The following is a 55,644-nucleotide window of genomic DNA, read 5'->3' as shown; positions in this document are numbered from 1 at the left end:
GACTCGGTAGCTCTGAGTATCGAGAAACTCCGACTCGAGCGCATCGCGGATCACCACGACGTCTCTTCGCTCGTGCATGGCAAGACGTTCAACCAAGGCGTTGAACTCGAAGGATTCCTGGTCCACCTCGTACGGAACCGCAAGCAGCACGTCGCCAGCGTTCGGGCGCGTTTGGGTCCACAGCTCGCCTGCTCCGCCGCCACTTCCAGCCTGCCAGCCGTTGCGCGCCAAATAGCTCGCTACGTTGACCCGGAGGTCTCGCGCGCTAGCCATCATGCACCTGCCTTGAAACAGTCGAGGAGATCGTTTTCCCAGGCGATCAAGGTCTCTGCCGACAGCCGTTGACTCCTCGGCACCACGATCTTGTTCGCAGAGGTGACCGTCGTGACATCGATCCGACACCAGTAGGCGGCGGTCCTGTTCATCTGCGTTCCGACCGCGTGGTGATCCAACCACTGACCACTGTCATCCGGCACCACGACGACCACGAAGTAGACGGGGACCTTGAGCTTCCCCCACTTCCGAAGCCAGTCCACATGCGGCGTGAAGTGGATCTCGGCGTTCTTGCCATCGATCGCGTGCTTATGCGTCGTCTTGACCTGAACAGCGACGCTTCCCGCTTGGAACTTGACGTCGGCGTCGATCGCCTGAACATCCTCCCCCGGAGGAGTCTCCTCGATCCCACAGCCGACCTGACCAGCGAGGGCGCGAAGGTACACGACTCCATACCGGCCCTTCCGCTGCGTCAAGTTGAGCAACGGGTCCGGCAGGAAGTCGTGGCTCGGCGCGGGCGGTGCGGTGGTCACCATCGTGATGCTAGCCGATGCGTTCAGATCTGATGACGCGGGGTTTCGGAGGGGATTGCCTCCCAGACGACCCTGCCCGACGAGCGAGCCAACCCAAGCCGATCCCAGTACTTACGCGGCGGAGGGCGTGGGATTCGAACCCACGAGACATCTCTGCCCACCAGTTTTCAAGACTGGCTCCATCGGCCGCTCGGACAGCCCTCCTCGTCGCTCCCGCGGAAGCGACATCCGATAGTAACCGGGTCCGGAGCGCGAGGCACGTTCGCAACTGAGGCCCGCAGCCCGGATCCGGCCCTGGGACGGGCGCTCGGAGGCTCTCACCCTCGATGACGAACGGGCCAACTCAGCGCAGCCCCGAGAGCGCCACCGCCACGCCGTCCTCGTGCACCGTCGGTACCACCGCGGACGCGACGGCTCGGACTTCGTCCGGCGCCTGGCCCATGGCGAGGCCCGCGCCCTCCGCAGAGGCCCAGGTGAGCATCTCGATGTCGTTGCGGCCGTCGCCCAGCGCGACCACGTCGCTGCGCTCGATGCCCAGCTCCTGCCGGACGACCTCGAGCGCGGTCGACTTGTTGACGCCGTTCGGGGCGATGTCGAGCCACGCGGTCCAGCCGATGGCGTAGCTCACCTGGTGCAGCCCCATCTCCTCAACGAGGGCAATGAACTCGTCGATGCCGGTCGCGGGCGAGATCACGACGACTCGGGTGCAGAGCCGGCCGAGCAGCTCCTCGAAGGGGACGTGGGTGGTCTCGGCGCCCATCACCGCGCCGCCGGGGAACGCCTCGGTGTAGAAGAAGGCGCCAGCAGCGTCCTCGACCGCATAGTGCGCGTCGGGGAGGGAGCGGCGGATGGTCTCGAGGACGTCGGTCGGATCGAACGTCTCGACGGTTTCGACGCGATAGCCGCCCTCGGAGTCGCGGCGCAGCGTCACGGCGCCGTTGCAGCAGACGACGTACTCGGGAGCGATGCCCAGGCGCGCGACGACCGGGAGGGTTGACGAGGGCGAGCGGCCGGTGGCGAGCATGACCTCGTCACCCTGCGCGGCCACGCGGGTGATCGCCTCCGTTACGGCGTCGGTGATGGTGCCGTCCTCGTGCATGACGGTGCCGTCGATGTCGAGGGCGACGAGGCGGCGGCCGGAGGAGCGGGTGCTCACGAGACGGGCTCGAGAATCTCCAGGCCACCGAGGTGGGGCCGCAGCGCCTCGGGGACGAGCACCGAGCCGTCCGCCCGCTGGTGGGTCTCGAGCAGCGCGACGATCCAGCGCGTCGTCGCCAGCGTGCCGTTCAGGGTGGCAACCGGAGCCGTCTTGCCGGTCTCGGTGCGGTAGCGGGTATCGAGGCGGCGGGCCTGGAACGTGGTGCAGTTCGAGGTCGACGTCAACTCGCGGTAGGTCTCCTGCGTCGGTACCCAGGCTTCGACGTCGAACTTGCGCGCGGCGCTCTGACCGAGGTCGCCGGCCGCGGTGTCGATCACGCGGTAGTGCAGGCCGAGGCTCTGCAGGATGTCCTCCTGGTACGAGAGGAGGCGCGCGTGCTCCGCTTCCGCGTCCTCGGGCAGGGTGTACACGAACATCTCGAGCTTGCTGAACTGGTGCACGCGGATGATGCCGCGGGTGTCGCGCCCGCCCGAGCCGGCCTCGCGGCGGTAGCAGGTGCTCCAGCCTGCGTAGCGCTTGGCCCCGCTCGAGAGGTCAAGGATCTCATCAGCGTGATAGCCCGCCAGGGCCACCTCGCTGGTGCCGGTGAGGTAAAGGTCATCGTCGCGGAGGCGGTACACCTCATCGTCGTGCTCGCCGAGGAAGCCAGTACCGTCCATGATCTCGGGCCGCACCAGGGTCGGCGTGATCAGCGGCGTGAAGCCGACGGCGAGCGCCTTCTCGAGCCCCAGGTTCATCAGGGCGATCTCGAGGCGGGCGACGAGGCCCTTGAGGAAGTAGAAGCGTGCACCGCTGACCTTGGCGCCGCGCTGCATGTCGATACCGTCGAGCAGTTCGCCGAGTTCGAGGTGGTCGCGGGGCGTGAAATCGAACACCGGGCGCTCGCCGACCGTCTTGACGAGCTCGAACGACTCCTCGCCGCCCGCGGGAACGCCCTGGATGATCGGGTTGGCGAGCTTTTTCACGAGCACGGTGAAGCGCTCGCCGGCGTCGGTCGCCTCCTGCTGGGCCTGCCGTGCGGCGGAGGCGAGGCGCTGGGCCTCGGCCACGAGCGCGACCTTCTCCTCCTTTGTGGCCGTCGCCACTGTCTTACCGAAAGCGTTCTGCTCGGCGCGCAACCGCTCGGCCTCGGTGATCGCCGCGCGGCGCACACGGTCGGCTTCGAGCGCCTCGTCGACGAGTTCGACGGAGTCGCCGCGCGCCTCCTGCGAGCGCTTGAGGACGTCCGGGTGCTCGCGCAGAAGTACGGGATCAATCACCCGAGCAGTTTAGGGGAGGCCCGCGAGCGGACGCGGCTCAGGCAATCCTGCCATCGCGGCTGAGCATCGGCCGTGGGTGGCCATCCGATCACAGGCAGGCCTGCGAATGTCTCTCAAGACCCCCGTCAACTGTCCTGCTCCCCCGAAGGCACCCCATGCACTCCACCGTTCTCACCGACGCGTCGCCCGGCGTCGTACTCGAGCGCGACGGCTCCGTCGCCAGGATCACGCTCGACCGCCCCGACGCGCTGAACGCCATCGACCTCGGCACCGCCCGCCTGCTGCTGCGCACCGTCGCCGACCTTGATGCCGATCCCGGCTGCTCCGTCATCGTGATCGCCGCGACCGGCCGCGCATTCTGCACCGGCGGCGACATTTCGGCGATCATGGGCGCCGACCGGCCCGGCGACTACCTCCGCGATCTGGCGACCACGACGGCCGAGGTCATCCGCCTCCTCGAGGACGGCAGCGCCGTCGTGGTCTGCGCGATCGACGGCATGACAGCCGGAGCCGGGATCGCCTTCGCGCTCGCCGCGGACATCGTCGTCGCCACTCCGGCCGCGCTGTTCCTCAGCGCCTACGGAGACGTCGGCCTGGTCCCGGACGTCGGCGTCACCGCTGCTCTCCCCCGCGCGATCGGCCGCCGCCGTGCGCTCGACTTCGTGCTCTCGGGTCGTCCGGTCCGCGCGGTCGAGGCACTGGAGTGGCAGCTCGTGACCGAGATCGTGCCGCGCGCCGACCTCGTCGGCCGCGTGGGCGAGCGCGTGCGGGCGCTCGCCGCCAAACCCGCACACGTCGCCGCAGCCGCCCGTCGCCTGTTGCGCTCCGATCCGCTCGACCGCGCGGAGCGCATTGAGGAGGAGACCGGGATCCTGGTCGAGTTCCTCGGCATCCCCGCCACCCGCACGCTGCTCGACGCGGAGCACGAGCGCCAACTCCGCCGAGCCTCCCGAGCCGCGGCGTCGCGCTGAGCGGGCTGGAGCGCCGAACGGGCTGGAGCGCCGAACGGGCAGGGGAAGCGACTCCGGCACACCGCTGATCCACGGACGCCGCCGACCTCCGCGGGCGCCCCCGCCCCCACGCGATCTCGGCTACGGTGGGTCGCGCGAAGGGGAGTAGTTCCCACCGTCCGTCAAGCGGACGACGAGGCGCGTCGACATGCTGGTCCGGGATGATCCGGGCCCGGCGCTCCACCCCGGCCCGAGCGGCTGAGGCGAACGAGACCTTCGGTCAGTCGACGCACGTCCTGACCGGTCCTCTCGCGCGGGTCGGCGGGCCTACCCCAGGAGATCGCATGGCGACCACTCACCCCAGCCCCGCCCAGGTGCGTCGCTGGCGCCGCTACCTCGCCGACGAACTCGCCGAGGCGGCGGTCTACCGCGATCTGGCCGGCCGCCGGTCGGGTGAGGAGCGCGAGATCCTGCTCGCCCTCGCCGTCGCCGAGGGACGCCACGAGGAGCACTGGCGCGAATTGCTCGGTCCGGCGGCCGACCCGGTGCCGCATCCCGATCTGCGCACGCGCCTCCTGGGCTTTCTCACCCGTCGTTTCGGCTCGGTCTTCGTGCTCGCGCTGATCCAGCGCGCCGAGGCACGCTCTCCCTACGCCGACGACGACGACGCAACCGAGGCGATGGCGGCCGACGAGCGGATCCACGGCGAGGTGGTCCGCGGACTTGCCGAGCGCGGACGCTCGCGCCTCTCGGGCACGTTCCGTGCCGCGGTCTTCGGCGCGAATGACGGCCTGGTCTCGAACCTCGCGCTGGTGCTCGGGGTCGGGGCGAGCGGAGTGGGCACCAGCGTCGTCCTGCTCACCGGCATCGCCGGACTGCTCGCGGGAGCTCTCTCGATGGGCGCCGGGGAGTTCGTGTCGGTGCGCTCGCAGCGCGAGCTGCTCTCGGCGTCAAGCCCCGACCTCGATGCCAACCGCATCGTGCCCGACCTCGACGTCGATGCGAACGAGCTCGCACTGGTCTACCGGGCCAGGGGAATGACGCAGGAGCAGGCGAATGCGCGCGCCGCCTCCGTTTTCACCGGCCTGCGCGGGGGCGCGGTCACGTCGCCGATTACGCTCGGCGGAGCAGCGGTGGATCCCGACATCGACGAGCACGAGTCGGTCGGCACCGGCATGGGCGCGGCGCTCTCAAGTTTCTGCTTCTTCGCCTCGGGCGCGATCATCCCGGTGTTGCCCTACTTGATCGGGCTCTCGGGTCTGGCAGCTGTGGTCGTCGCCTGCGTCCTGGTCGGTATTGCGCTACTGGCGACCGGGGCCGTGGTCGGCCTGCTCTCGGGGGCGCCGCCCCTGGCACGCGCACTCCGCCAACTCGGGATCGGCTACGGCGCCGCCCTGGTGACCTACCTGCTCGGTCTCCTCTTCGGCGCGTCAGGAGTCTGAGGCGTCGGAGTCTGAGGCTCCGAAGCCTGAGCCTCCCCCAACCGGGCCTGTGCATCGAGGAGCTGCGGCCCCTCCTCCCCGCGGCGCCGCACCGAAGCGCCCGTCCAGCGCAGCGCGGCCACGCCGACGGCGAGAAGCAGCGCGGCGGGCAAGCAGCCGAGCAGCGGGATGCAGGAGTAATACAGAAGCTGGCGCCGGATCCACGCGGGCGACGGGACGTCCGAGTCGCCGTAGTACGGCGGTGGCGGGGACGAGTAGCCGGTCCAGAGCAGTGCGAGACCGAGGATCGTCCCCGCGAGGCCGGCCAGCAGCAGTACGAGCAGCCACGGGTTACGCAAGAGCGGAGCCTCACGAGGAAGTTCGGGAGTGGTGGTGTGGGCAGGAGGCGCTTCGGTGGGCGCCTGCCCTGCCGGGGTCCGATCGCCCGGCTCCTGCACCAGCGGCGCCCGCTCCACGGACCGTCGCCTCCACCGGGAGCGCGTCCCCTCGGGACTGCCCGCAGCACTCGGTGGGACCGCGGGAGCGGCGCCCGTCCCGGGCCGGGCGAAGGCCCGCTCGTCCTCGCGCAGCCGCCCCACACCCCCCGAGAATCCGCGCTGGAAAGCGGGGTCATAGCGCGGATCGATCCGCTCGGCGTCCTCAGTCATCGTCGACCTCCGGCTCGTGAGAGAGGATGCCGCGCAGCCAATCGCGAGCCTCCACGAACACCTCGTCGTCGTAGCGTCGCACCGGAGTAACGGGCCGGCGGTCGGCGCGCGGGTAGGAGCCGAGGAAGACGACCTTGGGGCTGAAGCGGCGCAGGCCCATCAGAGCGTCCGCCACCCGCTCGTCCTGCACGTGGCCGTCGAGGTCGATGACGAAGCGATAGCGGCCCATGGCGTCGCCGATCGGCCGCGACTGGATGGTGCTCAGGTTCACTCCGCGGGTCGCGAACTGCTCGAGCATGTCGAGCAGGGAGCCCGGCTCGTCGGCCGGCAACTCGGCGATCACGCTGGTCTTGTCGGCTCCTGTCGGCTCGGGCAGCACCCGCGAGCGCGAAACGTGCACGAAGCGGGTGACCGCGTTCGGATTGTCGCCGATCCGCTCGGCGAGCACGGCGACGTCGTGGTGCGCGGCGATGCCTGGCGGCGCGATGGCGGCCTGCGCGGGCGATCCGCTGAGGAGGTCGACGGTGGCCTGGACGTTGCTCGAGGCGGGCAGGTGCTCGTGGCTGGGGATCTCGCGATCGAGCCACACCCGGCACTGACCGTAAGCAACGGGATGCGCGGCGACCGTGCGCACGTCCTCGAGGCGCGTGCCAGGGCGGCCAACCAGGATGAACGACACCGGGACGAGGTACTCGCCGACGATGCGCAGCCCCGGGATCCGGGCGAGCGCGTCCTGCGTGGCCGTCACTCCGCCCTCGACCGAGTTCTCGATCGCGATGACGGCGCCGATGCTCCGGCCCGAGACGAGGTCGGCGAGCGCCTCGCCCACGTTCGCGACGCTGCGCCAGAGCTGTCCGCGCGCCTCCGGGACCTGCGCGAGCGCCGCCTCGGTGAACGTGCCGCTCGGCCCGAGATAGCTGTAGGCACGGGTCGCGGGGGCACTGTCGAGCATGGCGCAAGCCTAGCCAGCCCCAGTACCCCTGGAGCGGGCCGACTGCCACTATGGACGGCATGACTGATCGCGCAGGGAAGCCGGCAGAGGCCTCCGATCTCATCGACGTCGAGGCCCTCGTCAGGGCGTACTACGAGCAGAAGCCGGACGTGTCCCATCCGGCGCAGAAGGTGGTGTTCGGTACGTCGGGCCATCGCGGCTCCTCCTTTGACAGTGCCTTCAACGAGGACCACATCGCCGCGGTCACGCAGGCGATCGTCGAGTACCGCACCGAGCAGGGAGTCACCGGGCCGCTCTTCATCGGCGCCGACACGCACGGGCTCTCGCGGCCGGCGCTGACCACAGCACTGGAGGTGCTGGTCGGCAACCAGGTGCGTGTGCTGGTCGACGAGTTCGACGACTTCGTGCCGACTCCCGCGCTCAGCCACGCGATCCTCCGCTACAACAACGACGCCTCCCACACCGACCTGGCCGACGGAATCGTGGTCACCCCCTCGCACAACCCGCCCCGCGACGGCGGCTTCAAGTACAACCCGCCGCACGGCGGCCCGGCCGACTCCGACGCCACGACCTGGATTGCGAACCGCGCCAACGAGCTCATCGCCGACGGCAACCGCGGCGTGAAATCGGCCGAACCCTCCGCGGTGGAGACCTACGACTACCGCACCCACTACGTCGCCGATCTAGCGACCATCATCGACATCGACGCGATCAAGAAGGCCGGCGTGCGCATCGGGGCCGACCCGCTGGGCGGTGCCTCCGTGCACTACTGGCAGCTGATCGCCGAGATGTACGAGCTCGACCTGACAGTGGTCAACGGCGAGGTGGACCCGGCGTGGGGCTTCATGACCCTCGACTGGGATGGCAAGATCCGGATGGACCCGTCCTCCCCCAGCGCGATGGCCTCGGTCGTCGCGCGCGCCGGCGACTTCGACATCCTCACCGGGAACGACGCGGACGCCGACCGCCACGGCATCGTCACCCCCGACGGCGGGCTGATGAACCCCAACCACTACCTCGCCGTCGCGATCGACTACCTCTACCGCCACCGCACCGGCTGGCGCGAGGACGCGGCGATCGGCAAGACGCTGGTGTCCTCCTCGATCATCGACCGGGTCGCCGAGTCGCTGGGCCGCCGCCTTTGGGAGGTTCCGGTCGGCTTCAAGTGGTTCGTACCTGGCCTGGTCGACGGCTCGGTCGGCTTCGGCGGCGAGGAGTCGGCGGGCGCGTCGTTCCTTCGCTTCGACGGCACCGTCTGGACCACGGACAAGGACGGCATCCTGCTGGCGCTGCTCGCGTCCGAGATCGTCGCCGTCACCGGCAAGAGCCCGTCGGCGCTCTACCGCGAGCTGACCGAGCGCTTCGGCGATCCGGTCTACGAGCGCGTGGACGCGGTCGCGACGAAGGCGCAGAAGGCGGCGCTCGGCAAGCTCGACGGCGACGCGATCACGGCGACCACGCTCGCCGGCTCCGAGATCACGGCGAAGCTCTCGAAGGCCCCCGGCAACGGCGCGGCCGTCGGAGGCGTCAAGGTCGTCACGGCGGACGCGTGGTTCGCCGCGCGCCCCTCCGGCACCGAGGACGTCTACAAGATCTACGCCGAGAGCTTCCGCGGCCTCGACCACCTGCACGAGGTCCAGGCCGAGGCCCGCACGATCGTGGACGCCGCGCTGAACGCCTAACCCGCGCTCAGTCGCCCGAGAAGGCTCGTTCTCCGCATCGAGAACGAGCCTTCTCGGGCGATTCAGGGCCGGAGCGCCGCACGAACGGCGGCGACGACCGCGGGGAGATCGGTGAGGTCGTCGCCGGTGAGTTCGATGACGTTCCATCCCGCGGCCCGGAGGCGCCCGGCGCGGGCGCGGTCTCGACGCCAGCGGCCCTTCTCGACCCGGTGGTAGTCGCCGTGATACTCGATCACCACCCGCGCCCAGGCGATGCAGAGGTCGACGCGGGCGAGGAAGCCGCCCTTCTCATCGCGGATCACGACGTTCGCCTCGATGCCCGCAATCCCGGCGAGCACCAGCGCGACCCGCACCAGCGACTCCGGGCGAGACTCGGCCCGCCCGTCGAGGAGCGCGAGCGCGGTGCGGAGCAGGCGCAGCCCCCGGCGACCGGGGTAGCGCTCGACCGCGGCCTTCAGGCCAGCCCCGTCGATCAGCCTCGCGTGCAGGAGGAAGTCGCCAACGGCCACGAGATCGGCAAGCGGCAGGACCGCACCCAGGTCGCACCAGGTGCGAGCGGGACCGGTGAGGCGCCCGCGCCGTCCGTCGAGGACGTCCCCGGGCCCGAGGCGAACGGAGCGTCCAGCGATCCCGGTAGCGTGCGGCGCGCGAGCCGGCGCCTCAACGGCGACGTCGAGTGCAGTGCGCTCCTCCCAGTGGCGATCAAGGGGCGCACCCCAGAGCAGCGCCGCGGTCGGTCCGCAGACGAACGCGTGACCGCCCAGCCGGGCAAGGAGCGCTGAGCAGCGATCCACCAGCGTCACGGCGGGAGTGATCGATCGCATCCCGTAGACCGGCGCGTCGATCCTGCGCATTGCCGCCCGCGACAGCCCCGCCGCGGACCCCTCCGCCACCCTGAACACATCCTTCTGCACGCGCCCATGCTGGCGCCCGCGCCCCTTTCTCCGCTCGAACTCTCCACAGCCTCTCGCTCACTCGCCGGAGAAGGCTCGTTCTCGGGCGGGAGAACGAGCCTTCTCGGGCGAGTCAGCAGCGGTGCTGTTACCAGCGGGGGTGGATGGTGGGGCGGAAGTGCGTGTCGTAGAGGGCGGTGACCGCCTCCATGAAGGCGGGGCCGAGGGGCGCAGCGGAGGCGGCGGCTGCGTTGGCACGGGCCTGCTCGGGCGAGCGGGCGCCGGGGATCACCGAGGTGACGCCGTCTTGCTGAATGATCCAGGCGAGGGCCGCCGCGGCGGGAGCGAGGCCGTGGTCGTCCGCGAGGCGCGAGAACTCCTGCGCGGCCTCGACTCCGGTCGCGAAGTCGACGCCCGAGAACGTCTCGCCGACGTCGAAGGCCGAGCCGTCGCGGTTGTAGCTGCGGTGATCGTCCGGAGCAAACGCCGTCTCGGTCGTGTAGCGCCCGCTGAGCAGACCGGAGGCGAGCGGGACACGCGCCAGGATGCCGACACCCGCCTCCCGAGCCGCCGGCAGCACCTCATCGAGCGGCTTGAGCCGGAACGCGTTCAGGATGATCTGGACGCTCGCGACGTTCGGCCGGGCGATCGCGGCGAGCGCCTCCTCCGTGCGCTCGACCGAGACTCCGTAGTGGGCAATCGCGCCGTCCGCGACGAGGGTGTCGAGCGCGTCGTAAACGGCGTCGTCGGAGTAGACGGAGGTGGGCGGGCAGTGCAGCTGAACGAGGTCGAGGGTGTCGACGCCGAGGTTGGCGCGGGAGCGGTCGGTCCATGCGCGGAAGTTGTCGAGGACGTAGTTCGCGGGAATCTGCTCCGCGCGGCGGCCCATCTTGGTGGCCACGAAGACGTGGGCGTCGGGGTGCGCGGCGCGGTAGGCGCCGATCGTGCGCTCACTGCGGCCGTCGCCGTACACGTCGGCGGTGTCGAACAGAGTGACGCCCGACTCCACCGCAGCGTCGAGCACGGCGAGGGCGTCGCCCTCGGCGACATCCCCCCAGTCGGCACCGAGCTGCCAGGTTCCGAGGCCGACGACGGAGACGGGCGCGCCAGTGCGGCCGAGGATTCGAGTGTCCATGCCTTTACCGTAGGCGCGGCCCCAGACGCGGCGGACCCCCTTGCGCATGCCCTACCGTCGAGGGCATGCCACTCCTCGTCCTCGGCAGCACCAACCTCGACCACGTGCACCGCGTCGTGCGCATCCCGGCTCCGGGCGAGACCGTTCTCGCGCGTGATTCCCGCGCATTCCCCGGCGGCAAGGGCCTCAACCAGGCGGTTGCCGCGGCGCGCACCGAGCCAGGCACCGCGTTCGTCACCAGCCTGGGCCGAGACGCGGCGGGTGACGAACTCGCGGGCGTGCTCGGCAACGAACCGCTGACGCTGCACGCCCGGCGCGGCGACCTACGCACCGGCACTGCCCACATCACGGTCGACGAACGCGGCGAGAACGCGATTGTCGTCGACTCCGGAGCCAACACCGCCCTGCTCCGCCTCACCGCTGAGGAAAAAAGCCTGGTGGCCGCCGCCGACGCGCTCCTGCTGCAACTCGAGATCCCGCTGGCGAGTGTGACGGAGGCGGCACGCACCGCCCGCGCGGCCGGCACGGTGTCGATCCTGAACGCCGCTCCCATCAGACCGCTGCCCGCGGAGCTGCTGGACGCGCTCGATGTGCTGATCGTGAACGAGCACGAGGCACGCGAGCTCGCCTCTGATTGCGGGATCGCCGCGCAGAGCGACGACGCGCTTGCCGCTGCGCTCACCGCGCTCGTCCCGCTCGTGCTCGTCACCCTGGGGTCGGACGGCGTGGTCGTCGCGATCCGCGGGCGCGAGCCCGCGCGCGCTCCGGCGTTCCGGGTGGAGGCGGTCGACACCACAGGCGCCGGCGACACCTTCTGCGGCGCCTTCGCCGCGCGCCTGGCGGCAACCGGGGTTCGCCATGATGATCCGGAGCCCCTGAGAGCGCTCGTGCGGTGGGCGAGTGCGGCAGCCGCGATCTCCGTCACGCGGCACGGAGCGGCTGTCTCGGCCCCCACGGCCGCCGAGACGGAGGCGTTTCTCGCGGAGCGCGCCGACGACCGCGTCCGCTGAGCGCGCCCTAGTCGACGGCGGCGATCCGCACGGCCACGCGGGGGTGCAGCAGCGGATGCTCGCGACGGCACCACTCGCGCACGGCCGCTCCCACCGCACGGGCGACATCGGGAGCCGAGGCATCGGCTGTCACGCCCACATCCACCGAGACCGACACCTCCTCGCCCACGATCCGCACCAGCACCGGCTCGGCTGGCGTGCCGCCGCTCGCCCTGCCGAGGGCCTCGATCGCGAGACCCCGCGCACTCAGCGCGGAGGCCGCCTGGGCGAGGACGTCGCGTACCTCCGGCCGCACCGGCACCAGGGTCGCCACTCCATCGAGCAGGCGCAGCTCGGCGGCGAGCGCCGCCGTCGGGCCCGGCGCAGCGGGCGGTCGCGGGCTCACGATTCCTCCGCCTCGGGAAGATAGACGTCCTCGACGCGGACGTCGATGGTCGAGACCCGCAGCTCGGTCTGGGTGAGCAGCCGCGTGTGCACGCGCTCACGGACCTGCTGAGCGGCCTCGGCGATCGGGATGCCCCAGAAGACCGAGATCGTCACCTCCACCACTACCTCTGCGCCGACGTCGATGTCGCCGACGAGTCGGCAGCGGCCGACGAGGACGCCCGGGACGCTGTCGCCCGCCTCGCGGACGAGGCCGCGGACCGCCCCCTCGGTGATGGTCAGCGACATGTCCGGCTGCATGCTCGCGAAAGGGATATCGCGGCCCGCGCGGGCCTCCCTCCGCGCCTGGGCGAGGATCGAGCCGAACCAGCTCGCCTCAGGGGCCGGTAGTCGCGCGGCGTCATCATCGATGAGCGCGCCCGAGAGCGCACGGACTCGTTCGAGGGCGCGCAGAGTGCGACGGTGCTCGGGGGACTCCTCGATCACCGGATCGTAGGGAGAACGGCCGCGGTCGAGGTAGTCGCTCAACTCGTCGATCCCGATGCCGTCCTGCTCCTGCACGGGAGGCGGCACGACGTCGTGCTCCTCACCGAGCCCCTGCCCGTCGCCGGGGGTCTGATCCGCGTTCATCGCGTCTGCTCCCTCATCGCCAGTCCTCCATCGCCACGACCAGCGCATCGCGCGCGCGGGCGAGCTTGCCCCGAACGGCGGTGGGTGTCAGCCCGAGATGGTCGGCGATCTCGTGGTAGGACTCCCCGCCGACCTCGCGCAGCAACCAGCATTGGCGCTGCGACTCCGGCAGCTCCGAGAGCGCGTGCGCGAGCGCTCTCATGGCGTCGCTCTGCTCCACGGCCTCGAACGGACCGGGCTCGCGCGACGGCGGATGCTCCACGGCATCGACGTCGTCGGTCGGGCGGCGCTGGCGCAGCAAGTCGACACTCGAGCGGCTGACGATCCGCATCATCCAGCTGCGCACGCTGGCGGGCTCCTTCAGCTGAGGCAGCTGCGCCCACACCGTGATCAGCGCGTTCTGCACGGCATCCGAAGCGTCCGCTTGCGAGCCGGTCAGCCGCCAAGCGTAGGCCCGCAGGATCGACTGGTGCCGCTTGACCAGCATCTCGAAGGCCCGCACATCGCCCTCGGCGGAGCGCTCGGCGAGGAGCGCATCGCTCGCCGACTCCAGACCGGGCATGTGCCGCCTCCATTCGCAGAACCGGCCGGAGTGGCCGGAAGACTATCGGGGAACAGTCAGGAAAAATCGTGATCCGCACCGTGACGAAGCCGCGAGGGAATCCGTCTCACTCATGAAAGCACAGCCCGAGCGGAGAACCGCCGGGCTTTCCATTCCGGTCTGCTCGTACTGCGGCCGACACGACGTTCAGGAGACATCATGAGCAACAGCACTCCTCCTCCCTCTACCGCCCGCGCCGGCACAGCTCCCGTCGAAACGGTGACCAGCCTCGGCGGCTCCACCGGCTCCGGCACGGCGCAGGGCACCACGGTCATCGACGACGGTGTCGTCGCGAAGGTCGCGGGCATCGCGGCCCGCGAGGTTCCCGGCGTCTACGCCCTCGGCAACAACGCCGCCCGCGCGTTCGGCGCGATCCGCCAGGCCGTCGGCGGCGCCGACCACTCCCAGGGCGTGAGCGTCGAGGTGGGCGAGACGCAGGTCGCCGCCGACGTCACCGTCGTCGTCGAGTACCCGGTCCCGATGCAGCAGGTTGCCAATGCCGTCCGCGCGGCCGTGGCCAGCGCGATCACCGAGCTGGTGGGCATGGACGTCGCCGACATCAACATCGCGATCGTCGACGTGCACATCCCCGGCGACGACAAGTCCGACAAGGACGACGAGTCGACCGAGAGCCGCGTCCGATGAGCGGCTTCGGCGACTCCTCCCGCCCCACCGCCCCCGGCGGACGCAGCACCGTCCTCGGTGTCGCGATCGGCGCGATCCTCGCCTTCGCGGCCCTGCTCTTCGGCTTCTGGGGCTTCGTGCTGACGGCCGTGTTCATGGCCCTGGGCGTCGCGCTCGCCCGGGTCGCCGACGGCTCCCTCGACGTGCGCAGCCTCGTGGACGTGTTCCGCGGCCGCACGACTTCCCGCTAGGAGTCCTTCGTGACCGCTCTCGACACGCGTCCCGCCTCGCCGGTGGCGGGCACCGTCACCATCACCACCCGCTCGATCGAGCGCGCGGCCGTGGCGATCGTCCACGAGGAGCTGGGCGTCGAGGTCTCTGCGATCCGCGTCCGGCTGTCGGATGATCGCGGCGGCCTCGCGCTCGCCATCACCGCTCCCGTTGTCCTTGAGGAGGCGACCGGCGACCCTCTGCTCGATCGCCTTCACCGCGACCGCTCCCGCATCGCCTCTCGGATGCAGGTACTTACCGGCCGAACCGTCACCCGGGTCGACATCCGGGTCACGGGCACCCGCGCTCGAACCACGAGGAGAGTCGCATGAGTCCCGCACGCGCCGCCCGCGACGCCGAGCCCCGCGCCCGGTATCGCCGCTACCTCCGCCGTGAGACGCACAGTTCCCGCTCGGCCGCGCAGATCATTGTGCTGGTGCTCATCACACTCGTCGCCGCCTATGTCGGTACGGAGGCAGTGCTCGCCGTGCTCGGCGTAGCCCCGCTCCTGCTTGCCCCGTCGGCACTGCTCAGCGCCCTCGTCTCGGTCGCGGCGCTGGCTCAGCCGGCCCTGATCGGTGTGGCTGTCACCGCGGGGATCCTCGCGCTGATCCTCCTGGTGCTTGCTGTAGCACCGGGAGCCCGCGCCAGGCACACCGTCGAGGACGACCGGCTCGCGGTCGTGGTCGATGACGGCGTCATCGCCTCCGCACTCGCGCGGACAGCGCGCACCGCCGCCCACTCACGACGCGAGGACACCCGCGCCTCTCTCGGACGGCGCACCGCGCTGGTCGAGGTGACTCCCGCCTCCGGCATCGCGGTCGACCGCGATCTGGTGCAGAAAGCGGTCGACGAGGAACTCGCCCGCATCGCGGCGGCACCCGCCACCCGCGCCACCGTCCGCGTCTCCGACTCCGGGAAGATCTGATGACCACGAGCAACCGCTTCGTCAATCGCCTCGTTCTGCTCGTGACGGGCCTCCTGCTCGCCGCGGTCAGCGCAGGCGCCGTCCTGATCGCCGTCTCGCAGCCGGTACGCGACGCCGTCTCGTCCTTCGGCGAGGGCCAGGGCGCCGCGCTCGCCTCGCGGATCTCGCCCGGGCGGGGCACGGCCTGGAACGACGGCGCGGCCCTGTGGCCGCTGTACGCGATCATCGGCATCTGCCTCCTGGGGGTCGTCCTCGCGCTGGTGCTGATGTTCGCGCACGGTCACGGCCGCGTGAACACGGTGCTCCGCGACGAGTCGGACGAAGGCCCCGCGGGCGGGATCGAGATCGCCACCGGCTTCGCCGAGGACGTCCTCGAGAACGCGCTTGCCGGTCGCTCCGAGCTGCTCGACGTCACGGTCTCCGCCTACCGTCACGGCTCGGACACCGCGCTGAAGGTGCGGGCACTGCCCCGCGCAGGAGTTTCGCCGCGTACCGTGATCGACGCCGTGCACCGAGAGGTCGAGGCTCTCGACACCCTGCTCGGCGCTCGCCTGCCCGTCGTGCTCGAGGTCGCCTCGAGCGCACGCGCCGGCTTCTCCAAGGAGGACCGGGTCGCCTGAACCGGCCGTGAGTCTTCCCGTCATCCGCCGGTGGACGACTCGATCGCCCGAGAGGGGTCGTCACCGCTCGGCGGAGGCGGCCCCCTCTGCCGTCTCGGTGAGAGCGCCGCCTCGGTCAGACGCCCCAGAACATGATCCGCCGGGCCGAGGCCGCGTCGACGCTCTGGTCGTGATTGTTCATGGTGTGCGACGAGTACAGGATCGTGCCGCCGACAACGCGCGTCACGACGCCCGTGTGGTCCCAGTCCCCCGAACCATCCCAGTCGAACTGGACGATGTCGCCGGGCTTCACCCGGCTCCGCTCCGTGTTGGCGATCGGCGTCGCCCGTTCGGGATGCGCGGCGAGGTAGGAATTGAACGCCGTCGACGATGCCCAGGCCGAGCTGTAGCCACTGGTCGAGGAGTAGTTCCACTCGCCGTCCATGTTCCAGCCGCGCGCGATCAGCGACTGCGACGTGAAGTTGACGCAGTCGTTCCCCGGGATCACGCCGTACTGGGCGGAGTTGTAATCGCTCCAGTAGGTGCCGAGGTAGTCGAGCTGCGAGGCGAGGCGGCTGGCGTCGAGCGCGGCCTGCGCCTTCGCTGCCTCGATTGCCGGGTCGGGCGTGTACGCGAAGGTGATCGCGGAGGCGACGACCTTGGTGCTCGCGAGGACGCCCGTTGCGGCTTCGCTCGGTGTCTGGGTGGGAACGGCGAGATCGGTCGACACGGCGGCGGATCCCTCCGCCGCTCTTCTGTCGACCGCCGGCTGCACGCTGTCGGCGGGAGCGCCATCGACGGTCACAGCGGCAGCGGAGTCGGTCACGGCGTCGAACCTGACCGGCTCACCGTGTGCGTCGAAGAAGGCCACCGGCACGACGCCCTCGGCCTCCTCGGCGGCCGGCGGCGCGGTGACCGTGATCTGGTCGGGGTTCTCGACTGCGACGCTGCCCTCGGCCCCGCCGAAGCGGACCGTGGCGACAGCGTCGAGGTTCGAGCCTTCGAGCGTGACGCTCGTGCCGCCCGCGACGGTTCCCGAGGTAGTCGAGACCGCGCTCAGCACGACCCGCGACGAGCCGGTGATCGCGGGGAGCACTGCGACGCTGGTCGGCGACGGGGACGCGGACGGCGCTGCGGGCGCGGACCGCGCCCAGGGCGCGGCTCCCACGGTCAGGCCGAGATTGGAGGCGACGGCCACGACGACGAGTCCGCCCGAGACGGCGAGCGCCACCGTCCGCCGCGACGGACGGACGAAGGACGACCCGCGCCGGTCGAAGGGTTCGGTGTGTGCGCGGTGGCGCTCTGCGGCGCGGCGGTTGCGGCGGGAGTCGAAGGCGGCTTCTCCCGCGGGGCGCTGCGGAGTGGGCGCTTCGCTCTCGGGAGCGACTGCGCGCGCGGCGGCGACAGGAGGAGCCGTGGTCACCCTGGGGGCGGCGGAGCGGATCCGGCCCTCGCGCTCGCGAGCTTCGCGGCGAGTGAGCGGCGGAGCCGCGGCGGGAGTGTCATCCGGGCGAGTCGGGGTCTGGTGGAGGCCGGCGGGCGCAGAGGAGCGGATGGAGCGAGGGGGCACAGAGGAGTCTCAGGGGTTCGGTGGCACGGCAGGGGACCGAGCTCGGGAGCGGGGAAGCGGCAATGTCACGAGGCGGAGGTGGGAGACCTGTTGGACGGACCTCCGAAAGCGCTCCGAATAACAGTACGGTAACGAGTGGCGCATGTCACGTCCGACCGAGCCCGTTTCTGATCGTCCGGGCAGCTAGTCGCTGGTTCCCGGCGCATAGTCGGGCGCATCCGGAAGGCCGAACGCGCGCTCCAGCGTCTCGATTCCGGAGTCGTGCAGGTACTGCGACAGCTCCGTGCCGATGTAGCGCACGTGGTACGGCTCCGACTCGTAGCCGGTGATGGGAGTGGACTCGGGCTTGTAGCGCACGAGGAAGCCGAAGCGATGCGCGTTCGCGCCGACCCACTGCCCCTCCGCCGTGTCACCCCAGCAGATCTCGAGCGCACAGGCTCCCGAGGCGCCGACGACATCCACGGCCCAACCCGTCTGGTGCTCGCTGTGCCCCGGGCGCGCGCTGGTGGCATCTGCGCCCGCCTGACCACGGGAGGAAACCCAGCCGGAGTAGACGGAAACCTGCGTGTCGTAGGACCGATAAGCGCTCTGCACAGCCAGGGCGAGGCCAGCCTCGGCACTCGCGGCCGTGAACAGCGCAACGAGAGCATCGGCGGTCGCCTTCCGCATCGGCTGACGGTTCACGAAGGACACGTCGGGGACGGTCAGATCGGCGGGGACGTAGTCGACAGGCGACAGCGTTCGCAGCTTGTTGACGACGACCCAGATGCTGTCAGGATCGTCGATGGAGTGGGCTGTGAGGTCGAATCCGGGCGTGGGGGTCGCGACCGGTTCCGCGGTCGGCGCCGGTGTCTCCGAAGCGTTCGAGGCGGGACCACTCGCCGCTGCGGCAGTGGGTGATCCCGGCACGGTGGGCGAGCGTCGTCCGCTGCCAAAAGCGGCTCCGACGCCGATAGCGGTGACGCCCGCGGCGACCGCGACTCCCCCGATCACCAGGGCGCGGCGGCGGACGGGGCGCCCGCCGGTCGGCTCGTTCTCGTTCATCGTCATCCTCCGAGCCTAGACAGCGAGGTCTGTCCCCCGTGGACGTCACCGGACGCGGAAGACGGATGCACCGACCCGCGATCCTGTCCACCCGTCCCCCTCCACGTGCGTCTTGCATATCCTCTTAGGATTCACATAAGCGAACCCCTAGCTTGGGTGACATCCACGGCCCCGCGCCCGCCCCCTTTCGGCCGCGCGACCCCCACGGGACCGTCGACGAGAGGACTCCATGCTCCGACCCCGCCACGCTCCGTCCGTTCCTCTCCTCGCACTCGCGCGCACCCTCGACGTCGAGAGCGACAACGCGCCTACCACCGCGATCACCGGAGTGACGCTGATCGCCTCCGACGTCGAACCAGGAGACCTCTTCGTCGCCCTGCCCGGCGCATACCGCCACGGCGCCGACTTCGTGGAGCAGGCGGTGTCCCGAGGCGCGGTTGCGGTGCTCACCGACCCCCTCGGCGAGAGCGCCGCGCGCACGACCGGCCTGCCCGTCCTGGTGGTGCCGGAGCCGCGCTCCCGTCTGGGCGCCATCGCCGCCGCCGTGTACGGAACCGCCGAACGCTCCCCCGTGCTCTTTGGCGTGACCGGAACCAACGGCAAGACCTCGACCGTGCACATGCTCGAGGGCATCCTGCGCCAGCTCGGCGTGGTTCCCGGCCTGAGCTCCACGGCCGAACGGCACATCGGTGACACGTCCGTGACCAGCGGCCTGACTACTCCCGAGGCCACCGAGCTGCACGCTCTCGTCGCCCGCATGGAGGAGGAGGGCGTCGGCGCCGCCGCCATCGAGGTCAGCGCCCAGGCCCTCACCCGGCACCGCGTCGACGGCGTCGTGTTCGATGTCGCCGGATTCACCAACCTGAGCCACGACCACCTCGACGACTACGGAGACATGGACACCTACTTCGGCGAGAAGGCGCAGCTGTTCCAGCCCGATCGCGCCCGTCGTGCTGTCGTCTCGCTCGACTCCCCTTACGGCGAGCGGATCTGTGCCGTGGCCGGAGTGCCGGTGACGACCATCGCCTCCCTGCCTGACGTCGATGCGGACTGGCGGGTGAGCGTGCTCGCGCAGGAGTTTGGCCGCACGCGCTTTCGGATGGAGAACCGCGAGGGACGCGCCATCACGACATCGGTGCCGATCATCGGCGCGCACATGGCTGCCAATGCCGCGCTCGCTATCGTGATGCTGATCGAGGCGGGCTGGCCGATCGGCGAGATCCGAGCCGCGCTGCACCGTGACGGCGGAGTCGATGCTTCCCTTCCCGGCCGCACCGAGCGTGTTTCCGGCGAGCGCGGGCCGACCGTGTACGTGGACTTCGGCCACAGCGCCGACGCGTTCCAGCGCACGCTCGAGGCGGTCCGACAGGTCACCCCTGGCCGCGTGATTATGGTGTTCGGTGCCGACGGCGACCGCGACGCCCTCAAGCGCCCCGCTATGGCCGAGGCGGCGGTGACAGGAAGCGACATTCTGGTCGTCACCGACCACCATCCCCGCTTCGAGGATCCCGTCGCCATCCGGCGCACCCTCATCGACGCGGCCCTCGCGGCACGCCCCGACGCGCATGTGCACGAGGTCGACGATCCCAAGCGCGCCATCCGGGTCGCGGTCTCGCTCGCACGCGAGGGCGACGCCATCCTCTGGGCGGGCCCGGGCCACCAGAACTACCGCGACGTCCTCGGGGTGCGCACGCCTTACTCCGCTCGAGCGGAGGCGCGCGCCGCGCTGCGCGAGGCCGGCTGGGCCGACGAGGCTGTCTCGGTGCGCGTGTGACGGATCGGGGACCTGAGATCCTGCTCAGGCTCGCCGGAAGCTCTGCCTGGAACCTCGCACAGGATGTAAGTTTGCGCAGCACGCAACGTTTGCGGCGGATCGCCGTGCCTGGACGCGTCCGCCAGACAAGGGGACCACCGTGGCTGACTCCGCCTCCACTCCACCCGCTGCGACACCGACGCCGTCCGGCGCCATTATGTCGCACCGGCAAATTCTTTTCGTGATCTTCGGCCTGATGGCGGGGATGTTCCTCTCCTCGCTCGACCAGACGATCGTCGGCACCTCCATGCGCACCATCGCGGACGACCTCGACGGACTTTCGCAGCAGGCATGGGTGACCACCGCGTACCTGATCGTCTCGACGATCGCGACTCCCATTTATGGGAAGCTCTCGGACATCTTCGGACGTCGACCGCTGTACCTGATCGCGATCGTGCTGTTCCTGATCGGATCGACGCTCGCTGGCTTCTCGACCTCGATGCTCGGGCTCGCGGGCTTCCGCGCCGTGCAGGGACTCGGTGCCGGCGGCTTGATGTCGCTCGCCCTCACCGTGATGGGCGACATCCTCCCCCCGCGCGAGCGTGCAAAGTACCAGGGCTACTTCCTGGCCGTCTTCGGCATTTCGAGTGTCGTCGGCCCGCTCATCGGCGGCCTGCTCGCCGGCACTCCTGAGATCCTCTTCATTACCGGCTGGCGGTGGGTGTTCCTGATCAATCTTCCGATCGGCGCCGTCGCACTGTTCATCGTGGTGCGCTTCCTGCACCTGCCTACGCCCGCCGGGAAGCGCTCGGTGCGGATCGATTGGTGGGGAGCGTCGCTCGTCATCGTCGCCGCCGGTCCGCTCCTGCTGATCGCCGAGCAAGGGCGTGAGTGGGGCTGGGGCTCGCCGATCGCATGGGTCTGCTACATCGTCGGCGCGCTGGGCATTATCGGTTTCATCGCGGCCGAGCGGATGATGGGCGACGACGCGCTGATCCCGCTCAAGCTCTTCCGCTCGCCCACCTTCTCGATGGCGACCGTGCTCGGTGTGCTGGTCGGCTTCGGCATGTTCGGCGGCATGATGGCGATCCCGCTGTACCTGCAACTCGTCAACGGTGCGACTCCGACCGAGTCCGGCTTCCTGATGCTGCCGATGATCCTCGGCCTGATGATCGCCTCGATCGTCTCGGGCCAGATCATCTCGCGCACGGGTCGCTACCGCGCCTTCCCGATCGTGGGCACCTTCCTGATGTCGGCCGCTTTCTTCTCTTTCACCTTCGTGACGATCGACAAGCCGGTGATCTTCATGATGGGCGGCATGCTGCTGCTGGGCCTTGGCCTCGGCCAAATGATGCAGACGCTGACGCTCGCCTCGCAGAACTCGGTCGACGTGGCGAACATGGGAGTCGCGACCAGCGCCTCGACGTTCTTCCGTCAAATTGGTGGGACGCTGGGCACCGCGGTGATCTTCTCGGTGCTCTTCAGCCGCATCCCTGAGACCATTGGCTCGGCCTTCAAGAACCCGACGATCGCGGCGGATCTGCAGCGCGCCGCCACCGACCCGGCCGTCATCGCTGACCCCGCCAATACGGGGATCCTGAAGCTCCTGCAGTCGCAGGACACTGCGGCGATCGGCTCGGCGCTCGACGGCGACACCTCGTTCCTGAACACCGCCGACCGGGCGCTCTCGGCCCCGTTCCTGACGGGCTTCAATGACGCCACGGTCACGGTGTTCCAGGTCGCGCTCGGAGTCGTGCTGCTCGCCTTCGTACTCTCCTGGTTCCTCCGCACGCCGCCTCTGCGAGCGAAGTCGGCGATGCAGGAGGCGCACGACCTCGCGAACGAGGACACCGCTGCACAACTGCGCCGGACGGATCCGCAGCTCGCCGCGCGCGCCGGAGCCGACCTCGCCGCCGGGAGCATCGAGCCCGACATCCGGACCGACTCGGTGCGGACGCTGCCACCCCGCGAGGGCGCCTGACCTCGGTCGAGCACGCCCCGCACGCTGGTCACGCAGCCGGTGTCTCAAGCCCCACGCCACCGAGACACCGGCTGTGCCGTCGAGGCGCCGCGCCTCCCGCGGCACCTCGACGGCAGCAGGCCGCCTCGACTCACCTGCACCGTCATCCCGCGCAAGAGAGCGCTCCATCGACGCCCTAGACTGGTGGGACAGCCGCCGAAGGAGTCCGCAATGAGTGCCGCCAGCATCCCCTCCCCCGTGAGCCCGATCCTCGCGGAGCAGACCGCGAGAGCCGAGCGACTGGCCGTGCGCGACTGGCCCGCCGGGTTCCTTTGGGGCTCCGCTACCGCCGCCGCGCAGATCGAGGGCGCTGGCCACGAGGCGGGCAAGCAGGACAGCATTTGGGATGCGTTCTCCCGCGTTCCCGGCGCGGTCGCGAACGGCGACACTCCCGAGGTCGCGGTCGACCACTACCACCGCATGCCCGCGGATGTGCAGCTGATGAAGGAGTTGGGACTCGGCTCTTACCGCTTCTCCGTGAGTTGGTCGCGCGTCAAGCCTGGCGACCGCTCGGTGAACTCGGAGGGTCTCGACTTCTACTCCCGCCTTGTCGACGAACTTTTGGGCGCGGGCATCCTGCCGTGGCTGACGCTCTACCACTGGGATCTGCCGCAAGCGGTCGAGGAAACCGGCGGTTGGGCGAACCGCGACACGGCGGAACGCTTCGGGGACTACACCGAGGCCGTCTACGAGAGCCTCGGCGATCGCGTCCAGCACTGGACCACCTTCAACGAGCCCTTCTGCTCGACCCTCCTCTCGTACGGTGCGGGCGTGCACGCTCCCGGCGTGATCTCGCAGCAGAAGGCGCTGGCCGCCGTGCACCACACCCACCTTGCTCACGGCCTCGCCGTCTCGACGCTGCGGCAGCTCGGCGCGCAGAATGTGGGCATCACGCTCAATCTGTCGAACGCCGTACCGGACGACCCGGAGGATGAGGCCGACCTTGAGGCCGCGCGCCGCTTCGACGCACTGCAGAACCGTCTCTTCCTCGACCCGCTGCTGCGCGGCGAGTACCCCGAAGACCTGCTCACGGACGTCGCGGGCCTTGGTCTCGACGAACTGATCATCGACGGCGACCTCGACCTGATCTCGCTTCCGCTCGACTTCCTCGGCGTGAACCATTACCACGACGACAACGTCTCGGCGCATCCGCTGCCCGCCGGCGCCGAGGACTTCGCGCAGGCCACCGACCGCGAGGTGGGCTCCCCCTGGGTCGGTTCGGAGTTCATTACCTTTCCCTCGCGCCATCTGCCTCGCACGGCAATGGACTGGGAGGTGCACCCGGACGGGCTGCGCTACCTGCTCACCCGACTCGGCCTCGAGTACGAGAACCTCCCTCCGCTGTACGTGACCGAGAACGGAGCCGCCTATGACGACGCTGCCGTCGAGGGCCGCGTGCACGATGCCGACCGCACTCAGTACGTGCTCGACCATGTGGAGAAGGTCGCCGATGCGATCGACCAGGGCGCCGATGTGCGCGGCTACTTCGTCTGGTCGCTGCTGGATAACTTCGAGTGGGCCTGGGGCTATGAGAAGCGGTTCGGGATTGTCCGCGTCGACTACGAGTCGCAGGAGCGCCTCGTGAAGGACTCGGGCCTCGTTTTCGCGCGCCTGATCGGCGGCAGCGCCGCGGCAGCGCTGGACTAAGCCGTGCGCGAGGGATCGGGCATTCGCCCAGGGGGTCGCTCTCCCACCCTCGAGATGGTCGCAGCCCGAGCGGGCGTCTCGCGGGCGACGGTCTCGCGAGTCGTCAACGGAGCACCGCAGGTCGCAGCCGACATCGTCGCTGCCGTCGAAAAGGCGATCAGCGAGCTGGACTACGTGCCCAACCACGCGGCGCGGATGCTCGCCTCGCGGCGCACGCACTCGATCGCGCTGATCGTGCCGGAATCGACGGCCCGCGTCTTTGCGGACCCGTTTTTCGCGGCCATCGTGCAGGGCGCCGCGATGCGCCTCGCCGACACCGACTACACGCTCTCGATGCTGATCGCCTCCGAGACGGGCGGAGAGAAAACCCGTCGCTACCTCCTCGGCGGCAACGTCGACGGCGCGATCGTCGTGTCGCACCACTCCGGCGACCACTCCTACGCGGCGCTCTCGGACTCGCTGCCGATCGTGTTCGGCGGCCGCCCCCTCTCGCCCGAGGAGCGCGGCTCGTATTACGTCGACGTGGACAACGCCGACGGAGCAGCCGTTGCGACAGCACACCTGATCGAGCGTGGACGGCGGCGCATCGCAACCATCGCCGGGCCGGCCGACATGCCTCCCGGGGTCGACCGGTTGATCGGCTGGCGCAGAGCGCTCTCGGACGCCGGCCTCGATGACGACCTGGTCGAGTGGGGCGACTTCTCGCCAGGTAGTGGCACGGCGGCGATGCGCCGCCTCCTCGCGCGTGACCCCTCGATCGATGGCGTCTTCGCGGCGAACGACCAGATGGCCGTCGGCGCGTACGCTGCGCTGCGCGAGGCCCAGCGCCGCATCCCCGAGGACGTCTCGGTCGTCGGCTTCGACGACGACCTGTTCGCCCGGAACGCAGTGCCGGCGCTGACGACGGTCCGTCAGCTGCCCGTCGAGCTCGGCGCGCGCATGGCCGAACTGCTGACGGCTCGGATCGAGGGCTCGCCCGTCGATCACCGCACGCTGATGCCGACGACGCTCGTCGCGCGCGCCAGCAGCTGACGCGGACATCCGCTCGGCGTTTCGACGCACTGCCGCGCCGCGAGTGTCCGAAAGTTGTCGCACTCGGCGCCGAGTGCGACAACTTTCGGACACTCGGCGCGGCGATGGTGATCCACCCATCACGCTCTCCACCCGTGGGCCGTCAGGGCGGCCCGAATCTCGGCGACGGTCCTCGCGCGGCCTCGGGTCAGGCCCTCGGCCCGGACGACCACGACGATCCAGCCCGCGAGCTGCAGCGCGAGGAGCCGTTCCCGATCACGTGCGAACTGAGCGTCATCCGTCCGGTGCTGCCCGCCGTCGTACTCGGCCACCACTTTCCACCGCCGGAACACCACGTCGCCGATGGCGAGGAGTCGACCGTCGACCCGAATCTCAGCGTTCACTTCGGGCTCGGGGAGCCCTGCCCGCAGGACGAGTGACCGCAGCCACGACTCCTTGCGCGAGGCGGCCCTCGTCGAGGCGAGCCGCAGTGCGACAACGAGCCCTCGACGCCCCCGGCCCCGATGCGTCGCGAGCCGCCCTTCGAGCTCGCTGAAGGTGGCGAACGGGCGGGGATCGTCTCGGCGGGGGCGCCGCGGCACGAAGAGGAAGTAGTCGGTGGCGGCGAGCAGATCACGATCCGAGAGCATGGGGGCCAGGGCGATCCAGGTGGACGCTGCACCCGTGATCCGCAGGCCCTGACGCTCCACAGCGTCACGATCTGTGGCGCCGAGCGTGTGACCGATCACACCCCGCGTCCGCGGGGGTCGATGAGGCGGCTGCGCCGAAACGTGGATCGGATCGTCCTCGAGAGGCGGCAAGGGGAGCGGAACTCCCCACGCATGCGCCGCGGTCAGGTGCGAGAAGAGCTGCCAGGGGCGGAGCCGAGGGACGTACGCCGCGGCGCGCTCGAGATGCGTGACCGGAGTGACGCGGGTGCGGACGCCGTGGAAGGGCTGGGCCAAGGCCGGGGAGCGAAGCTGCGCATCCGTCGCCCCGGCGCGCAGGGCGGCGCGTCGGCTGAAGGCGCTGAGGTCGGTGCTGGACATGCCGCCAGCCTGGACGGCACGGGAGCATCGCGGGCCTCGTCCCGGTACTTCTGGGGACAGTTGCTGCATTCACCGCCTGTGGAGGAAGCATCCGAGCACCACTGTCCAAAAGTTGTCGCACTCGGCGTCGACTGCGACAACTTTTGGACAGTGGAACAACTTTTGGACAGTGGAACAACTCTTGGACAGTGCAGAGACGCAGAGGTCAACAGACGCAAAAACCCCGCGATCTCAGACGAACAGCGGTCCTGGCTCAAAGCCCGCGAAACGCCGGCGCATGACCGCGATCGCGTCGACGTGCTCATCGATGAGCACGAAGCGCCGGCCGAGGGCATACGCCGCCGCGCCGGTCGTCCCCGAGCCTGCGAAGAAGTCGAGCACGGCATCGCCCTCACGGCTCGACGCCTGCACGATGCGGCGGAGGATCCCCTCCGGCTTTTGCGTCGGGTAGCCCGTCTTCTCGCGGCCGGTTGGCGAGACGATCGTGTGCCACCAGACGTCCGTCGGCCGCTTCCCGCGCTCGGCCTTTTCGGGCGTGACCAGGCCGGGGGCCATATACGGCTCACGGTCGACGGCGGCGGAGTCGAAGTGGTAGCCGCGCGGATCCTTCACGTACACGAGGATCGTGTCGTGCTTCGTCGGCCAGCGCCGCGTCGCCTTCGCCCCGTAGTCGTAGGCCCAGATGATCTCGTTGAGGAAGGACTCGCGGCCAAAGAGCGCGTCGAGCAGCACCTTGGCGTAGTGCGCCTCGCGGTAGTCCAGGTGCAGGTACAGCGTTCCGTCGTCGGCGAGGAGGCGCCACGCTTCGGCCAGGCGCGGCTCGAGGAACGACCAGTAGTCATCGAAACGGTCGTCGTAGCGGAGCAGGTCGCCGCGGATCCGCTCGTAGCTGCGGCCTTTGAAGCCCGCGATCGTGCCGGTGGCGGAGCGCACGGAGGTGGTCGAGGTGCGCACCTGCGCACGCCCGGTGTTGAAGGGAGGATCGAGGTACACGACCGTAAAGGCCCCGTCGGCGAGCTGCGGCAGGACCTCGAGGTTGTCGGCGTGGAACACCGCGCTCCGAGTCTCCGGGACGCCGTCCGCGATCTGGATCGTCCTGGGCACCCGGCAATTGTGCCAGTGCGCGCGGAGCCGGCGACACGCTCCGCGGTTGGCGGCGCTTGGCCGGTGCCCAGGAGGCGCCGGCGTAGAGTGGCGCGATGGTCTCAGAAGTGCGACACGATCAGGACGGTTCCCGCTACACACTGTGGGTCGACGGGGAGAACGTCGGGCTCGCCGACTACGCCGTCCGCGGCGGCGACGTCGTGTTCCTGCACACCGAGATTGCGCCGGCACATCGGCACGAGGGCCTCGGAGAAATGCTGGTCGGAGGCGCGCTCGACGACGCGCACCGGCGCTTCGGCCCGCGCATCGTCCCGGCCTGCCCGTTCGTTGCCGAGTTCATCGCCGAGCACCCCGACTACCAGGAACTCCTCGCAGGCTGAGCGGCGTCGCCCGCTTCCCCGCCCCTGCATCCGCTCGTCCGCCGCCGGGGCAGGTGCTCCCGTCGGTACCCCACCTTCAGGGGACCCGGCGCAGCCACTCCGGGGTCGAGTACTTCGTCTGCACCAGCTCCTCGGCCGCCGCGTACTCCTCATCGCTGAGGGTGCCCGGTTCCCCGCCGTGCAGTTGCACGAACGTCGCCTTCATCCGCTCGATGATCTCGGCGCGGCTGAGTCCGGTCTGGCTGCGCAGCGGGTCGACGCGCTTCACGGCGGAGGCGATGCCCTTGTCGGACAGCTTCTCGCGTCCGATCCTCAGCACCTGCACCATCTTCTCGGCGTCGATGTCATAGCTCATGGTCACGTGGTGCAGGACTGCGCCGGAGCCGAGCCGCTTCTGCGCCGCTCCGCCAATCTTGCCCGCGGGCGAGGTGATGTCGTTGAGCGGCTGATACGCCGCGTCGATCCCGAGGGACTGGAGGGCGCTGACGGCCCACTCGTCGAGGAAGGCGTAGGAGTCGGCGAAGGTCAGCCCCTGCACTAAGTCGCCCGGGACATAGAGCGAGTACGTGACGACGCTGCCCGCCTCCATGAACATCGCGCCACCGCCGGAGATGCGCCGCACCACGTCGACCCCGTACTTCGCCGCGTTCTCCAGGTCGACCTCGTTGCGGAGTGACTGGAAGCTGCCGATCACGACGGCCGGCCGGTCCCACTCCCAGATGCGCAGGGTGGGCTCGCGGCGGCCTTCGCCGACGGCGGCGGTCAGTACCTCGTCGAGGGCGAGGTGGGTTGCCGGAGAAACGGCCCCCTCGTGCACGATCTGCCAGTCGTAGTCGCGCCAGCTTGTCGCCTTCTGGAGTGAGCGCCGGATCGCGACCGCGACGGCCTCGGGGGTGAAGCCAAGCAGCACCGCGTCGCTCGGCAGGGCCTGCCGGATGGCGGCGGCAATTGACTTCGCGTCGGTCTCGACCGGAAGTCCGACCACCGCGCGGTCAATATCATCGAGCGCCGTGTCGGGTTCGAGGAAGAAGTCACCCGCGAGCCGGAAGCCCGCGAACCTTCCATCGACGACGTCGAGGTCGACGACCACGAGCTTTCCACCGGGAACTTTGTACTCGCCATGCATGACGTCAGCCTAGGCGGGCGGAGCAGGGAAGCGCGTGTGCAGCCACTCGACCAGGTCGGCCGTGACCTCGGCCCGGTTCAGCTCCTGGAACAGTTCGTGCCGCGCCTCCGGGTACACGCGCACCGACACGTCGGTATACCCGGCACGCCGGCGATAGGCGGCCGCGAGCGCCCGCACCGAGCGCTCGCCGCCGAGCGTGTCCTCGCCTCCCACCACGAGCAGCAGGGGCAACGGGTGCGCAGGCCGACGGGCAGGCCGCCCCACCAGCCGCAGCGTCTCGGCCAGTCCGATGCGCTGTACGAGCGGAGTGCTGAAGGTCAGCGGGTCGTCGTGGAACCGCTGCCACACCTCGGGGTCACGCGAGAGCCATTCGAGGCCGAGGCCGCCGACCACCCGATGGCGCTTCGCCAGGTCGCCTGCGTTCAGATAACCCGGGAGGCGGTAGGCCGTGCCGCTGAGCACCAGGGCGGCGTAGTCGGCGGAGTAGCGGTCGACGATCCGCTGGGCCATGAGCGAACCCCAGGAGTGGCCGAGCAGCACGATCGGCACGCCGGGGCTCTCCTCCCCGAGCTCGCTCGTCAGCCGACGGATCGCCGCCTCCGTCGCGCGCAAGCCGCCCGGGCCGAGCAAGCCCAGCCGGGAGGCGTCGCCACCGTGCTGCTCGAGGCCGGTGCGCCCGTGGCCTCGATGGTCGTCGGCGGCCACCGCGTAGCCCGCCGCGAGCAGCACCTCGGCGAGTTCGATGTAGCGGCCCGAGTGTTCGCCGACCCCGTGCGCAATCTGCACGATCGCCCGGGGCGACGGATGCGCCCACCAGCGGTAGTGGATCGTGACGCCGTGGGCGTCCGTGAAAATCCTGTCGACAGCATCGTCGGTCATGGTGACCAGTCTGGCCGACCGACCGCTCGCCGATCCCGGCCGCTCCGCGCGGCTCTCGCGCTCATCTCTGAGAAGATACTCACGATCGAACGGCAGACGCCATGCTCTCTCCACGGCGTCGCTAGCGTTCTACAGACGAGCGAGTTCTCCGACCGTCCCCCACCCCTTCTCGAGCGAGGCCAGCCCTGTCATGACCGTGTCGCCCCTGATCTGGACCCTGACGATCGTCTTTATCGTCCTGCTCCTGCTCTTCGACTTCTTCTTCCACGTCCGCAAGGCCCACGAGCCCACGCTGAAGGAGTCGGCCCTGTGGTCCGCGCTCTACGTCGGCATCGCCGTAGTCTTCGGCCTCGGCGTCCTTGTGTTTGGCGGGCCAACGCCGGGCTCCGAGTACTTCGCCGGCTACATCACGGAGAAGGCGCTGTCGGTCGACAATCTGTTCGTCTTCCTGATCATCATGGCGAGTTTCAAGGTGCCCCGCGCCGATCAGCAAAAGGTGCTGCTCTTCGGCATCGTCTTCGCGCTTCTCGCCCGCACAGGCTTCATCTTCCTCGGTGCCGCGCTGATTAATTCGCTTGCCTGGGTCTTCTACGTCTTCGGCCTGATCCTGCTGCTCACCGCGTTCAACCTCGTGAAGCCCGGCGACGAGCACGCCGGCGACAACATCATGGTGCGTCTCGCCAAGCGGATCTTCAAGACAAGCGACCAGTACGACGGCGATAAGTTCTACACCCGCGTCGACGGCAAGAAGGTCCTCACGCCGATGATCCTCGTCATGGCGGCGATCGGCGGGACGGACGTCCTCTTTGCCCTCGACAGCGTGCCGGCGATCTTCGGCCTCACCAGCGACGTCTTCCTCGTCTTCACGGCGACCGCGTTCTCGCTGCTGGGACTGCGCCAGCTGTACTTCCTCATCGACGGGCTACTCGACCGCCTCGTCTATCTCAGCATCGGCCTGGCCGTGATCCTCGCCTTCATCGGCGTGAAGCTGATCCTGCACGCGCTGCACGAGAACACCCTGCCGTTCATCAACAACGGCGAGCACGTGGAGGTGTTCGAGATCAGCACCGGCCTCTCGCTCTCGGTCATCATCGGCGTCCTGGTGGTCACGGTCATCGGCTCCCTCGTCAGCCCGAAGGGACGCCACATGGCCGCAGAGGCCGCGAAGCGCCGCAGCGCAGCCGACATCGACGCTCCGCACTGAGTCGTCTCGCTCCGCACTGAGTCGTCTGCATAACGAAGGCTGGGACGCCGTTTCGAGGCCGAAAAACTCGAATTCCGCGTCCCAGCCTTCGTTATGCGGCTACATCGCCCGATAGCGGTGCTCGGGGCGGCCGGTGGTGCCGTAGCTGAGGGTCATCTCGACCAGGCCGCGGCCGGAGAGACCGGAGAGATAGCGCTGGGCGGTGGCCCGCGAAATGCCGGCGCGCTCGGCAACCTCGAGTGCCGAGAGCTCGGCCCCCGACTCGGCCAGGCGCGCGAGGACAAGCTGCTCGGTCGCCGAGCGCGAAGGCTGCGCGGCCGCAGCATCACCGGAGTGCAGGATCCGCAGCGCCCGCTCTACCGCCTCCTGATCGGCCGCGCGGTCCTCGCGCAGCACGTTCCGGAACCGCACGTAGGCATCGAGGCGCTCGCCGAGTAGCCGTGCCTCGAACGGCTTGATCAGGTAGCCGAGCGCCCCCGCATGCAGGGCCCGCCGCACCGTTGCTCCGTCGGAGGCGGCACTCACCACGAAGGCGTCGGTATCGAGCTCGCGGAGCAGAGCGATGCCGCTCTGGTCGGGCAGGTGCACGTCGAGCAGCAGCAGGTCGGGCGCATGCTCGGCGACAGCCGCCCGGGCGGCACGGGCGGTATGCACCGGAGCGAGCGCGGTCAGGCCCTGCCGCGCTCCCACCAAATCCGCGTGCAGCTGCGCCACCCGGAAGTCGTCGTCAATCACGAGCACCGTGCGCTCCTGCACCGCGTCCGCGCTCACCAATCGACCCCGCCCTGCTCCGGCGGCCGGACCGACCCGGGGAGTCGCGCGCAGAGCACGGCCCCCGACTCCGCTCCACCGGCGTCTGCTAGCCACACCTCGCCGCCGCGACGGGCGGCCACCTCTCGGCAGAGCGGGAGGCCAAAGCCGCGGCCGTGCACCCGCGAGTCGTCCTCCACCGGGTCCGCGTCGGCCCGGTCGAACAGCGACTCCGGAGCGACGACCCCGTCACCCGAGTCGGCAACCGTCACGAAGAGCGCATCGCCGTCGTCCAACAGCTCAACCTCGACAAAGCGCACGTCGCGCCGCCCCTGCACCGCCGCGCGAACCGCGTTGTCCACGAGATTCCCGACAACCGTGGCGACATCCTCCGGTTCGATGACCGTGCCACGCACCAGCGTCTCCTCGCCGAGCGTCAGCAGCACACCACGCTCCGCCGCCTCGATCCCCTTCGCACCGATGAGCGCCTGGAGGTACGGCTCCTGCAGCCGGTCGGCGTGCTGCACGGGGTACTTCAGCGGACCGCGGGTCAGCACCTCATCGAGGTAGTCGCGCGCCGATCCCGTCCGCCCTGCATCGAGGAGGCCCGCGACCACGTGCAGGCGGTTCGCGAACTCGTGCCGCTGCACCTGGAGCGCAGTGGTCATCGCGCCGACCGCGTCCAGCCGGCGGCTCAGCGCGGCGAGGTCAGTGCGGTCACGGAGCACGACGACCACGCCCAGATCGCGGTCGCCACGGGTGACCCTCCGGATGTCGACATAGACGATGCGTGAGCGCACGACGAAGCCCTCCTCGCCGCCCGTTCTCGGCGTCTCAGCGGAGCGCAGGGCTGCGTCGATCGCGTCGGCCAGCGGAGTCGGCAGAGCGAGCTCGGACAGTACGCGACCGTGCAGCGCTCGACCGGTCGGATCGTCAGAGCCGAGGATCGCCGCCGCCCGCGCGTTGCAGACGCCGACACGTCCATCGCGGTCGAGCGCGAGCACTCCCTCGTCGACGCCATCGAGCACGGCCGCCTGATCCTGCACCAGCGAGGTCAGCTCCTCCGGTGCGAGGCCCAGCGTCAGTCGCAGCAGGCGGCGGCGGAGGAAGACGGACGCGATCGCCGCCAGCACCAGGCCCGCGAGCGCCGCCGCGAGGACGCCGAGGAGAGCGGCGGGCAGGTCGGTGAAGACGCTGGAACGCGCGAAGCCGATGCTGATCTCGCCGACGACCCGCCTCTCCCCCTCCGCGAACACAGGGACCTTCGCCCTCGCCGACTCGCCCAGGGTGCCGCTCCCCCAGGACACGCTCTCGCGTCCCGCCAGAGCCTCGTTGGGGCTGGTCGAGACGCGCTCGCCGAGCCGGTCCTCGTCGGGATGAGCCAGGCGGATGCCCTGGTCGTCGGTGATGACGACGAAGAGCGCTCCCGTGCGCTGCTCGACCGCGGCGGCGACGTCCTCGAGCGGACCCCGGCGCAGCTCGGCGGCGGCCGGCACGCCGGGCTCGGCGGAGGAGGCGGTGACCGCGTCGCGCACGTCGGGATCCTCGGCGACGGTGCGAGCGATGGCGAGCGCCGTCTCCTCCGCCGCACCGCGCAACTGCTGCACGCTCAGCGCGGTGACGACTCCGGCGCAGACGAGTACCGCGGCCGAGACGGTTGCAAGCTGGAGGAGGAGCACGTGGGTCGCGAAGCGCATCCGGCCTCCCCGACCTGGTCGTGCGCAGAATGCGCAGAACCCACACTATGCGCAGATGTCGCGGTAATGAGCGATACCCCGGAGCGGATCGCGGAGGTGCCTAGGGTGTCGAGCACCCCGGCCGACGCTCCGACGTCATCGATCGGCGGCACTCGACGAAGGAGTCAGTTGTGTTGGTAGTACTCGGATTCACAATGATCCTGGCCTTCATGGCCCTGATCATGACCAAGCGGCTGACGCCGATGGTCGCCCTGATCGTCGTCCCGACGATCTTCGGGCTCTTCGCGGGCGCCGGCCTCGGGATCGGCGACATGGTCCTCGACGCGATCGGCAGTCTCGCCCCCACGGCCGCGCTGCTGATGTTCGCGATCATGTACTTCGGCATCATGATCGACGTCGGGCTCTTCGATCCGCTCATCCGCTTCATCGTGCGCGCGCTCGGTGACGATCCGGCCAAGGTCGTACTCGGGACGGCGCTGCTCGCCGGAGCGGTCTCCCTGGACGGCGACGGCTCGACCACCTTCATCGTCACCACCGCCGCGATGCTGCCGATCTACCTCCGTCTGAGGATGAACCCGGTCGTGTTGACCTGCGTGGCGGGGCTCGCGAACGGCACGCTCAACATCGTCCCGTGGGGCGGACCGACGGTGCGCGCCGCGGCGGCCCTTCAGGTCTCGCCGAGCGACATCTTCGTGCCGATGCTGCCCTCGCTCGCGGTCGGTCTGGCCGTCACCCTCGTCTTCGCCTGGTTCCTCGGCCTCGGCGAGCGCCGTCGCCTCGGCACGCTCGCGCTGGCCGAGCCGATGCTCGAGCAGGAACTCGTCCACGCGGGCCACGGATCGTCTTCCCGCTCGGACGGCGCCCGCGCCGGCGGCCTCGCCGCGCTGACCGGAGGCATCCGCGCGGTCGCCCGCGAGCGATTCTCCTTCCTCCGCGGACCCCAGTCCCTCCGCGGCGCCCAGATTGCCGTCGCCGCCCGCGTGCAGGCCGACGACGCCGATACCGCGATGGCCGACACAATGCTCGACCCTGAGCGCGAGACCCTGCGCCCCAAGCTGATCTGGGTGAACCTCGTGCTGACGCTCGCCGTGATGACGCTGCTGGTCGCCGACATCCTGCCGCTGGCCTACGTGTTCATGGTCGGCTCGGCGGTCGCGCTGCTGATCAACTTTCCGGCGATGAAGGACCAGGCCTCCGAGATCGTCAAGCACGCACCGAGCATCGTCGGTGTCGTCTCGATGGTTCTCGCGGCGGGCGTGCTGATCGGCGTGCTCAACGGCACGGGCATGGTCGATGCGATGGCCCAGTGGGTCGTCGCGGTCATCCCGCCGGCGATGGGCCCGTTCCTCGCCGTCATCACGGGCGTGCTCAGCATCCCGATGACCTTCTTCATGTCGAATGACGCGTTCTACTACGGCATCCTCCCGGTGCTGTCCGAGAGTGCGGCGAACTACGGCATCTCGCCGGTCGAGATGGCTCGTGCCTCGATCACCGGCCAACCCGTGCACCTGCAGAGCCCTCTGGTGCCGGCGATCTTGCTGCTCGTCTCCCTTGCCGCCGTCAACCTCGGCGATCACCACCGCAAGGTGCTCTGGCGCGCGGTGATCGTCTCGTTGGTGATGCTCGCGGTCGGCGTGGTGGTGGGCTCGATCCCGTTCGGATAAGCCCCGCTCCGCGCGGCGACGGGTGGTCCTCCTCGAGGAGAGCTACCCGTCGCCAGTCGCCCCGTCAGGCGACACTCCCCGCCGCCCCGACCTCGTCGCTCGCCCGGATTCCCGAGTAGACATCGCGATCGATCTCGTCGTCGGCGTCCGCGACGAGCATTGCCACGAAGGTGTCACCGTTCACATTGAGGAAGGTGCGGAAGATCCCAGTGAACCAGTCGACCGCGATCAAGAGGCCGACCGCCTGGATCGGCAGGCCGAGAGTCGCGGCAAGGAAGAGTGCGACGACCGGAAAGCCACCCGGCACCGTAATCGTGCCCATGTTGAGCAGGATCGCCAGCCCCATCCCCAGCAAGATCTGCGCGGGCGAGAGCACGACGCCGCCCGCCTGAGCCAGGAAGAAGACCACGATCGTGTAGTTGAGCACGGCGCCATAGGAGCCCATGGTCAAGCCGATCGAGAGCGTGAAGTCCGCGACGCGACGGCTGACACCCACCTTCTCGACCGTGTTGCGCAGCACCGTCGGATAGGTGACGGCCGAACTCGTCGTAGTGATCGCGATGAGGGTCTGCTCGGCGAGCTTGCGCGGGAGACGGCGAGGGTCCAGGCGTGTCCGCACGGTCACCACCGCGACGAAGAGGACCGTGAGCAGCACCACGCCGAGCAGGGTTGTCCCCAGGTAGGCGAGAGCGCTTGTCACGACCGCCACGCCCACTTCACCCGCGAGGGCGGCGAGCAGGGCGAAAACGCCGATCGGCGCGATGCGCATCACGAGGCGGATGAGCGCGAGCAGAACCTGCTGCAGCTGCTCGAGAGCCTGCAGGACGAGCACACTGCCGGTCGAGGTGACGTGGTGATTCAGTGCGATGCCGAACAGGAGCGAGAACACAATGATCGGGACCATCGTGGCGGTGGACATCGACGCGACGATGTTGGTCGAGAAGAAGCCGAGAATCGTGTCCTGCCAGCCTGCCGCCTCCGACGCCGGCTGCTCGAGGGAGGGGTCGAGTTCACCCGAGAAGGTGGCCCCAGCGCCCGGCTGTAGCACGAGGCTGAGCACGACGGCGACGACGGCCGCCACAACCGAAAAGCCGATCATCCAGCCGAAGGTGCGCGCAGCGAGACGGCCCGTGCTCGTGCCTCCCATCGACCCGGTGGCCACGATGACCGACGCCATGACCAGGGGCACGATCGCCATCTGGATCAGGCGGATGAAGATCTGGCCGAGGAAGGCGAGGTTGCCGGCCCAGTCGCCGACGATGAGGCCGAACACGATGCCGGCGATCGCGGCGATCCCGATCTGCGTGGCCGGATGCTGGAGGGATCTGAGCGACATGGGACTCCGTCTGCGTGAGCGGTTCGGTCGAGCCGAAGTGGCAGGACCACTCAACTGCACCGGTGTTGCGGCTGCGCGACCTGCGCGTTTCGGCCCCGTTACCGGGACAGCGCGCGCCCATCGGTCTCGACGTTCTCCTCCGAACGGTGGAGTGCTCTGAGGAGCGCGCCCGCTCTCGACGGGCGATCTCGCGGGCGAAGTCAGCTCAGCAGCGGAGCCAGATTCTCGATCCAGACGTCGGAGCCGACCTTGAGGATGAGAGCGCCAACCACCACGAGAAACGCGATGCGGATGAAGCGGCTGCCCCGCGCGACGGCCATCCGGGAGCCGAGGTAGGCGCCAGCGACGTTCGCGGCACCCATGACCAGGCCGAGCACCCAGATCATGTGGCCGCCCGGCACGAAATAGAGCAGCGCGCCGACATTGGTCGCGACGTTGACGATCTTGGCCTTGGCGCTGGCGAGCACGAAGTCGTAGCCGAGAGCGGTGATGAGCGCGATGATCAGGAACGTGCCGGTACCCGGGCCGATTAGCCCGTCGTAGAAGCCGATCAGCAACCCGAGCACGGCCGCCGTGACGAGGTGGCGACGACCCGCGTGCTTGAGCAGGGTGACGCTCCCGAGCGCGGGGCGAGCGATCGTGACGACCGCGACGACGATCAGTGCCACGACGATGATCGGCTTGAAGACGGCGGCGGGGAGGAGCCCCGCGAGCGTCGCGCCCGCGTAGCTGCCTGCGAGCGCGACTCCCGCCATCGGCAAAGCGGTGCGCAGGTCGGGCCTGGCACGGCGGAAAAAGGTAACCGCGCTCGTGGTCGTGCCGAACACCGAGGCGAGCTTGTTCGTGGCCAGGGCCTGCACGGGCGAGATCCCCGGCACGAGGAGGAGGGCGGGGAGTTGGAGCAGGCCGCCGCCGCCGACCACCGCGTCGATCCAGCCCGCTGCGAAGGCGGCGAGAATCATCAGCGCGAGCACGGGGAGGCCGAGGTCCTCGATGAACGTCAGCATCGAGGGAAGCCTACGACGGGCTCCCGCGTCCCGCGCTCCGCTCCCGTCTGCCGATGCACCGCCTCCTCGCCGAGACGCTGCCCCCGTCGTGGCACCTCGGCATACAGCGCGGCGTGTCGACAGACCGGATGCGCGCCGCGCCTACGCCTCCCCTTACACCTTCGCAAGTCCCTGCGGGCGCGACGACGCCGCACCTACGGTCGGTGCATGGACGCACAGGACATCCGCTGGAACGACGAAGCCCGCGACAAGATCCTTGAGGATTCGGACAGGGTCCTCCGGGAGGCCGTGCTCGACCTCGCGACGAGTAAGAAGGGCGAGCCCTGGGAGGACATCTTCGCCGAACTGAATGCGCGCCTCAAAGACCGCTTCATCGACTTCGAGCCCGGCCCCGACCTCCGCAAGTACGCCGAAGCCGTTTCCGCCGGGGAGATCGAGACCAGCTCGTGAGCGAACGCGGAGGCGAGGACCCAGCGCTCGCAGACGAACTCGCCTCGATCCGCGCCGTCGGTGAAGGCCGTCGCGGCGACGCGGTCGATCCTGCAGACGAGGACGTCGCACTCACGGCCGCGCAGTCCGAAGACATCGAGGCCGAGCTCAAGAGCACGGGCAGCGACAACTGACCACCTGCGGAAGGGCCCCCTGCCCAGGAGGGAGCGGGCCTTCCGTGCGCGCCGGCCGGCTACGCCGAGAGACGCTCGTAGTCGGTGTAGCCCTCGGCTCCTCCGCTGTAGACCGTCTCCTGGACGACCTCGTTCTCGGGGTGCCCGCCCTGCCAGCGTTCGAGAAGGTCGGGGTTGGCGATCGCGGGGCGACCGACCGCCACCGCGTCGGCGTGGCCCTCGGTGATCAGCCCTGTTGCTTCTTCGCGGCTGGTCGGCGAGCCGAAGCCACTGTTCGCCACGAAGACACCGCCGAAGCGGGCGCGCAGATCCTGAACCAGCTCCCCGGCAGGCTCGGCGTGCAGCACGCTCAGATACGAGAGCCCGAGCGGAGCGAGCCCATCGACCAGGGCCTCGTAGGTCGCGCGCACGTCGTCCGGGTCAGTCTCAACGACGTCCTGGATGTTGTGCGCGGGCGAGAGGCGGATGCCGACGCGTCCGGCGCCGACCTCCTCGGCAATCGCGCGAGTGACCTCGAGCGGGAACGCGGCTCGTTCGGCGGGCGTTCCGCCGTACGCATCGGTGCGCACGTTCGAGACGGGCGAGAGGAACTCGTGCAGCAGGTAGCCGTTCGCGCCGTGCACCTCGACTCCGTCGAAGCCGGCGTCGACCGCGCGGCGCGCAGCGGCGACGAACTCGTCGCGGACGCCCGCCAGCTCCTCGGTGGAGAGGGCGTGCGGTACCGGGAAAGGCTTCTTACCGCTGGGGACATGCACCTCGCCGTCGATCGCCACGGCGCTCGGAGCGACGATCCGGTCGGTGCCGGTGATCTCCGTGTGCGAGACGCGGCCGGCGTTCATCAGCTGCATGACGATACGGCCACCCGCGGCGTGCACCGCGTCGGCAACGGCGCGCCACCCGTCGGCCTGCTCCGGCGTCGCGATACCGGGCTGGCCGGGGTAACCCTTCGACTCGGCGCTCGGGAACACTCCCTCGCTGATCAGCAGGCCCATGCTCGCTCGCTGGGCGTAGTACTCGGCGACGAGGGGGCCAGGCACGCCCTGCTCGTCGGAGCGCAGGCGCGTCATGGGCGCCAGGACGATGCGGTTCGGCAGGTCGAGGTCGCCGGCGGTGAGAGGGGAGAACGGATCCACAGGATCGCCTTTCGTGGGGGGAGTGTCGTGCGCACGCGCGTCGCACTCCCGGCGGAAACCGCATCGGGGACAGGGACATTCCGACTCCCGGCGTTCTCCCATCCCGTCGTCGCCGAACAGCTCGACGGTTGCGACCCGCATCCGGGCGCCAGGGCTGTCTACACTCGGGAGGCGACCGACGAAGGAGTGTGCGCGATGCCGGCGAGACCCCACCACCCCGTGAGTTCCCGGTTCCTGCCGGCGCTTGCGGTCCTCCTCATCACTGCGGCTCTCGCACTGGCGCCGGCGACCGCGGCGGTGGCGGAGGCGCCCGTCGTCTTCTCCTCCTCCCCCGTGCTCGACTCGGCCGGCGTGCTGACCCCCGCCGAGACCGCCGAGGTCGAGCAGGCCGCGAGCGCTCTCTACGACCGGCACCGCGTGCAGCTGTTCGTCGCCTTCGTCGACTCCTTCACCAATCCGGCCGACCGTGCCGCCTGGGCAGACGAGACCGCGACCCGCAATGGACTCGGGACTGACGACGTCCTGCTCGCCGTGGCGGTCGACGCCCGGCAGTACCAGGTGTCGGTCGCTCAGGGTTTCGCTCTGAATGACAGCCAGGTCTCCTCCCTCCAAACGAACGACATCGAACCGAGGCTGGCCGCCAGCGACTGGGCCGGGGCGGCTCTCGCCGCGGCGGAGGGGATCGGGCAGCGCCTCGACGCACCGACAGCGGGCGAGGCGCTCGGCTCCGGCCTCCTGATCGCCCTCGCCGTGGTCGCTGGCCTCGCCGTGATCGGCGTCGTGGTCTGGCTCCTCGTGCGCCGGTCGCGGCGCCGTCGGGCCGAGGAGGCAGCCGAAGCCTCGATCGAAGAGCTCGCCACCCGCGCCGGCTCGGCGCTCGTGCACACCGACGACGCCGTCCGCACCAGCGAGCAGGAGGTGGGCTTCGCCCAGGCACAGTTCGGTACCGACGCGACCGGCCCGTTCCAGGAGGCGCTCGTCACCGCCAAGCGCCTCCTCGGCGAGGCCTTCACCCTCCAGCAGCGCCTCGACGACGCCGAGCCCGAGACCGACCAGGAGCGCCGCGACGGCTACCAGCGGATCCTGCAGCTCTGCGCCGATGCCGAGCAGACCCTCGACGAGCGGGCGAGCGCCTTCGAGGAACTGCGGGCCCTCGAGAAGAACGCACCGCAGGTCGTCGCCGCGCTCACCACCCGCGCAGCGGAACTCAGCGAGCGCCTCGCTCCCACCCGCGCGCTGCTCGCCGAACTCACTGCCCGCTACGCCGCGACGGCGATCGACGATGTGAGCGATGACGCCGACCAGGCGGAGGATCGCCTCCGCTTCGCCCGCGATCAGCTCACTGCCGCCCAGCAGAGTCTGCAGGGCGGCGATTCCGGACACGCGGCGGTGCTCCTGCGCGCCGGTCAGCAGGCCGCCGAACAGGCGTCGGGCCTCGTCGGCGCGGTCGCCACCCGGGCTGCCGAGTTGCAGACGGCGGAGGCGGCGCTCGCGGGCCGGGTTGCCGAGATCCGCGCTGACGTCGCGCAGGGCCGCGCGCTCGCCGTGTCGGACGATCCGCAGGCACAGGCACAGGCACAGAACGTCGCCGCCGCAGTCGCGTCGACCGAGGCTGCCCTCGACGAGGTCGAGCGCGCCGCCGCCGTACAGCCACACGATCCGCTCGGGCTGCTCGACAAGCTGACGGCAGCGGATGCCACGATCGACGCAGCCGTGGGCGGGTTCCGCGATGCGCAGGCGCAGCGCGAGCGCGAGAAAGCGGCTCTCGGAGCCGAGATCATCGCCGCCCGCAGCCGCGTCTCGGCCGCCGAGGACTTCATCTCCGCCCGCCGTGGCGCCGTCGGCTCCCAGGCGCGCACCCGCGTCGCCGAGGCCGCGCGCTCGGCCGAGTACGCAGCGCAGCTCGCCGCAACCGACCCCCGCGAAGCCCTGGCCTCGGCGCAGCGCGCCTCTGCTCTGGCTCAGCAGGCGCTCGCGAGTGCGCGGGCGGATGCGGGTGCCTATTCCGCGCCGGGTGCGGCCGGCAGCGGCTCCAGCACGGCCGCCGCGTTCCTCGGCGGAATCCTCGTCGAGTCGCTGCTCGGCGGAGGCGGCCGCTCCGGGTACCGCTCGGGCGGCTTCGGCGGAGGCGGCTTCGGCGGAGGCGGCTCGTCGCGGCGCTCAGGGGGCGGCGGCTTCGGCGGCGGGCGCAGCAGCGGCGGCGGACGTCGCGGCGGCGGCGGGCGCATCTGATTCCGGCCTCTCTCCCCCGATCCGGCATCACCTCGACATCCGGCACCACCCACGACACAAGGAGACACACCATGGCTCAGAGACAGTCGATCTTCGGCCGCGTCGCGCAGCTCGCGAAGGCCAACATCAACGCACTCCTCGATCAGGCCGAGGACCCTCAGAAAATGCTCGACCAGATGGTCCGCGACTACACCGACAGCATCCGCGACGCCGAGGCCGCGGTCGCGACCACCATCGGCAACCTGCGCCTGCTCGAGGACGATTACCGCGAGGACGTCGCTAATGCCCAGGAGTGGGGCGGTAAGGCTCTCGCCGCGAGCCGCAAGGCCGACGAACTGCGCTCCTTGGGCAATGCCTCAGACGCGGACAAATTCGACGCCCTGGCGAAGGTCGCCCTCCAGCGCCAGATCCAGTCCGAGCAGGAGGCGAAGGACGCCGAGCCGACCATCGCCTCGCAGACCGAGATCGTCGACAAGCTCAAGTCGGGCCTGCACCACATGCGCGAGAAGCTCCAGCAGCTCTCCAGCAAGCGCGACGAGCTCAACGCGCGAGCGAAGACGGTCGAGGCGCAGAGCCAGGTCCAGGACGCCGTAAAGAGCATCGACCTGATGGATCCGACCAGCGAAGTGAGTCGCTTCGAGCAGAAGATCCGCCGCGAGGAGGCGAGGGTCCGCGGTGCCGAGGAGCTCGCCTCCTCGAGCCTGGACGCTCAGTTCGAGTCGCTCGAGGACCTCGGCGAGATGACCGAGGTGGAGGCGCGACTCGCGGCTCTGAAGTCTGGGCGTCCTCAGGACTCGATCGGCTCCTGACCGAGCGTGCCTCCGACGCGTCACGCTGTCGGAGGCACGCCTCCGGCGAAGTACGCTCGGAACGAAGGCTGGCAATCACCCTGATGCATCTGCGGTCCCGGCACCGTAGTGTTCACACCAGGTAGCCCGTGACTCTGGCAGCCCTGATGCCGCGTCCGGCCCTTACCGACGTGGTGAACCACGAGCGGACCGTCCCCGTCGGGATCGCTCACCGAGAGGCCGTCGATGTCGATGGCCACCACGAAGAGCGAGGCGCCGATGAGCACCCCAGTCAGCACGACTCCTGCGAGCACCACCACCCCGAGCAGCACATCCGCCGCTCCGCGCGTCATCCGTACGCGGCCGCGCGCGGACGGTCGCACGAATCCCACAACCGAGTACTCCGGTCTGCTCAGCACGGTCCGCGACGCGGGCCTGCTCCGCCGCCGTACCGGCTTCTACTACACGATGTTCGGCGCCCTCGTGCTGGCGCTGGGCGGCATCGTGACCGGCTTCGTCCTGCTGGGCGACTCCTGGTTCCAGCTTTTGCTCGCCGCGGCACTGGGCATCGTGCTCACGCAGTTCGCGTTCCTCGCGCACGAGGCCTCGCACCGCCAGGTGTTCGAGTCCGGCAAGGCCAACGATGTTGCTGGCCGCACTCTCGCCAACCTCGTCGTCGGCATCAGCTACTCGTGGTGGATGACGAAGCACAGCCGGCACCACGCCAACCCCAACGTGCTCGGGAAAGACCCGGACATCGCCCGGGACGTCGTCTCCTTCACCCCGGAGGACGCGGCTCGCTCGCGCGGCTTCTATGCCTGGCTGACCCGCCGTCAGGGCTACGCGTTCTTCCCGCTGCTGCTGCTCGAGGGCATCAACCTGCACCTGCACGGCTTCCGCACGGTGTTCGGCAGGGGCAAGGTCGACAAGCGCTGGGTCGAAATCTCGATGCTGGTCACCCGCGTCGGCCTCTACCTCGCTGTGGTCTTCTGGGCCCTGCCGCTCGGTATGGCGTTCGCCTTCATCGGCGTGCAGATGGGCGTCTTCGGCCTCTACATGGGTGCTTCGTTCGCCCCGAACCACAAGGGCATGCCGCTGCTGCCCAAGGAGGCTCGCGTCGACTTCCTGCGCCGCCAGGTCCTCACCTCCCGCAGCATCCGCAGCACCTGGTTCACCGACCTCTACATGGGCGGTCTCAACTACCAGGTGGAGCACCACCTCTTCCCGAACATGCCCCGCCCGGCTCTGCGCCGCGCGCAGGTCATCGCCAAGGAGTACTGCGCCACCCATCAGATTCCCTACACCGAGACCACGCTGATGGAGTCGTACGCGATCGTGGTGCGCTACCTCAACAAGGTGGGCCTGTCGGCCGGCGGCGACCCGTTCGACTGCCCGGCGGCCTCGGCTTACGGACGCTGAGCCCACTCCGAGACGAATGAAGGCCCGCCCCTCCTCTGTGGAGGGGCGGGCCTTCGCTCGTTCACGGGATCAGGTCGACTGGCAGAAGATCAGCGTGCTCGAGACGCTTCCGGACGTTTTCGCACCCGTGCCCGTGTAGCCCGCGGGGAGCAGAGCGGCGGCGTTGAGCTTGAAAGCGACCGAGATCGAAAGGGTCGTGCGCATCGCGAGAGTGGCCCCGGCGGGCAGGGGCGCGGTCAGGGTGATCAGTTGACTCGTGCTGCTGAGGATCGACCCGGTCGCCGCACCGCCCGAGAACGAGAAGACGCCGATGTTGGCGATCCCGGAGCCGGTGACAGTCACGGACGTACCGGTGGGCAGCGGTTCGCTCGCGCTGGCTTTCAGGAGGAACCCGGGGCCGAGGACGCCGAGCGTGCCGCAGGTGCCGGAGAGGGTGAACGCGCCGACGTCGCCATTGGAGGCGGCAGCGGACGGAGTGGCGGCAACGGCAGCGACGACCGGCACGGACCACACGGCGGCGGAGGTGACGGAGCGACGAGTGACGGCGCGGTCGGAGTCAGGGCGGAAGGTCGAGGTATGCGCCACGGTGGGCCTTTCGATCGAAGGAGTCCTGCTGATGCGCGTCCGGAGACGAACGCTGCCCGCACCTGAAAGGGGGGTGAAGGCAATCGTGACGGGTGCGCTCGGCTCCGCCTACACGAAAAAGCTTGTCCCCCATTAGGGGCGCCACGGTCTCTTTCGATAGTACGCGGGTCACTTCGAGGTGGGACAGGGGCAAGGCGGGACAGTTGCGAGGTGGGTCACGCTCGAGGTATGCCTCATCTCCGTTGAGCCGTCTCCCCGCTGGTACGGAGGCGAGGCCGACCGCACAGCGCAAGGGGTGTCCCGTGGTGGGAGCGCGATCTAGCGTGGAGCCATGAGTAGCTCCAACAACGACATCGAGCCCACCCCGTCCAAGACCGCCGCCGAGGGCACCTCGCGCACGTCCGACCCCGCCACGCAGACCGGCACCTCCGCGGGCCTCGACAAGGTGGGCGGAGCATCCGACCCACTCGCCGACGGAGTTGGCGCCGATGGGGAGGAGCAAAACCCGCCGCTGCCCGACTGGGGACCGACGGACGGGGTCCACGGCACCGACGCCGAGGTCGACGACGCGGACGCTGCTGGGCGCTGACGCGGAGAACTTTTCGTGAAGGCGCGCGTTCCGCCGAGGTCCCTCTACATTCGCCGGAGCGTCCAAGAACCCCGCGCGCACAGCCTTACACTGGCGAAATGCAGCCGAACGAACGTGCCCTCAGGGTGATCTCGTACAACCTCCGAGAACACCGTGCGCACGTCGAGATCGCTCCTCTCGCCGCCCGGCACGATGTCGATGTCCTCTGCCTCCAGGAGTGCGACACCACCCGGCTGCCCCAGGAAGTCGGAGATCTCAGGCTCGCCTCCGTCACCGCCCGCAACCGTCTCGGGCTCGCGGTCTACTACTCCCACGCACGCTTCGAACTGGCCGGCAGCGCGGCATTCGAGCTTCGCAAGTCGATGCACGACCGCGTCATGTCCCCTGCGCACGAGCGCCTGCTCGCGGTGCGTCTCGAGGATCGCGAGGGCGGATCGATCGTCGTCTCGTCCTTCCACGCCGCACCGCTCTCGGCCGGGAATGCCCTGCGCCGCAAGCAAATCAATGAGGCACTGGACCGTCTCCGCGAGTACGCGCCAGACGTCCCCTCATTGATGGTCGGCGACTACAACTACCCCTGGTTCTTCCGCGGGCTGGACCGAAAGATGACGCGGAACGGCTACGTGGTGTCGCGCAGTGACTCCCCCACCTATGCGCGCTACCGCTACTTCAGCGGGCACTTCGACTTCGCCATCAGCGACGCCGTCCGGATCCAACGTGTCTCGACCCTGCCGCAGGGCCTGTCCGACCACCTCCCGGTGCTCGTCGATGCGCACTACGACGTCGGTACCGCCTGACTTGCCGCGTCCTCCCACGAAACGCACCGCTCGACGCTCGCTAGGCTCGGAGCGTGACGACCCTGATCCTCGCCCGGCACGGAGAAACTGTCTGGCACTCCGAAAACCGCTTCGCGGGCTCCTCCGACATCGCACTGACCCCTCGCGGGCAAGACCAGGCGGCAACTCTGGCCGCCTGGGCCGTCGACGCCGACCTTGAAGCGGTCTACTCCTCGACGCTGGTGCGTGCCGTGCGCACCGCTGTGCCCGCAGCGCGCGCCGCGCACCTCGAGGTGCAGCCCGACCCTGCGCTGGTCGAGGTCGACTTCGGACAGGGCGAGGGCCTGACCACCGACGAGATGGACAAGCGCTTTCCCGACGCCTACCGCGCCTGGGTCGCCGCGCCGGCGATCCAGCCGATGCCGGAAGGCGAGTCAGGTCTCGACGCGGTCGCGCGCGCCAACACGGCGCTCGCCCGCATCCACCGCGAGCACCCCGACGGCCGCGTGCTCGTCGTCGCGCATGGCACGCTCATCCGCCTGCTGCTCTGCGCCTACCTCGGCATCAACCCCGAGACCTACCGCCACACCTTCCCCGTGGTCGACAACGTGTCTTTGACGACACTGCGCTGGGACGCGTCGGGCATCGGCCTGCTTGGCTATAACGTGCCCCCCGTTCAGACCCAGCGGCGCTCCAGCTGACAGACGTGGCCGAGAGGCGGTCCGGATCGGGGAAGGCCGGCTCGATCGGCCTGGTGCTCGGCTCGGTCGCCAGTGTTCAGCTCGGCGCCTCGTTCGCGGTGCTGCTGTTCCCCGCCGCCGGACCACTCGGCACGGTCACGCTGCGGCTCGTCTTCTCCGCGATGGTGCTGCTCCTCGTCTCCCGACCGCGACTGCGCGGCCACAGCCGGAGCGATTGGGCCACCGTTGCGGGCTACGGACTCGCGCTCAGCGGGATGAACGCCTGCTACTACGAGGCCATCGCCCGGATACCGCAGGGCGCCGCAGTGACGCTGGAAGTCCTGGGGCCGCTGACGCTCTCGGTGATTGCCGGGCGGAGCGTCCTGAGCGTCATCTGGGCCACCCTCGCCCTCGTCGGAGTAATCACGCTCTCGCAGGGCGGCTTCTCGTCGCTCGACCCCGTCGGCGTGGTCTTCGCCCTCGGGGCCGGGGCACTGTGGGCGACCTACATCGTCCTCGCTGGGCGCACCGGCGGCCGCTTCAAGGGGATCGATGGTCTCGCCCTGGCAGTCGCGTTCGGCGCGATCGTCTCACTGCCGCTGGGAATCGCCTCCGCCGGCTCGGCGCTCGTCATGCCGCCGGTCCTGCTCCTCGGGCTCGCAGTGGCGGTCCTCTCCTCGGCCGTGCCGTATGCACTGGAGCTCCTGGCGCTGCGCAGACTGCGCTCCTCGACGTTCTCCGTCCTCATGTCGCTGTCGCCGGGCGCCGCCGCGCTCTCAGGGTTTTTGGTGCTGGGTCAGCGGCTCAGTGCAGTGGAGGCAGTGGGGATCGCCCTCGTCGTTGCGGCGAGCGTCGGAGCGGTCCGGACCGCGCGGACGTAAGCGACGGCGGCAAGAGGACTCGCACCCGAGACATCGGCGGCACAAGCATCTCCGACGTCCTTCGCCCTGGCAAGTGATGCATTCAGCATGTCCGTAGAACACGAACGGTTGGCCTCTCCGTCCGATGAGTATGGGTTCCGAACCGCGTCCGCTGCGCCCAGAACGCCTCGTAGCCGTACCGGACACTGTGGTCGGAGACGCCGCGGACCAGCTTCACCCATGTCCGACGCGAACGACGCAGCCGCCACGAGACGAGGAGCAGTGACGCAGCCCGCCCGATCCTCACGCCTCGCGCGTGATCTCTACCCGAACGAAAAGCTTCGACGAGCGCGGCCCGGCGAACACTCCGCGCAGTGGCGCGATGTCGTTGTAGTCCCGGCCGCGGCCGACGATGACGTGGCGGTCACCGATGTCGATCAGGTTGGTCGGGTCGTAGCCGCGCCACGCGCCTCCGCAGAACCACTCGACCCAGGCGTGCGACTCCCCCACCACGGTCTCGCCGATGTCGGCCTGCGGCTGGGGATGCAGGTAGCCCGAGACGTAGCGGGCCGGAATACCAACTGCACGCAGCGCCCCGAGCACGATGTGGGTGATGTCCTGACAGACGCCCTCACGCGCGGTCCACGATTCGGTCGCCGTCGAGTGCACTCCTGTCACACCCTGGCGATAGGTCATCTCCCGGCCGATGCGTTCCGCGATTGCGAGCGCCGCCTCGCACGGGCCGGCCGAGTCGTCGGCGAGCGAGCGGGCAAGGGCCGTGAGGTCTTCGGGAGGCGCCGTACGGATCGTCTGCTTGGACTGCTCCACATACTCGGTGAGCGTCTCGACCTGCCGGGTGAGCTGCTCCCAGCCGGTGGGATGGTCGGGGTGCTGCTTGGGCCGGATCTCCACAAGCGAGGTCGCGGTCAACGAGAGTTCGCGGTGCGCGTCGAGCACGTCGAACGACGAGACACGGGTGCCCCAGTAGTCGGTGTACGCGTGCACCGAGGTCACCGGGCGGATGTCGAGGTTCGAGAACAGCACGAGCTGGCCGTCGGAGGAGGCGGGCAGCATCCGCGCCTCGTTGTAGGACGCCACGACGTCTCCCGCGTAGGTAAAGCCCGTGGTGTGCCTGATGCGCAGCCTGCTCACAGTGCCTCCCCGATCCAGCTCGGCATGACGTTTGTGGGGAAGTACCGCTGGCGGATCGCCTCGGATGCGGCTGAGGTCGCCTCCTGCACGCTGTCCATGTGCCGGGGGAGGTCCTCGAGGATGTCCGTGATCGGCCGGTATTCGAGCTCACTGCGGATCTGCCCGAGCACGCGCTGCGCGTCGCCCGAATGGCCCACGCGGCCGGTGCGCGGCTCGATGTCGCGCATGCACGCCTCCGCTCGCGAGACCGAGAAGAGGATCGAGCGCGGGAAGAGGCGGTCGAGGAGGAGGAACTCCGCGGCATTGCGTGCGCTCGGCACTCCGCGGTAGGTGCGCAGGTACGCCTCATACGCCCCGCAGGAGCGGAGGATCGTCGTCCAGGAGGGTCCGCTCGCCTCGGTCAGTGACCGGGTGGCGAGAAGCCGGGCGGTCATGTCGGCGCGCTCGAGCGAGCGGCCGAGGGTGAAGAACTGCCAGGCTTCGTCGCGGGAGGTCGCCGACTCGATGATCCCGACGGCGAGAGCGGAGCGCTCACGCACCCAGCTGAAGAACTCCGAGACGCGCTCTCCCGAGACTCGCCGCGGCATCCGCGTGCGAGTGGTGTTGAGGCACTCCCAGAGCTCGGTCGAGACGATTTCGCGGGCCCGCCGGGCGTTCTCGCGGGCCGCGCCAAGCGAGTAGGCGATGGAGGCGGGATTCGTGCGGTCGATGGCGAGGATCGTCAGCACGTCGGCCCGGGTGATCTCGCCCATGCCGTCGGGAGGGGTCGAGCCCATCACCGAGAGCAAGGAGCGGCAGGCGGTGTCCTCGTCGATCCACGGGTCTTCGAGGAGGAGCTGGAGGTGGACGTCGAGGATGCGCGCCGTGCCGTCCGAGCGCTCGATGTAGCGGCCGATCCAGAACAGTGATTCGGCGATCCTCGAGAGCATCAGTCCTCCTCCGCCGCGAGCGCCTGCTGTTGCTGCTGGTCTTGGTCGTGCGTGGGGGCGTCCTGCGGCGAGTGGTCGGGAGTGTGGTTCAACGGGTAGACGATCGGGATCGAACTGGTGACCGAGGCCTGCTCGGCGACAAGCGCCTGGATGTCTCGGATCTCGGGCTCGGCGGTGCGCTGCTCCTCGAGGCCGACCACCCACGTGTCCTTTGATCCGCCGCCCTGCGAGGAGTTCACGACCAGTTGCCCCTCCGGCAGGGCGACGCGGGTGAGACCGCCGGGGAGGACCCAGACGTCGGTGCCGTCGTTCACGGCGAACGGCCGAAGGTCGGCGTGGCGCGGGCGCATTCCGTCGTCGACCAGGGTGGGGATGGTCGAGAGCTGCACGACCGGCTGCGCGATCCAGCCGCGCGGGTCGGCCTGGAGGCGGGAGCGTAGCTCGGCCAGTTCCTTCGCCGACGCGGCGGGACCGACGACGAGGCCTTTGCCGCCGGAGCCGTCGACCGGCTTCACCACGAGCTCATCGAGCCGGTCGAGTACCTCCTCGAGCGCGCCCGGATCCTCCAACCGCCAGGTGTCGACGTTCTTGATCACCGGCTCCTCTGAGAGGTAGTAGCGGATGAGATCGGGCAGGTAGGTGTAGACGAGCTTGTCATCGGCGACGCCGTTGCCGATCGCGTTCGCGATCGTGACGGTGCCCAGGCGGGCGGCGAGCATCAGACCAGGGGAGCCGAGCATCGAATCGGCGCGGAACTGGAGCGGATCAAGGAACTCGTCGTCCACGCGGCGGTAGATCACGTCAACTCGCGTGGGGCCGGAGGTGGTGCGCATGAACACCTTGCCGCCCGTACAGAACAGATCACGGCCCTCGACCAGCTCGACGCCCATCAGGCGGGCGAGGAGGGTGTGCTCGAAGTAGGCGGAGTTGTAGACGCCGGGAGTGAGCACAACGACGGTCGGGTCATCGACCCCCTCGGGGGCGGAGGCGCGCAGAGCCTGGAGCAGCTTGTTTGGGTAGTCGCCCACCGGGCGCACGCGCATCGAGACAAACAGCTCGGGCAGGGTCTGCGCCATGACGCGCCTGTTCGAAATGACGTAGGAGACGCCGGAGGGCACGCGCACGTTGTCCTCGAGGACCCGCCAGGCACCGACCTCGTCGCGGATCAGGTCGATGCCGGACACCTGGATGCGCACCCCATTGGCGGGGACGATGCCCGCGGCCTGGCGGTGGAAGTGGCTGGAGCTCGAGATCAGGCCCGCCGGGATGACTCCGTCGGCGACCGCGTTCTGCGGGCCGTAGACGTCCGCGAGGAAGGCCTCGAGCGCGCGGACTCGCTGTGTGATGCCGCTCTGTACCTTGTTCCACTCGGCGCGCTCGATGACCCGGGGCACGGCGTCGAGAGGGAACGGCCGCTCCTCCCCGGCGAAGTCGAAGGTAACGCCCTGGGCGAGGTAGGAGGAGGCGAGCGCGTCGGTGCGGCCCCGCAACTCCTCCTGGGTCATCCGAGCCAGCGAGGAGTAGATGTCACGGTAGGCGGCACGGACCCCATCGGGTCCGCTTGCGGACGCCACGTCGGCGAACATCTCATCCCAGGGGGTGGCACCCGAGACGGGCCGCGCGACCTTCTGGGACCCGTATCCGTCGAAAAGGTCACCCATGGCACGACTCTAGTGCGGGCCGTATTGCGGGGATGTTTCGGGGGCCGAGCGTCTCACTCTGGTGCTCACGCGAGGGCGAGCGCGCCGTCGATCCTGTCCACGTCGAAGGCCCGAGCTAGACGGCGGCGCTGACGTTCGGGGATCTCGAGTTCGTTGGCGATGTCAGGCCAGGTCTGGACCTGCCGGGCAACGGAACGGATGATCCAAGCGCCCTCCTCGCGCCGCAGTGAGAAGGCGTCGGCGATGTCCAGAAGGTTCGAGAGCTCTCGAGCGCGGGGGTCGTCGCGGTCGCTGATGGGTCTCGATGCGGTGACCCCGGTACTCGTGCTCGGATTGATGTCGAAGACCGGGGCCAGCCGCCAGCCGCCAGGGGCGCGGAGGAAGCCGTGGTTGCGCCAGTGATCATCGACGTTATTGATCAGAACGGTCAGGGCGATGCGGCAGAACATCTCGCGCAGGTCCGCTCGAGGATCGGCGCTGAGGTCGTTCACGACGTCGGAGAACTGCTCGTAGGTGTACCGCGAGAGGTCGTTCGCTCCGATGCCGAGGGCCGACGCCGCCGAGAGATAGGCCCGCCGACCTCCGTTCGGTGCACGATCGAACCTGTCCAGGATCAGGACGCTCTTCTTTTCGGAGGCGCGGTGAAGCGTCCACTCAGGCGTGGCGAGACCCACCCGCGCCGCAAGCATGAGGGCGAGGGCCTCCCAACGCTCGAGATCGAGGTCTCCGTCCTTCGAGTGCGGAAGCTTCGCCAGGGCGAGGCGTCCGTCTGGCCGCCGCACGTTCGCCTTCGGCCGCGCACCCCCGGGGGATGTCGCGATGTCGGAGAGGTAGGCGACGTCATCCTCCGACGCGTCGTCGGCCTCGTATCGCGCGGCGACCTGCACGATGCGATCGATCTCGTGGACGTTCGCGACTCCGCTCTCGCTCGAGAGCCACTGACCCGTCTCGGTCGAGCGGAGGCGGAGGGCGCCGAGCCTGGAGGCGTCGGACACGCCGAGCAAGTGATCCCAGGCACCACGGAAAGCAGGAGTCGACGGGTCGCGCTTGCGACGGTCGGCGTGGTTCGCCTCGATAAGCCGCTGGCCCCATTCATCGGGAGAGGCATCGTCGAAGGCGCCGGGGAGCGCATGGCTCTCCGGCATCCAGACCCGCCCGGTCACCAAGGGGAGGTCGGGCGAGATGGCGTAGGCCCCCCGAGTTGCGAGGTAACCCTCGTCGTACTGGAACGACGAGGAGGCGAGGTTCCGGTGCCCCGCGAACGATGGGTGGAGGGCGCCCACCCGCACGAGCCCGAGCCTCTCGTCGTCGAGATGAACGTCAACAGGCAGCGCCCTCACAGCGATCCGCCGGCGCCGAGAACCGCGTCGATGCGCACTCGCGCCGTCTCGCTCCTGTAAGGATCGGACGCTGCGACGACGGTGTCCGCGATGCCCAGGGCTGCGAGGACCGCGAACACCGATTCGATCCGCGCGGAGCCGTCCCCCGCCTCAAGGCGTCGCAGTGTTTCCCTGGTCACTCCCGCCCGTTCGGCCAGCACTGTCGCGCTCATTCCGTTGACGGCGCGCCAGCGCGCGAGATTCGCACCGAACTCCGACAGCAGGTGCGCTCGTTGCGGCGAACGACGTGCCACCATGACGACCTCCTGACGACAAGTGCTAGCAGGTGCTAGCAGGTGATAGCTCAAGCTAGCATTCCGTCGCGATCTGCAAGCTTGAGCTTCCATTTAATGCAGAGCCGATGCGAGAGCGGACGGTAACGACGCCGCGCGGGAATAGATCCAGGGTCGTCTGGTTGAATGGTGATGTACATGCAAACGCATGAATTAGGCTCCGCCGGGCGGGGTCACGGAGAAAGAGGGAGCACCTCATGCAGTTCGGCATCTTCACGGTCAGCGACATCACGACCGACCCCACGACCGGACGGACCCCGAGCGAGTCCGAGAAGATCGCAGCGTCCGTCACGCTGGCCAAGAAGGCGGAAGAGATCGGTCTCGACGTCTTCGCCCTCGGCGAGCACCACAACCCGCCGTTTTGGTCCTCCTCGCCGACGACCACGCTGGCGTTCATCGCCGCGCAGACGGAACGCCTCCTGCTCTCGACCGCGACCACGCTCATCACGACCAACGACCCGGTGAAGATCGCCGAAGACTTCGCGATGCTCCAGCACCTCGCCGACGGTCGCGTGGATCTCGTGTTCGGCCGCGGCAACACCGGCCCCGTCTATCCGTGGTTCGGCAAGGACATCCGCCGCGGCATCGAGCTAACGATCGAGAACTACGACCTGCTGCACCGCCTCTGGACGGAGGAGTACGTCGACTGGGAGGGCCAGTTCCGCACGCCTCTCCAGGGCTTCCAGTCGACTCCCCGCCCGCTCGATGGTGTCGCGCCCTTCGTGTGGCACGGCTCGATCCGCTCCCCACAGATCGCCGAGCAGGCCGCCTACTACGGCGACGGATTCTTCGCGAACCACATCTTCTGGCCCGCCTCGCACACGCAGAAGATGGTGCAGCTCTACCGCCAGCGCTTCGAGCACTACGGCCACGGCACCGCCGACCAGGCGATCCTGGGCCTCGGTGGCCAGATCTTCATGGCCCGCAACTCGCAGGACGCCCTCGCGCAGTTCCGCCCCTACTTCGACAACGCGCCGGTCTACGGCCACGGCCCGTCCCTCGAGGACTTCACCGAGCAAACTCCGCTCACCGTTGGCTCCCCGCAGCAGATCATCGACCGGACCCTCGGCTTCCGCGAGTACGTCGGCGACTACCAGCGCCAACTGTTCCTCATGGACCACGCGGGACTCCCGCTGAAGACCGTGCTGGAGCAAATGGACATGCTGGGCGAGATCCTGCCCGCTCTGCGTTCCGGCTTCGCGGAGGGCCGTCCCGCGCACGTGCCGGACGCTCCCACTCACGCCTCGCTCGTGGCGACGCGCGACGCGCAGCCCGCCGACGCGCTCCGCACCTCCGAGCACAGCGCCGTTAAGCACAGCGCCGCTGAGCCGATCACTGCCTAGTCAGGAGACTCCAGCATGGATACCCGCAGAATCACCGTCCTCTCGGCAGGTCTCAGCCAGCCATCCTCGACCCGGCTCCTCGCCGACCGCCTCGCCGACGCCACCCAAGCCGCCCTCTCCGAGCAGGGTTTCGCCATCGAGCGGAGCGTCGTCGAGCTACGCGACCTCGCGCACGACGTGACGAACAACCTCCTGACCGGCTTCGCGAGCCCCGCTCTGCAGACCGCGCTCGACGCGGTCACCGGAGCCGACGGGCTGATCGCCGTGACACCGATCTTCACCACCAGCTACAGCGGCCTGTTCAAGTCGTTTGTCGACGTGCTCGATACGGAGGCACTGCGCGGCCTGCCCGTGCTGCTCGCGGCGACCGGAGGGTCGCCCCGGCACTCGCTCGCCATCGACTATGCAATGCGCCCGCTGTTCAGCTACCTGCACGCGGCTCCGCTCTCCACCTCCGTCTTCGCCGCCACCGACGACTGGGGCGGAACGACCGAGGACGGGCGGGCACTGCCCTCCCGCATCGAGCGGGCCGGACGCGCGCTGGCCGTCGAGGCGGCGCGCTCGTCGCGCTCGGGCGGGGCGGCCGATCCGTGGGCGCTCGACGACTCCTTCGAGGGGATGCTCGGCCGCCTGAACTGACGCGCCGAGACTCCGGGAAAAAGGACCCCAACGGCCGTGGTGCGGCGAACGGACCAGGCGACCGGCCGGAGCACCGTTCGTCCCCCGCTTGCGACACGGGGTGTCAATCCCCAGTTTCGCCGGTCCGCTCGGCACCGCCCCGCGGTACGGTCGTCACAGGCGCCCACCGAGTGCGCTCCAGAGCGCACCCTTCGAGCGGAAGGCGGGATCATCGTGAGTGTCCTCGCCGCCAGTGCTGCGAAGCAGAAGGTCGCCGGTCGCTACTACCTGATTGAGCGGATCGGCTCGGGCGGGATGGGCTCGGTGTACCGGGCCCGCGACGAATCGGTGCAGCGCGACGTCGCCGTGAAGGTGTTCCGCGCTGAAGCATCACACCCCGAGGACGTCGCCCGACAGGAGCGCGAGGTCAGGATGCTGAGCTCCTTCGCTCACCCCGGCATCGTCAACCTGTTCGATGCTGGACTGCACAACTTCGGCGGCGAGGTGCGCCGGTACGTCGTGATGGAGCTCGTCGCCGACCCGACGCTGGAGGCGCGGCTCGAGTCCGGTCCGCTGCCCGCCGACGAGGTCGCCGCGATCGGCACGCAGCTGGCGGAGGCGCTCGCCTATCTGCACGAGCGTGGCGTGGTGCACCGTGACGTGAAGCCCGCGAATATCTTGATCAGCGACGTCGCCTCCAGCGGCTACGACCACACAGCCAAGCTCGCCGACTTCGGTGTCGCGCACTCGATGGACGGCTCCCGCCTCACCGGTGACGGCATCGTGATCGGCACAGCGAGCTTCGTCAGCCCGGAGCAAGTCGCCGGGGAACCGGTTAACGGAGCGAGCGATGTCTTCTCGCTCGGGCTGGTACTCCTCGAGGCGCTGACCGGGCATCGCGAGTACTCCGGCACCGTCCTGGAGGCGGCGATCGCCCGACTGCATCGCAGCCCCGCGGTCCCGGAGACCGTGCCCGCTGCGTGGCGCTCACTGCTGAGCGCGATGACGGCGAGGGACCCCTCCAACCGGCCGACCGCCGAGCAAGTCGCGCATCAACTGCGCGGGGGGATGGCCGCGGAGCCAGCCACGATGGAGGACACGCGCTCGGCTCGGGTGCGGCGCTCGGTGATCATCGGGTCGAGCGTGGTCGGAGTGGCTGCGATCGCGGCGCTCTCGTGGATGCTCGGGGTGCTCACCGGCCGCTGAGCCTAGGCCGTGCAGTGCTCGGCCCCGTGCGATGTGCAGGAGCCTGTGCGATGTGCAGGCGATTCTCGCGTGGGAGCGCTCTCCGCCGCTGGGGTGACCCAGGGATTCCGGACCACGTCCTCGGTTTGAATCTATTCCACGGGCTGTAGTTTTTTGAGTATCTCGC

The 55,644-nt window shown here is 69.5% G+C and carries 56 protein-coding genes and 1 tRNA gene (1 of these 57 only partly in view); 28 read left to right on the top strand and 29 right to left on the bottom strand.

Going from position 1 to position 55,644, the window contains the following annotated elements:
* From HRF29_RS11235 to serS, 5 genes are all read right to left on the bottom strand, one after another.
* On the bottom strand, positions 1-276 hold the 5' end (the start) of the coding sequence (locus HRF29_RS11235) for a hypothetical protein (RefSeq protein WP_173248831.1). Its footprint begins 891 nt before the window's first position; 276 of the gene's 1,167 nt are visible here — the first part of the coding sequence; its start codon is at positions 274-276; its stop codon lies off the left edge, out of view.
* A complete protein-coding gene (locus HRF29_RS11230; protein WP_173248829.1) occupies positions 273-806 on the bottom strand; it encodes a DUF4365 domain-containing protein in 534 nt (177 codons plus the stop codon). The genes HRF29_RS11235 and HRF29_RS11230 overlap by 4 nt, the downstream gene beginning before the upstream one ends.
* 119 nt (positions 807-925) lie before the next feature.
* Positions 926-1,010 (bottom strand) — tRNA-Ser (locus HRF29_RS11225).
* Positions 1,011-1,149: 139 nt separating this feature from the next.
* Positions 1,150-1,962 (bottom strand): HAD family hydrolase, encoded by an 813-nt coding sequence (locus HRF29_RS11220; RefSeq protein WP_343043726.1) that lies wholly within the window; start codon positions 1,960-1,962, stop codon positions 1,150-1,152.
* Positions 1,959-3,224, bottom strand: a complete 1,266-nt coding sequence (serS, locus tag HRF29_RS11215; RefSeq protein ID WP_173248826.1) for a serine--tRNA ligase — start codon at positions 3,222-3,224, stop codon at positions 1,959-1,961. The genes HRF29_RS11220 and serS overlap by 4 nt, the downstream gene beginning before the upstream one ends.
* Before the next feature lie 155 nt (positions 3,225-3,379).
* Here serS and HRF29_RS11210 point away from each other — a divergent pair, with 155 nt between their 5' ends.
* Positions 3,380-4,195, top strand: a complete 816-nt coding sequence (locus tag HRF29_RS11210) for an enoyl-CoA hydratase/isomerase family protein (protein ID WP_173248824.1) — start codon at positions 3,380-3,382, stop codon at positions 4,193-4,195.
* A gap of 323 nt (positions 4,196-4,518) precedes the next feature.
* On the top strand, positions 4,519-5,616 hold the full coding sequence (locus HRF29_RS11205; protein WP_173248822.1) for a VIT1/CCC1 transporter family protein: 1,098 nt from the start codon (positions 4,519-4,521) through the stop codon (positions 5,614-5,616).
* Here HRF29_RS11205 and HRF29_RS11200 read toward each other — a convergent pair.
* Positions 5,577-6,263, bottom strand: a complete 687-nt coding sequence (locus HRF29_RS11200) for a hypothetical protein (RefSeq protein ID WP_173248820.1) — start codon at positions 6,261-6,263, stop codon at positions 5,577-5,579. The genes HRF29_RS11205 and HRF29_RS11200 overlap by 40 nt on opposite strands.
* Positions 6,256-7,215: a prephenate dehydratase gene (gene pheA / locus HRF29_RS11195; RefSeq protein WP_173248818.1), complete on the bottom strand. Its 960-nt coding sequence runs from the start codon at positions 7,213-7,215 to the stop codon at positions 6,256-6,258. Before pheA ends, HRF29_RS11200 begins: the two co-directional genes overlap by 8 nt.
* Positions 7,216-7,274: 59 nt before the next feature.
* Here pheA and pgm point away from each other — a divergent pair, with 59 nt between their 5' ends.
* A complete protein-coding gene (gene pgm, locus HRF29_RS11190; RefSeq protein ID WP_173248816.1) occupies positions 7,275-8,897 on the top strand; it encodes a phosphoglucomutase (alpha-D-glucose-1,6-bisphosphate-dependent) in 1,623 nt (540 codons plus the stop codon).
* A gap of 62 nt (positions 8,898-8,959) precedes the next feature.
* Here the strand turns inward: pgm and HRF29_RS11185 are convergent, their stop codons facing one another.
* A complete protein-coding gene (locus HRF29_RS11185; protein ID WP_173248814.1) occupies positions 8,960-9,811 on the bottom strand; it encodes a hypothetical protein in 852 nt (283 codons plus the stop codon).
* Between the two features lie 127 nt (positions 9,812-9,938).
* Positions 9,939-10,925 (bottom strand): aldo/keto reductase, encoded by a 987-nt coding sequence (locus HRF29_RS11180; protein WP_173248812.1) that lies wholly within the window; start codon positions 10,923-10,925, stop codon positions 9,939-9,941.
* A gap of 65 nt (positions 10,926-10,990) precedes the next feature.
* On the opposite strand from HRF29_RS11180, the gene HRF29_RS11175 reads away from it, so the two are divergent.
* Complete coding sequence (locus tag HRF29_RS11175) at positions 10,991-11,935, top strand: ribokinase (RefSeq protein WP_173248810.1); 945 nt, start codon at positions 10,991-10,993, stop codon at positions 11,933-11,935.
* Positions 11,936-11,942: 7 nt separating this feature from the next.
* Here the strand turns inward: HRF29_RS11175 and HRF29_RS11170 are convergent, their stop codons facing one another.
* From HRF29_RS11170 to HRF29_RS11160, 3 genes are read right to left on the bottom strand one after another with little or no spacing between them, the layout of a single operon-like run.
* Positions 11,943-12,320 carry a hypothetical protein gene (locus HRF29_RS11170; protein WP_173248809.1) on the bottom strand — a complete coding sequence of 126 codons (378 nt, stop codon included), beginning with the start codon at positions 12,318-12,320 and terminating at the stop codon, positions 11,943-11,945.
* Positions 12,317-12,949, bottom strand: a complete 633-nt coding sequence (locus HRF29_RS11165; protein ID WP_173248807.1) for an Asp23/Gls24 family envelope stress response protein — start codon at positions 12,947-12,949, stop codon at positions 12,317-12,319. Before HRF29_RS11165 ends, HRF29_RS11170 begins: the two co-directional genes overlap by 4 nt.
* Positions 12,950-12,962: 13 nt before the next feature.
* Positions 12,963-13,511 (bottom strand): RNA polymerase sigma factor, encoded by a 549-nt coding sequence (locus tag HRF29_RS11160; protein ID WP_173248805.1) that lies wholly within the window; start codon positions 13,509-13,511, stop codon positions 12,963-12,965.
* A 198-nt stretch (positions 13,512-13,709) separates the two neighbouring features.
* Between HRF29_RS11160 and HRF29_RS11155 the strand changes: the two genes are divergently transcribed.
* From HRF29_RS11155 to HRF29_RS11135, 5 genes are read left to right on the top strand one after another with little or no spacing between them, the layout of a single operon-like run.
* The gene (locus tag HRF29_RS11155; RefSeq protein ID WP_173248803.1) at positions 13,710-14,195 is read left to right on the top strand and encodes an Asp23/Gls24 family envelope stress response protein; all 486 of its coding nucleotides are present in this window, start codon (positions 13,710-13,712) and stop codon (positions 14,193-14,195) included.
* A complete protein-coding gene (locus HRF29_RS11150) occupies positions 14,192-14,425 on the top strand; it encodes a DUF2273 domain-containing protein (RefSeq protein ID WP_173248801.1) in 234 nt (77 codons plus the stop codon). The genes HRF29_RS11155 and HRF29_RS11150 overlap by 4 nt, the downstream gene beginning before the upstream one ends.
* 9 nt (positions 14,426-14,434) lie before the next feature.
* Positions 14,435-14,776 carry a hypothetical protein gene (locus HRF29_RS11145; protein WP_173248799.1) on the top strand — a complete coding sequence of 114 codons (342 nt, stop codon included), beginning with the start codon at positions 14,435-14,437 and terminating at the stop codon, positions 14,774-14,776.
* Positions 14,773-15,372 (top strand): hypothetical protein, encoded by a 600-nt coding sequence (locus tag HRF29_RS11140; protein WP_173248797.1) that lies wholly within the window; start codon positions 14,773-14,775, stop codon positions 15,370-15,372. The genes HRF29_RS11145 and HRF29_RS11140 overlap by 4 nt, the downstream gene beginning before the upstream one ends.
* Positions 15,372-15,992: a hypothetical protein gene (locus HRF29_RS11135; RefSeq protein WP_173248795.1), complete on the top strand. Its 621-nt coding sequence runs from the start codon at positions 15,372-15,374 to the stop codon at positions 15,990-15,992. Before HRF29_RS11140 ends, HRF29_RS11135 begins: the two co-directional genes overlap by 1 nt.
* A gap of 115 nt (positions 15,993-16,107) precedes the next feature.
* On the opposite strand, the gene HRF29_RS15365 is transcribed toward HRF29_RS11135, so the two are convergent.
* Positions 16,108-17,541, bottom strand: a complete 1,434-nt coding sequence (locus tag HRF29_RS15365; protein ID WP_173248794.1) for an amidase domain-containing protein — start codon at positions 17,539-17,541, stop codon at positions 16,108-16,110.
* Between the two features lie 183 nt (positions 17,542-17,724).
* Positions 17,725-18,591 (bottom strand): M15 family metallopeptidase, encoded by an 867-nt coding sequence (locus tag HRF29_RS11125; RefSeq protein WP_173248792.1) that lies wholly within the window; start codon positions 18,589-18,591, stop codon positions 17,725-17,727.
* A gap of 223 nt (positions 18,592-18,814) precedes the next feature.
* Between HRF29_RS11125 and HRF29_RS11120 the strand changes: the two genes are divergently transcribed.
* The 4 genes from HRF29_RS11120 to HRF29_RS11105 all read left to right on the top strand — a co-directional run bounded on the left by HRF29_RS11120 (position 18,815) and on the right by HRF29_RS11105 (position 25,037).
* Positions 18,815-20,359 carry a Mur ligase family protein gene (locus tag HRF29_RS11120; protein WP_173248790.1) on the top strand — a complete coding sequence of 515 codons (1,545 nt, stop codon included), beginning with the start codon at positions 18,815-18,817 and terminating at the stop codon, positions 20,357-20,359.
* Between the two features lie 196 nt (positions 20,360-20,555).
* On the top strand, positions 20,556-22,319 hold the full coding sequence (locus HRF29_RS11115; RefSeq protein WP_173249048.1) for an MDR family MFS transporter: 1,764 nt from the start codon (positions 20,556-20,558) through the stop codon (positions 22,317-22,319).
* 210 nt (positions 22,320-22,529) lie between these two features.
* Positions 22,530-24,005, top strand: a complete 1,476-nt coding sequence (locus tag HRF29_RS11110) for a GH1 family beta-glucosidase (protein ID WP_173248788.1) — start codon at positions 22,530-22,532, stop codon at positions 24,003-24,005.
* A 54-nt stretch (positions 24,006-24,059) separates the two neighbouring features.
* Entirely contained in the window at positions 24,060-25,037 is a 978-nt protein-coding gene (locus HRF29_RS11105) for a LacI family DNA-binding transcriptional regulator (protein ID WP_173248786.1), read from the top strand.
* Positions 25,038-25,156: 119 nt separating this feature from the next.
* Here HRF29_RS11105 and HRF29_RS11100 read toward each other — a convergent pair whose 3' ends face one another.
* On the bottom strand, positions 25,157-26,065 hold the full coding sequence (locus HRF29_RS11100) for an endonuclease domain-containing protein (protein ID WP_173248784.1): 909 nt from the start codon (positions 26,063-26,065) through the stop codon (positions 25,157-25,159).
* Positions 26,066-26,296: 231 nt separating this feature from the next.
* Positions 26,297-27,169, bottom strand: a complete 873-nt coding sequence (locus HRF29_RS11095) for a DNA-methyltransferase (RefSeq protein WP_425503128.1) — start codon at positions 27,167-27,169, stop codon at positions 26,297-26,299.
* A gap of 95 nt (positions 27,170-27,264) precedes the next feature.
* Between HRF29_RS11095 and HRF29_RS11090 the strand changes: the two genes are divergently transcribed.
* A complete protein-coding gene (locus HRF29_RS11090; RefSeq protein ID WP_173248782.1) occupies positions 27,265-27,549 on the top strand; it encodes a GNAT family N-acetyltransferase in 285 nt (94 codons plus the stop codon).
* A gap of 76 nt (positions 27,550-27,625) precedes the next feature.
* Here the strand turns inward: HRF29_RS11090 and lplAB are convergent, their stop codons facing one another.
* Positions 27,626-28,675, bottom strand: a complete 1,050-nt coding sequence (lplAB, locus tag HRF29_RS11085) for a lipoate-protein ligase LplAB (protein WP_173248780.1) — start codon at positions 28,673-28,675, stop codon at positions 27,626-27,628.
* A gap of 9 nt (positions 28,676-28,684) precedes the next feature.
* The gene (locus HRF29_RS11080; protein WP_173248778.1) at positions 28,685-29,554 is read right to left on the bottom strand and encodes an alpha/beta fold hydrolase; all 870 of its coding nucleotides are present in this window, start codon (positions 29,552-29,554) and stop codon (positions 28,685-28,687) included.
* Positions 29,555-29,744: 190 nt separating this feature from the next.
* On the opposite strand from HRF29_RS11080, the gene HRF29_RS11075 reads away from it, so the two are divergent.
* Entirely contained in the window at positions 29,745-30,758 is a 1,014-nt protein-coding gene (locus HRF29_RS11075; RefSeq protein ID WP_173248777.1) for a TerC family protein, read from the top strand.
* Positions 30,759-30,857: 99 nt separating this feature from the next.
* Here the strand turns inward: HRF29_RS11075 and HRF29_RS11070 are convergent, their stop codons facing one another.
* Both HRF29_RS11070 and HRF29_RS11065 read right to left on the bottom strand, forming a co-directional pair.
* Positions 30,858-31,529, bottom strand: coding sequence for a response regulator (locus HRF29_RS11070; RefSeq protein ID WP_343043725.1), 672 nt, complete (start codon positions 31,527-31,529; stop codon positions 30,858-30,860).
* Entirely contained in the window at positions 31,526-33,205 is a 1,680-nt protein-coding gene (locus HRF29_RS11065) for a sensor histidine kinase (RefSeq protein WP_173248776.1), read from the bottom strand. Before HRF29_RS11065 ends, HRF29_RS11070 begins: the two co-directional genes overlap by 4 nt.
* 194 nt (positions 33,206-33,399) lie before the next feature.
* Between HRF29_RS11065 and HRF29_RS11060 the strand changes: the two genes are divergently transcribed.
* The gene (locus HRF29_RS11060) at positions 33,400-34,869 is read left to right on the top strand and encodes a CitMHS family transporter (protein WP_173249042.1); all 1,470 of its coding nucleotides are present in this window, start codon (positions 33,400-33,402) and stop codon (positions 34,867-34,869) included.
* A gap of 64 nt (positions 34,870-34,933) precedes the next feature.
* On the opposite strand, the gene HRF29_RS11055 is transcribed toward HRF29_RS11060, so the two are convergent.
* Both HRF29_RS11055 and HRF29_RS11050 read right to left on the bottom strand, forming a co-directional pair.
* Entirely contained in the window at positions 34,934-36,205 is a 1,272-nt protein-coding gene (locus tag HRF29_RS11055; protein ID WP_173248775.1) for a dicarboxylate/amino acid:cation symporter, read from the bottom strand.
* Between the two features lie 200 nt (positions 36,206-36,405).
* On the bottom strand, positions 36,406-37,212 hold the full coding sequence (locus HRF29_RS11050) for a TSUP family transporter (protein ID WP_173248774.1): 807 nt from the start codon (positions 37,210-37,212) through the stop codon (positions 36,406-36,408).
* A 207-nt stretch (positions 37,213-37,419) separates the two neighbouring features.
* On the opposite strand from HRF29_RS11050, the gene HRF29_RS11045 reads away from it, so the two are divergent.
* Together HRF29_RS11045 and HRF29_RS11040 are read left to right on the top strand one after the other, a co-directional pair.
* On the top strand, positions 37,420-37,662 hold the full coding sequence (locus tag HRF29_RS11045; protein WP_173248773.1) for a hypothetical protein: 243 nt from the start codon (positions 37,420-37,422) through the stop codon (positions 37,660-37,662).
* A complete protein-coding gene (locus tag HRF29_RS11040) occupies positions 37,659-37,835 on the top strand; it encodes a hypothetical protein (protein WP_173248772.1) in 177 nt (58 codons plus the stop codon). Before HRF29_RS11045 ends, HRF29_RS11040 begins: the two co-directional genes overlap by 4 nt.
* Before the next feature lie 59 nt (positions 37,836-37,894).
* On the opposite strand, the gene HRF29_RS11035 is transcribed toward HRF29_RS11040, so the two are convergent.
* Positions 37,895-38,968 (bottom strand): alkene reductase, encoded by a 1,074-nt coding sequence (locus HRF29_RS11035; RefSeq protein ID WP_173248771.1) that lies wholly within the window; start codon positions 38,966-38,968, stop codon positions 37,895-37,897.
* A 195-nt stretch (positions 38,969-39,163) separates the two neighbouring features.
* Here HRF29_RS11035 and HRF29_RS11030 point away from each other — a divergent pair, with 195 nt between their 5' ends.
* The 3 genes from HRF29_RS11030 (at position 39,164) to HRF29_RS11020 (ending at position 43,407) form a co-directional block, all read left to right on the top strand.
* Positions 39,164-41,200 (top strand): TPM domain-containing protein, encoded by a 2,037-nt coding sequence (locus tag HRF29_RS11030; RefSeq protein WP_173248770.1) that lies wholly within the window; start codon positions 39,164-39,166, stop codon positions 41,198-41,200.
* 71 nt (positions 41,201-41,271) lie between these two features.
* Complete coding sequence (locus HRF29_RS11025) at positions 41,272-42,009, top strand: PspA/IM30 family protein (protein WP_173248768.1); 738 nt, start codon at positions 41,272-41,274, stop codon at positions 42,007-42,009.
* A gap of 258 nt (positions 42,010-42,267) precedes the next feature.
* A complete protein-coding gene (locus tag HRF29_RS11020) occupies positions 42,268-43,407 on the top strand; it encodes a fatty acid desaturase family protein (RefSeq protein ID WP_173248766.1) in 1,140 nt (379 codons plus the stop codon).
* Positions 43,408-43,476: 69 nt separating this feature from the next.
* Here the strand turns inward: HRF29_RS11020 and HRF29_RS11015 are convergent, their stop codons facing one another.
* Complete coding sequence (locus HRF29_RS11015) at positions 43,477-43,992, bottom strand: hypothetical protein (RefSeq protein WP_173248764.1); 516 nt, start codon at positions 43,990-43,992, stop codon at positions 43,477-43,479.
* A gap of 331 nt (positions 43,993-44,323) precedes the next feature.
* Here HRF29_RS11015 and HRF29_RS11010 point away from each other — a divergent pair, with 331 nt between their 5' ends.
* The 4 genes from HRF29_RS11010 (at position 44,324) to HRF29_RS10995 (ending at position 46,918) form a co-directional block, all read left to right on the top strand.
* On the top strand, positions 44,324-44,581 hold the full coding sequence (locus HRF29_RS11010) for a hypothetical protein (RefSeq protein ID WP_173248762.1): 258 nt from the start codon (positions 44,324-44,326) through the stop codon (positions 44,579-44,581).
* Between the two features lie 98 nt (positions 44,582-44,679).
* Positions 44,680-45,378, top strand: a complete 699-nt coding sequence (locus HRF29_RS11005) for an endonuclease/exonuclease/phosphatase family protein (RefSeq protein WP_173248760.1) — start codon at positions 44,680-44,682, stop codon at positions 45,376-45,378.
* A gap of 53 nt (positions 45,379-45,431) precedes the next feature.
* Positions 45,432-46,058 (top strand): histidine phosphatase family protein, encoded by a 627-nt coding sequence (locus tag HRF29_RS11000; protein WP_173248758.1) that lies wholly within the window; start codon positions 45,432-45,434, stop codon positions 46,056-46,058.
* Positions 46,059-46,063: 5 nt separating this feature from the next.
* Positions 46,064-46,918: an EamA family transporter gene (locus HRF29_RS10995; RefSeq protein WP_343043724.1), complete on the top strand. Its 855-nt coding sequence runs from the start codon at positions 46,064-46,066 to the stop codon at positions 46,916-46,918.
* A 282-nt stretch (positions 46,919-47,200) separates the two neighbouring features.
* Here HRF29_RS10995 and HRF29_RS10990 read toward each other — a convergent pair whose 3' ends face one another.
* The 5 genes from HRF29_RS10990 to HRF29_RS10970 form a co-directional block, all read right to left on the bottom strand.
* Entirely contained in the window at positions 47,201-48,049 is an 849-nt protein-coding gene (locus HRF29_RS10990; protein WP_173248757.1) for a transglutaminase N-terminal domain-containing protein, read from the bottom strand.
* Positions 48,046-48,978: an alpha-E domain-containing protein gene (locus HRF29_RS10985; protein ID WP_173248754.1), complete on the bottom strand. Its 933-nt coding sequence runs from the start codon at positions 48,976-48,978 to the stop codon at positions 48,046-48,048. The genes HRF29_RS10990 and HRF29_RS10985 overlap by 4 nt, the downstream gene beginning before the upstream one ends.
* Entirely contained in the window at positions 48,978-50,639 is a 1,662-nt protein-coding gene (locus HRF29_RS10980) for a circularly permuted type 2 ATP-grasp protein (RefSeq protein WP_173248752.1), read from the bottom strand. The genes HRF29_RS10985 and HRF29_RS10980 overlap by 1 nt, the downstream gene beginning before the upstream one ends.
* A gap of 65 nt (positions 50,640-50,704) precedes the next feature.
* On the bottom strand, positions 50,705-51,979 hold the full coding sequence (locus HRF29_RS10975) for a HipA domain-containing protein (protein WP_173248750.1): 1,275 nt from the start codon (positions 51,977-51,979) through the stop codon (positions 50,705-50,707).
* Entirely contained in the window at positions 51,976-52,275 is a 300-nt protein-coding gene (locus tag HRF29_RS10970; protein ID WP_173248748.1) for a helix-turn-helix domain-containing protein, read from the bottom strand. Before HRF29_RS10970 ends, HRF29_RS10975 begins: the two co-directional genes overlap by 4 nt.
* A 233-nt stretch (positions 52,276-52,508) precedes the next feature.
* On the opposite strand from HRF29_RS10970, the gene HRF29_RS10965 reads away from it, so the two are divergent.
* From HRF29_RS10965 to HRF29_RS10955, 3 genes are all read left to right on the top strand, one after another.
* Positions 52,509-53,654, top strand: coding sequence for an LLM class flavin-dependent oxidoreductase (locus HRF29_RS10965; protein WP_173248746.1), 1,146 nt, complete (start codon positions 52,509-52,511; stop codon positions 53,652-53,654).
* A 15-nt stretch (positions 53,655-53,669) separates the two neighbouring features.
* Positions 53,670-54,293 carry an FMN reductase gene (locus tag HRF29_RS10960; RefSeq protein WP_173248744.1) on the top strand — a complete coding sequence of 208 codons (624 nt, stop codon included), beginning with the start codon at positions 53,670-53,672 and terminating at the stop codon, positions 54,291-54,293.
* 213 nt (positions 54,294-54,506) lie between these two features.
* Complete coding sequence (locus HRF29_RS10955; protein WP_173248742.1) at positions 54,507-55,478, top strand: protein kinase domain-containing protein; 972 nt, start codon at positions 54,507-54,509, stop codon at positions 55,476-55,478.
* Positions 55,479-55,644 lie beyond the last annotated feature (166 nt).

Source organism: Rathayibacter agropyri, from assembly GCF_013249015.1.
GTDB classification, from domain to species: domain Bacteria; phylum Actinomycetota; class Actinomycetes; order Actinomycetales; family Microbacteriaceae; genus Rathayibacter; species Rathayibacter agropyri.
This window is presented reverse-complemented; position numbering and strand designations above follow the sequence as displayed.

Bases quoted from the DNA above. Each gene is read 5' to 3' on its own strand.
- HRF29_RS11210 (WP_173248824.1), top strand. From the start codon at position 3,380: ATGCACTCCACCGTTCTCACCGACGCGTCGCCCGGCGTCGTACTCGAG.
- HRF29_RS11205 (WP_173248822.1), top strand. From the start codon at position 4,519: ATGGCGACCACTCACCCCAGCCCCGCCCAGGTGCGTCGCTGGCGCCGC.
- HRF29_RS11200 (WP_173248820.1), bottom strand. From the start codon at position 6,263: ATGACTGAGGACGCCGAGCGGATCGATCCGCGCTATGACCCCGCTTTC.
- pheA (WP_173248818.1), bottom strand. From the start codon at position 7,215: ATGCTCGACAGTGCCCCCGCGACCCGTGCCTACAGCTATCTCGGGCCG.
- pgm (WP_173248816.1), top strand. From the start codon at position 7,275: ATGACTGATCGCGCAGGGAAGCCGGCAGAGGCCTCCGATCTCATCGAC.
- HRF29_RS11180 (WP_173248812.1), bottom strand. From the start codon at position 10,925: ATGGACACTCGAATCCTCGGCCGCACTGGCGCGCCCGTCTCCGTCGTC.
- HRF29_RS11175 (WP_173248810.1), top strand. From the start codon at position 10,991: ATGCCACTCCTCGTCCTCGGCAGCACCAACCTCGACCACGTGCACCGC.
- HRF29_RS11165 (WP_173248807.1), bottom strand. From the start codon at position 12,949: ATGAACGCGGATCAGACCCCCGGCGACGGGCAGGGGCTCGGTGAGGAG.
- HRF29_RS11160 (WP_173248805.1), bottom strand. From the start codon at position 13,511: ATGCCCGGTCTGGAGTCGGCGAGCGATGCGCTCCTCGCCGAGCGCTCC.
- HRF29_RS11155 (WP_173248803.1), top strand. From the start codon at position 13,710: ATGAGCAACAGCACTCCTCCTCCCTCTACCGCCCGCGCCGGCACAGCT.
- HRF29_RS11150 (WP_173248801.1), top strand. From the start codon at position 14,192: ATGAGCGGCTTCGGCGACTCCTCCCGCCCCACCGCCCCCGGCGGACGC.
- HRF29_RS11140 (WP_173248797.1), top strand. From the start codon at position 14,773: ATGAGTCCCGCACGCGCCGCCCGCGACGCCGAGCCCCGCGCCCGGTAT.
- HRF29_RS11135 (WP_173248795.1), top strand. From the start codon at position 15,372: ATGACCACGAGCAACCGCTTCGTCAATCGCCTCGTTCTGCTCGTGACG.
- HRF29_RS11125 (WP_173248792.1), bottom strand. From the start codon at position 18,591: ATGACGATGAACGAGAACGAGCCGACCGGCGGGCGCCCCGTCCGCCGC.
- HRF29_RS11120 (WP_173248790.1), top strand. From the start codon at position 18,815: ATGCTCCGACCCCGCCACGCTCCGTCCGTTCCTCTCCTCGCACTCGCG.
- HRF29_RS11115 (WP_173249048.1), top strand. From the start codon at position 20,556: ATGTCGCACCGGCAAATTCTTTTCGTGATCTTCGGCCTGATGGCGGGG.
- HRF29_RS11110 (WP_173248788.1), top strand. From the start codon at position 22,530: ATGAGTGCCGCCAGCATCCCCTCCCCCGTGAGCCCGATCCTCGCGGAG.
- HRF29_RS11105 (WP_173248786.1), top strand. From the start codon at position 24,060: ATGGTCGCAGCCCGAGCGGGCGTCTCGCGGGCGACGGTCTCGCGAGTC.
- HRF29_RS11100 (WP_173248784.1), bottom strand. From the start codon at position 26,065: ATGTCCAGCACCGACCTCAGCGCCTTCAGCCGACGCGCCGCCCTGCGC.
- HRF29_RS11090 (WP_173248782.1), top strand. From the start codon at position 27,265: ATGGTCTCAGAAGTGCGACACGATCAGGACGGTTCCCGCTACACACTG.
- lplAB (WP_173248780.1), bottom strand. From the start codon at position 28,675: ATGCATGGCGAGTACAAAGTTCCCGGTGGAAAGCTCGTGGTCGTCGAC.
- HRF29_RS11080 (WP_173248778.1), bottom strand. From the start codon at position 29,554: ATGACCGACGATGCTGTCGACAGGATTTTCACGGACGCCCACGGCGTC.
- HRF29_RS11075 (WP_173248777.1), top strand. From the start codon at position 29,745: ATGACCGTGTCGCCCCTGATCTGGACCCTGACGATCGTCTTTATCGTC.
- HRF29_RS11065 (WP_173248776.1), bottom strand. From the start codon at position 33,205: ATGCGCTTCGCGACCCACGTGCTCCTCCTCCAGCTTGCAACCGTCTCG.
- HRF29_RS11060 (WP_173249042.1), top strand. From the start codon at position 33,400: ATGATCCTGGCCTTCATGGCCCTGATCATGACCAAGCGGCTGACGCCG.
- HRF29_RS11055 (WP_173248775.1), bottom strand. From the start codon at position 36,205: ATGTCGCTCAGATCCCTCCAGCATCCGGCCACGCAGATCGGGATCGCC.
- HRF29_RS11050 (WP_173248774.1), bottom strand. From the start codon at position 37,212: ATGCTGACGTTCATCGAGGACCTCGGCCTCCCCGTGCTCGCGCTGATG.
- HRF29_RS11045 (WP_173248773.1), top strand. From the start codon at position 37,420: ATGGACGCACAGGACATCCGCTGGAACGACGAAGCCCGCGACAAGATC.
- HRF29_RS11030 (WP_173248770.1), top strand. From the start codon at position 39,164: ATGCCGGCGAGACCCCACCACCCCGTGAGTTCCCGGTTCCTGCCGGCG.
- HRF29_RS11025 (WP_173248768.1), top strand. From the start codon at position 41,272: ATGGCTCAGAGACAGTCGATCTTCGGCCGCGTCGCGCAGCTCGCGAAG.
- HRF29_RS11020 (WP_173248766.1), top strand. From the start codon at position 42,268: ATGAGCACCCCAGTCAGCACGACTCCTGCGAGCACCACCACCCCGAGC.
- HRF29_RS11010 (WP_173248762.1), top strand. From the start codon at position 44,324: ATGAGTAGCTCCAACAACGACATCGAGCCCACCCCGTCCAAGACCGCC.
- HRF29_RS11005 (WP_173248760.1), top strand. From the start codon at position 44,680: ATGCAGCCGAACGAACGTGCCCTCAGGGTGATCTCGTACAACCTCCGA.
- HRF29_RS10985 (WP_173248754.1), bottom strand. From the start codon at position 48,978: ATGCTCTCGAGGATCGCCGAATCACTGTTCTGGATCGGCCGCTACATC.
- HRF29_RS10980 (WP_173248752.1), bottom strand. From the start codon at position 50,639: ATGGGTGACCTTTTCGACGGATACGGGTCCCAGAAGGTCGCGCGGCCC.
- HRF29_RS10970 (WP_173248748.1), bottom strand. From the start codon at position 52,275: ATGGTGGCACGTCGTTCGCCGCAACGAGCGCACCTGCTGTCGGAGTTC.
- HRF29_RS10965 (WP_173248746.1), top strand. From the start codon at position 52,509: ATGCAGTTCGGCATCTTCACGGTCAGCGACATCACGACCGACCCCACG.
- HRF29_RS10960 (WP_173248744.1), top strand. From the start codon at position 53,670: ATGGATACCCGCAGAATCACCGTCCTCTCGGCAGGTCTCAGCCAGCCA.